At 61.7% G+C, this 57,671-nt stretch carries 46 protein-coding genes and 3 pseudogenes; 32 read left to right on the forward strand and 17 right to left on the reverse strand.

The genetic code is table 11. The annotated features are described in order from the left end of the window. Positions 1-208 precede the first annotated feature (208 nt). Positions 209-874 carry a peptide-methionine (S)-S-oxide reductase MsrA gene (gene msrA, locus QRN61_RS01750; RefSeq protein WP_097087056.1) on the forward strand — a complete coding sequence of 222 codons (666 nt, stop codon included), beginning with the start codon at positions 209-211 and terminating at the stop codon, positions 872-874. Positions 875-998: 124 nt separating this feature from the next. On the opposite strand, the gene QRN61_RS01755 is transcribed toward msrA, so the two are convergent. The 5 genes from QRN61_RS01755 to putP all read right to left on the reverse strand — a co-directional run bounded on the left by QRN61_RS01755 (position 999) and on the right by putP (position 7,346). Next, positions 999-1,838 (reverse strand): 23S rRNA (adenine(2030)-N(6))-methyltransferase RlmJ, encoded by an 840-nt coding sequence (locus tag QRN61_RS01755; protein ID WP_003220988.1) that lies wholly within the window; start codon positions 1,836-1,838, stop codon positions 999-1,001. A 316-nt stretch (positions 1,839-2,154) separates the two neighbouring features. Next, the gene (locus QRN61_RS01760) at positions 2,155-2,475 is read right to left on the reverse strand and encodes a hypothetical protein (protein WP_096794864.1); all 321 of its coding nucleotides are present in this window, start codon (positions 2,473-2,475) and stop codon (positions 2,155-2,157) included. A gap of 326 nt (positions 2,476-2,801) precedes the next feature. Beyond that, a complete protein-coding gene (locus QRN61_RS01765; RefSeq protein ID WP_285373221.1) occupies positions 2,802-3,506 on the reverse strand; it encodes a DUF4123 domain-containing protein in 705 nt (234 codons plus the stop codon). Beyond that, on the reverse strand, positions 3,496-5,511 hold the full coding sequence (locus QRN61_RS01770) for a type VI secretion system Vgr family protein (RefSeq protein ID WP_285373088.1): 2,016 nt from the start codon (positions 5,509-5,511) through the stop codon (positions 3,496-3,498). The genes QRN61_RS01765 and QRN61_RS01770 overlap by 11 nt, the downstream gene beginning before the upstream one ends. A 350-nt stretch (positions 5,512-5,861) precedes the next feature. Continuing rightward, positions 5,862-7,346: a sodium/proline symporter PutP gene (gene putP, locus QRN61_RS01775; protein WP_103368701.1), complete on the reverse strand. Its 1,485-nt coding sequence runs from the start codon at positions 7,344-7,346 to the stop codon at positions 5,862-5,864. 458 nt (positions 7,347-7,804) lie between these two features. On the opposite strand from putP, the gene putA reads away from it, so the two are divergent. Together putA and QRN61_RS01785 are read left to right on the forward strand one after the other, a co-directional pair. Continuing rightward, positions 7,805-11,758 (forward strand): trifunctional transcriptional regulator/proline dehydrogenase/L-glutamate gamma-semialdehyde dehydrogenase, encoded by a 3,954-nt coding sequence (putA, locus tag QRN61_RS01780; RefSeq protein ID WP_285373089.1) that lies wholly within the window; start codon positions 7,805-7,807, stop codon positions 11,756-11,758. A 260-nt stretch (positions 11,759-12,018) separates the two neighbouring features. Further along, positions 12,019-13,821, forward strand: a complete 1,803-nt coding sequence (locus QRN61_RS01785) for an acyl-CoA dehydrogenase (RefSeq protein WP_285373090.1) — start codon at positions 12,019-12,021, stop codon at positions 13,819-13,821. Positions 13,822-13,940: 119 nt separating this feature from the next. On the opposite strand, the gene QRN61_RS27645 is transcribed toward QRN61_RS01785, so the two are convergent. From QRN61_RS27645 to QRN61_RS01800, 4 genes and pseudogenes are all read right to left on the reverse strand, one after another. Then, positions 13,941-14,681 (reverse strand): methyl-accepting chemotaxis protein, encoded by a 741-nt coding sequence (locus tag QRN61_RS27645; RefSeq protein WP_443531845.1) that lies wholly within the window; start codon positions 14,679-14,681, stop codon positions 13,941-13,943. Between the two features lie 126 nt (positions 14,682-14,807). Further along, positions 14,808-15,878, reverse strand: a pseudogene (locus QRN61_RS27650) (HAMP domain-containing protein); the annotation flags it as partial. Between the two features lie 99 nt (positions 15,879-15,977). Beyond that, the gene (locus QRN61_RS01795; protein ID WP_095138056.1) at positions 15,978-16,280 is read right to left on the reverse strand and encodes a cell division protein ZapA; all 303 of its coding nucleotides are present in this window, start codon (positions 16,278-16,280) and stop codon (positions 15,978-15,980) included. Continuing rightward, positions 16,277-16,507, reverse strand: a complete 231-nt coding sequence (locus tag QRN61_RS01800; RefSeq protein WP_007967306.1) for a hypothetical protein — start codon at positions 16,505-16,507, stop codon at positions 16,277-16,279. Before QRN61_RS01800 ends, QRN61_RS01795 begins: the two co-directional genes overlap by 4 nt. Before the next feature lie 344 nt (positions 16,508-16,851). On the opposite strand from QRN61_RS01800, the pseudogene QRN61_RS27655 reads away from it, so the two are divergent. The 6 genes and pseudogenes from QRN61_RS27655 to trxC form a co-directional block, all read left to right on the forward strand. Further along, positions 16,852-17,508 (forward strand): annotated as a pseudogene (locus tag QRN61_RS27655) (MCP four helix bundle domain-containing protein); the annotation flags it as partial. Between the two features lie 303 nt (positions 17,509-17,811). Continuing rightward, positions 17,812-18,411 (forward strand): annotated as a pseudogene (locus QRN61_RS27660) (methyl-accepting chemotaxis protein); the annotation flags it as partial. A gap of 303 nt (positions 18,412-18,714) precedes the next feature. Continuing rightward, positions 18,715-20,457 carry a potassium/proton antiporter gene (locus tag QRN61_RS01810; protein ID WP_096794715.1) on the forward strand — a complete coding sequence of 581 codons (1,743 nt, stop codon included), beginning with the start codon at positions 18,715-18,717 and terminating at the stop codon, positions 20,455-20,457. A 34-nt stretch (positions 20,458-20,491) separates the two neighbouring features. Further along, entirely contained in the window at positions 20,492-23,845 is a 3,354-nt protein-coding gene (gene mscK, locus QRN61_RS01815; RefSeq protein ID WP_134785264.1) for a mechanosensitive channel MscK, read from the forward strand. 48 nt (positions 23,846-23,893) lie between these two features. Continuing rightward, the gene (selO, locus tag QRN61_RS01820) at positions 23,894-25,357 is read left to right on the forward strand and encodes a protein adenylyltransferase SelO (RefSeq protein ID WP_027611347.1); all 1,464 of its coding nucleotides are present in this window, start codon (positions 23,894-23,896) and stop codon (positions 25,355-25,357) included. A gap of 80 nt (positions 25,358-25,437) precedes the next feature. Further along, a complete protein-coding gene (gene trxC / locus QRN61_RS01825; protein WP_027611346.1) occupies positions 25,438-25,872 on the forward strand; it encodes a thioredoxin TrxC in 435 nt (144 codons plus the stop codon). A gap of 129 nt (positions 25,873-26,001) precedes the next feature. Here trxC and QRN61_RS01830 read toward each other — a convergent pair whose 3' ends face one another. Continuing rightward, on the reverse strand, positions 26,002-26,772 hold the full coding sequence (locus QRN61_RS01830; protein ID WP_150369498.1) for a ParA family protein: 771 nt from the start codon (positions 26,770-26,772) through the stop codon (positions 26,002-26,004). Between the two features lie 362 nt (positions 26,773-27,134). Here QRN61_RS01830 and QRN61_RS01835 point away from each other — a divergent pair, with 362 nt between their 5' ends. The 21 genes from QRN61_RS01835 to QRN61_RS01935 are packed head-to-tail and all read left to right on the forward strand — an operon-like array spanning position 27,135 to position 46,034. Further along, positions 27,135-27,854 (forward strand): beta-ketoacyl synthase chain length factor, encoded by a 720-nt coding sequence (locus tag QRN61_RS01835; RefSeq protein ID WP_103368705.1) that lies wholly within the window; start codon positions 27,135-27,137, stop codon positions 27,852-27,854. Then, positions 27,830-28,639: a lysophospholipid acyltransferase family protein gene (locus QRN61_RS01840; protein WP_096794711.1), complete on the forward strand. Its 810-nt coding sequence runs from the start codon at positions 27,830-27,832 to the stop codon at positions 28,637-28,639. Before QRN61_RS01835 ends, QRN61_RS01840 begins: the two co-directional genes overlap by 25 nt. Beyond that, positions 28,620-28,880, forward strand: coding sequence for a phosphopantetheine-binding protein (locus QRN61_RS01845; RefSeq protein WP_007967290.1), 261 nt, complete (start codon positions 28,620-28,622; stop codon positions 28,878-28,880). The genes QRN61_RS01840 and QRN61_RS01845 overlap by 20 nt, the downstream gene beginning before the upstream one ends. A gap of 9 nt (positions 28,881-28,889) precedes the next feature. Beyond that, complete coding sequence (locus QRN61_RS01850) at positions 28,890-29,144, forward strand: acyl carrier protein (protein ID WP_003220947.1); 255 nt, start codon at positions 28,890-28,892, stop codon at positions 29,142-29,144. Continuing rightward, positions 29,141-29,686 carry a COG4648 family protein gene (locus tag QRN61_RS01855; protein ID WP_027611342.1) on the forward strand — a complete coding sequence of 182 codons (546 nt, stop codon included), beginning with the start codon at positions 29,141-29,143 and terminating at the stop codon, positions 29,684-29,686. Before QRN61_RS01850 ends, QRN61_RS01855 begins: the two co-directional genes overlap by 4 nt. Continuing rightward, the gene (locus tag QRN61_RS01860) at positions 29,683-31,362 is read left to right on the forward strand and encodes an acyl-CoA synthetase family protein (protein WP_285373092.1); all 1,680 of its coding nucleotides are present in this window, start codon (positions 29,683-29,685) and stop codon (positions 31,360-31,362) included. Before QRN61_RS01855 ends, QRN61_RS01860 begins: the two co-directional genes overlap by 4 nt. Further along, positions 31,355-32,089, forward strand: coding sequence for a glycosyltransferase family 2 protein (locus QRN61_RS01865; RefSeq protein ID WP_285373093.1), 735 nt, complete (start codon positions 31,355-31,357; stop codon positions 32,087-32,089). The genes QRN61_RS01860 and QRN61_RS01865 overlap by 8 nt, the downstream gene beginning before the upstream one ends. Then, entirely contained in the window at positions 32,086-33,033 is a 948-nt protein-coding gene (locus tag QRN61_RS01870; protein ID WP_285373094.1) for a lysophospholipid acyltransferase family protein, read from the forward strand. Before QRN61_RS01865 ends, QRN61_RS01870 begins: the two co-directional genes overlap by 4 nt. Next, positions 33,014-34,558 (forward strand): HAL/PAL/TAL family ammonia-lyase, encoded by a 1,545-nt coding sequence (locus QRN61_RS01875; protein ID WP_135294798.1) that lies wholly within the window; start codon positions 33,014-33,016, stop codon positions 34,556-34,558. Before QRN61_RS01870 ends, QRN61_RS01875 begins: the two co-directional genes overlap by 20 nt. Continuing rightward, entirely contained in the window at positions 34,551-34,976 is a 426-nt protein-coding gene (locus tag QRN61_RS01880; RefSeq protein ID WP_027611337.1) for an acyl-CoA thioesterase, read from the forward strand. The genes QRN61_RS01875 and QRN61_RS01880 overlap by 8 nt, the downstream gene beginning before the upstream one ends. Then, the gene (locus QRN61_RS01885; RefSeq protein WP_096794707.1) at positions 34,973-35,575 is read left to right on the forward strand and encodes an outer membrane lipoprotein carrier protein LolA; all 603 of its coding nucleotides are present in this window, start codon (positions 34,973-34,975) and stop codon (positions 35,573-35,575) included. Before QRN61_RS01880 ends, QRN61_RS01885 begins: the two co-directional genes overlap by 4 nt. After that, positions 35,559-37,898, forward strand: a complete 2,340-nt coding sequence (locus tag QRN61_RS01890) for an MMPL family transporter (RefSeq protein WP_097087037.1) — start codon at positions 35,559-35,561, stop codon at positions 37,896-37,898. The genes QRN61_RS01885 and QRN61_RS01890 overlap by 17 nt, the downstream gene beginning before the upstream one ends. Then, a complete protein-coding gene (locus tag QRN61_RS01895) occupies positions 37,895-39,058 on the forward strand; it encodes a cation:proton antiporter (protein WP_150369492.1) in 1,164 nt (387 codons plus the stop codon). Before QRN61_RS01890 ends, QRN61_RS01895 begins: the two co-directional genes overlap by 4 nt. After that, entirely contained in the window at positions 39,045-40,292 is a 1,248-nt protein-coding gene (locus tag QRN61_RS01900) for an NAD(P)/FAD-dependent oxidoreductase (protein ID WP_183783767.1), read from the forward strand. The genes QRN61_RS01895 and QRN61_RS01900 overlap by 14 nt, the downstream gene beginning before the upstream one ends. Then, positions 40,289-41,014 (forward strand): class I SAM-dependent methyltransferase, encoded by a 726-nt coding sequence (locus QRN61_RS01905; RefSeq protein WP_096794703.1) that lies wholly within the window; start codon positions 40,289-40,291, stop codon positions 41,012-41,014. The genes QRN61_RS01900 and QRN61_RS01905 overlap by 4 nt, the downstream gene beginning before the upstream one ends. Further along, a complete protein-coding gene (locus QRN61_RS01910; protein WP_285373095.1) occupies positions 41,014-41,604 on the forward strand; it encodes a hypothetical protein in 591 nt (196 codons plus the stop codon). Before QRN61_RS01905 ends, QRN61_RS01910 begins: the two co-directional genes overlap by 1 nt. Continuing rightward, complete coding sequence (locus QRN61_RS01915) at positions 41,601-42,797, forward strand: beta-ketoacyl-[acyl-carrier-protein] synthase family protein (protein ID WP_027611330.1); 1,197 nt, start codon at positions 41,601-41,603, stop codon at positions 42,795-42,797. Before QRN61_RS01910 ends, QRN61_RS01915 begins: the two co-directional genes overlap by 4 nt. Next, positions 42,794-43,258: a hotdog family protein gene (locus QRN61_RS01920; RefSeq protein WP_134785254.1), complete on the forward strand. Its 465-nt coding sequence runs from the start codon at positions 42,794-42,796 to the stop codon at positions 43,256-43,258. Before QRN61_RS01915 ends, QRN61_RS01920 begins: the two co-directional genes overlap by 4 nt. Beyond that, positions 43,251-43,979: a 3-oxoacyl-ACP reductase FabG gene (gene fabG / locus QRN61_RS01925; protein ID WP_027611328.1), complete on the forward strand. Its 729-nt coding sequence runs from the start codon at positions 43,251-43,253 to the stop codon at positions 43,977-43,979. Before QRN61_RS01920 ends, fabG begins: the two co-directional genes overlap by 8 nt. Further along, a complete protein-coding gene (locus QRN61_RS01930; protein ID WP_134785252.1) occupies positions 43,979-45,205 on the forward strand; it encodes a beta-ketoacyl-ACP synthase in 1,227 nt (408 codons plus the stop codon). Before fabG ends, QRN61_RS01930 begins: the two co-directional genes overlap by 1 nt. 25 nt (positions 45,206-45,230) lie before the next feature. Then, positions 45,231-46,034, forward strand: coding sequence for a hypothetical protein (locus tag QRN61_RS01935; protein ID WP_027611326.1), 804 nt, complete (start codon positions 45,231-45,233; stop codon positions 46,032-46,034). Positions 46,035-46,091: 57 nt separating this feature from the next. Here QRN61_RS01935 and QRN61_RS01940 read toward each other — a convergent pair whose 3' ends face one another. Beyond that, the gene (locus tag QRN61_RS01940; protein ID WP_007943750.1) at positions 46,092-46,379 is read right to left on the reverse strand and encodes an addiction module antidote protein; all 288 of its coding nucleotides are present in this window, start codon (positions 46,377-46,379) and stop codon (positions 46,092-46,094) included. Beyond that, on the reverse strand, positions 46,376-46,681 hold the full coding sequence (locus QRN61_RS01945; protein ID WP_041074898.1) for a type II toxin-antitoxin system RelE/ParE family toxin: 306 nt from the start codon (positions 46,679-46,681) through the stop codon (positions 46,376-46,378). Before QRN61_RS01945 ends, QRN61_RS01940 begins: the two co-directional genes overlap by 4 nt. Positions 46,682-46,798: 117 nt before the next feature. Here QRN61_RS01945 and QRN61_RS01950 point away from each other — a divergent pair, with 117 nt between their 5' ends. Beyond that, complete coding sequence (locus tag QRN61_RS01950) at positions 46,799-47,236, forward strand: excinuclease (RefSeq protein ID WP_285373097.1); 438 nt, start codon at positions 46,799-46,801, stop codon at positions 47,234-47,236. A gap of 105 nt (positions 47,237-47,341) precedes the next feature. On the opposite strand, the gene QRN61_RS01955 is transcribed toward QRN61_RS01950, so the two are convergent. Then, positions 47,342-48,244: a LysR family transcriptional regulator gene (locus tag QRN61_RS01955; protein WP_285373098.1), complete on the reverse strand. Its 903-nt coding sequence runs from the start codon at positions 48,242-48,244 to the stop codon at positions 47,342-47,344. Between the two features lie 178 nt (positions 48,245-48,422). Between QRN61_RS01955 and QRN61_RS01960 the strand changes: the two genes are divergently transcribed. Continuing rightward, entirely contained in the window at positions 48,423-49,640 is a 1,218-nt protein-coding gene (locus QRN61_RS01960; RefSeq protein WP_502942563.1) for an MFS transporter, read from the forward strand. Position 49,641: 1 nt separating this feature from the next. Here the strand turns inward: QRN61_RS01960 and QRN61_RS01965 are convergent, their stop codons facing one another. The 4 genes from QRN61_RS01965 to gltB all read right to left on the reverse strand — a co-directional run bounded on the left by QRN61_RS01965 (position 49,642) and on the right by gltB (position 57,547). Beyond that, positions 49,642-50,154, reverse strand: coding sequence for a cytochrome b (locus tag QRN61_RS01965; protein ID WP_285373100.1), 513 nt, complete (start codon positions 50,152-50,154; stop codon positions 49,642-49,644). Between the two features lie 188 nt (positions 50,155-50,342). Next, positions 50,343-51,410, reverse strand: coding sequence for a uroporphyrinogen decarboxylase (gene hemE / locus QRN61_RS01970; protein WP_007952372.1), 1,068 nt, complete (start codon positions 51,408-51,410; stop codon positions 50,343-50,345). 239 nt (positions 51,411-51,649) lie between these two features. Continuing rightward, positions 51,650-53,068: a glutamate synthase small subunit GltD family protein gene (locus tag QRN61_RS01975; RefSeq protein ID WP_003220910.1), complete on the reverse strand. Its 1,419-nt coding sequence runs from the start codon at positions 53,066-53,068 to the stop codon at positions 51,650-51,652. Positions 53,069-53,101: 33 nt separating this feature from the next. Beyond that, positions 53,102-57,547, reverse strand: coding sequence for a glutamate synthase large subunit (gene gltB / locus QRN61_RS01980; RefSeq protein ID WP_285373101.1), 4,446 nt, complete (start codon positions 57,545-57,547; stop codon positions 53,102-53,104). Positions 57,548-57,671: the final 124 nt, after the last annotated feature.

Genomic DNA, 57,671 nt, shown 5'->3' on the forward strand with positions numbered 1-57,671 from the left:
GGGCAAGAGCGCGAAAGTCGCGCTCATCGCCTGTATGCGAATACTGCTGATCAGATTGAATGCCATGCTGCGAGACGGCACAGAGTGGCGGTGACGAACGGTGGCAGTAAGACAGTTGCTCCCACATTTGAATAGTGCGAAATCCGGCATCATTCGGCACACTGACGGTCTGACTTTTTACATCCCATCCTGACTGAGAGGAACGATCATGGTTCTGCGCTCGGAAATTCTGGTGAACAAAAACGTGCTACCGACCAAAGATCAAGCTCTGCCCGGCCGCGAAACCGCGATGACCCTGCCTGAAAAGCATTTCGTCTTCGAAGAAACTCCGCTGCTCGGCCCGTTTTTCCAGGACGTCGACTTTGCGATCTTCGGTCTGGGTTGCTTCTGGGGGGCGGAGCGCCGCTTCTGGCAGCGCGAAGGCGTGGTCAGCACCGTGGTCGGCTACGCCGGCGGCTACACGCCGAACCCGACCTACGAAGAAGTCTGCTCGGGCCTGACCGGCCACGCCGAAGTAGTGCTGGTGGTGTATGACAAGGACAAAGTCAGCTACGAAGAGCTGCTGGCGATGTTCTGGGAGCTGCACAACCCGACGCAGGGCATGCGTCAGGGCAACGACATAGGCACCCAGTACCGTTCGGTGATCTACGCCACCTCGCCAGAGCAACTGGACGCTGCGCTGAAGAGCAAAGCGGTGTATCAGGCTGAACTGTCGAAGGCGGGTCTGGGCGAAATCAGCACCGAGATCGAGCAGGCGCCTACCGTGTACTTCGCCGAGGCGTATCACCAGCAATATCTGGCGAAGAACCCTGAGGGCTATTGCGGGATTGGCGGCACCGGCGTGTGCATGCCACCGAGCCTGGCGGGTAACTAAACCCCAAAGCATCGCGGGCAAGCCCGCTCCCACAGGTTTAGCGCCGACTTCAAAATGGCGCAGTACTTTGTGGGAGCGGGCTTGCCCGCGAAGGCGTCCGTTCAGACACCGCTAAAACAGTTGATCAGCTCTCAGCAATCAACCAATCCATCTGCCACCCGCCCTGAGTCTGCCCAAGCTTCTTCGACAACCACGGCAGCAGCTCACGCAATTCTTCCTCCAGCCCCCACGGCGGATTGGCAATCGCCATCCCCGAGCCGTTGAGGCTGTTCGGCGTATCCAGTGGATGCACCAGCAGTTCCACGCGCAGCAACTTCGGCGCACCGGTACCAGCCAGATCCTGATAGAAACGTCGCAGCGCACGCTGGTCCTTTACCGGGTACCAGATCGCCGCCACGGTTTGGCGCATCCGGCCAATCGCTTCTTTCAGCGACGCCGCACACTTTTGCATCTCGTCGAGCTGCTCGAACGGCGGATCGATCAACATCACCGCACGCTTCTCCTGCACCGGCAACATCGCCCGCGCCACATGCCAGCCCTCGCCCAGATGCACCTTGACCCGACGGTCGCCGGCCATGTTCTCTTTGAGCTGCACGCCATCTTCCGGGTGCTTCTCGTTGAGCATCACCCGGTCCTGAGGCCGGGTCAGACGCCGCGCCAACTCCGGCGAACCCGGGTAGTAGCGCAACTGGCCATCCGGGTTCATCTCGTGCAGCACCTTCATGTAGTCGGCGGTCAGCGCCGGCAGATCCGGCTGATCCCACAAACGCGCAATGCCTTCCAGGTACTCGCCGGTACGGTTGGCCTGATCACCCTGCAAGTCATACAAACCGATACCGGCGTGCGTATCGAGATAGGCAAACGGCTGCTCCTTGCGCGACATCAGCGCGATGAGGCGGGTCAAGGTCAGGTGTTTGAACACATCGGCGTGATTGCCGGCATGGAAGGCGTGACGATAATTCATGGCTGCTCCTGCGAAGGGCGCAAAGTTTACCTTTTACCGGGCGGCAAGTCAGGGGTTGGCGGCCGAGCGGGCCTCAACAGCAAAGATCGCAGCCTTCGGCAGCTCCTACACGGGATTGGCGTTCCCCCCTGTAGGAGCTGCCGAAGGCTGCGATCTTTTGCCCTTGCCTTTGTGGCGAGGGGATTCATCCCCGATGGGCTGCGCAGCGGCCCCAAGACCTCAATCCCTCATTCCGTCTGACGCCGCGACAACCTGGTTGCGGCCGCTATGCAGCCGAGCGGGAGCAAGCTCCCTCGCCACAAAAACGCTCTCAAACTTACAGGGATAGGTTGCCGAGGCGTTTGCCGATGACATCCAGCACATCGCAACCGTCACGCAGTGGAATGGCGCAGAGCATGGCGAAGTCGCTGAGGATGATTGAGTCGCACTCGACCGAGCCGCGCATGCACATGTTTTCCAGCACTTGAATAACGGCGCGGATGCGGTGGTTGGCGGCGTCCATGAGGATGTCGAGGGGAACTTGGGTATCGATGAACAGGGTGGGCATGTCGCTGCAATTGCCGGTCAGGGCCATGAAGCGGTTTTCGGGATGGGGGATGATTTTTTTGTAGGGTGGGTCGGGTTTAAGCATCGTCATATTTTCTACCATGGATGTGAAAATGAGCTGCCTCGCTCCTTCCTACGGGATCGGGTGGCAGCTGTGCACGGGAGTAGGAACCGACCCATGGAATTCGGCCACGCCAAAGCGTGCCCCGCACACAGCCGCCGCTAAAGATATTGCTGGCACAAGTTACATGTCGCAATTAAATCAACAGCGCTGATGCACCATAGGTAACGGGTTCCTACACCCTGCCACCACTCTCGCAGTGACAACGAAAAGACTATCCCCGCAACCCACCGCCCACCAGTTCATGAAATCCGCCGCAACTCGCGGGAAATTTCCGAAGCCTTCGCCCGGAAATTTCACTCCGCTTCGTCCTGCAAATATGCCAATAACGCCGATTGCGACGATTCTTCCGACGCCGAAACCTGAAAAAACTGCTGAACCTTGCAGCGCAACACAGCCTGCGGAAACGCCTCGTACAGCGCCGGATGCTCCTCGCTCAGCCACTGCAGCGCATTCCCGATCCGGACTGAATTCCCTGCTGAAGCCAGCACTGACTCAGGCACTTTCCACCAGGGAAACACCCGCCCTGAAACCTGCGCCCTGCCCCCGATATCCACGGCCTGTCCATTGATCAAGCCGCGCGAGATCACTGGCATCAACTGCGCCGATTGCACTTCATCGGACTGCAGGATCGGCAACAAAAACCGCCCATCCCAGAAGCGAAAAAACACCGCTGCGCCGTCCGGCATCAGCACTTGAGTCAGGCTGCGAAAGTGCTCAACTACCACCTCCAGGCTCGCCGAGGACACTGCCAACCACCCCCAGTCGCGAGACTCGGTAGAGGCCACCCAATCGAGAAACTCACTGTCCGCAGCGACAATTCCCACGAAGGGCATCACCGCGTCCCACTCGGCGTAGATCGTCTCTGCCCAGATCGGGCTCGGTGCAACCAGCGGAGGCCTGGCGTCGCTGGCGCTACTGAAGATCGCGAACAGTTGCTCCGCAGGTTTCAGCGGTTCACGCGCCAACCACTCTGCAGGTGTGAGGCACTCAGGCAGCACAGACACCGTCCTTGCAGCGCTCGCATTCTTCGCAGAATGGTGCATCACCTTTAAAGCTCATGATTTGCGCAGCAGTGAGCATGGCCGCTGGTGCTGCTGCAAGTTTTGCCGGCAATCCCGGCAATCCCGGCGCTGCACTCATCGCCGCCATTGGCGCCCCACCCACGACAATCGGCACGCTACTGAAAATCCCGCCGGGACCGATGTTGATCCATTGCCCGCCGGCCTGAATCGTCGCGCTCGCGCCACCGTCGATCACCACTTGTTGCCCGGCACTGACGTGAATTTGTGCGCTCGCACTGGTTGCCTGACTACTCACCCGAATATGCCGATCACCAATAACCGTTAGGTGATCGTCCTGTTTCACTTCGGTCTGGCGCTGGCCGTGGGTGATGCGCTGCTCGTCAGCCTTGAGTTCATGGCTGGCAAGGCCAGTGACGACAATGCTGCGGTGGTTGTCGACCTGCACCTGCTGGTCGTGCAGGACATGCTGCGTCCAGTTGCGCTGGGCGCGCAGGTAGATTTCTTCGGCGCCCTTTTTGTCCTCGATGCGCAGCTCGTTGTAACCGCCACCACCGGGGCTGCTCTGGCTGCGGAAGATGCTGCGGGTCTTGTCCGCTGGCAAATCCAGTGGCAGCGGAGTTGCGGCGTTTGGCAGGCAACCCATCACCAACGGTTTGTCGGCATCGGCATCGATGAAACCGACCAGCACTTCCATGCCGACCCGCGGGATCAGCACGCTGCCGTAATGATCATGCGCCCAGCCCGTGGCAACGCGCAGCCAGCAACTGGAATGCTCGTTGAGCTCGCCGTCACGATCCCAGGCCAGTTGCACCTTGACCCGGCCGTACTCGTCGCAATGGATTTCCGTGTCTTGCGGCCCGGTGACCACGGCCGGTTGATAACCGGGCATGCGCGGTTTTTCCGGCCCCAACGCCGGGCGAAAGAACACCTCCCACGGCGTGGCAAGAAAGGTATTACGGTAACCCTGGAATGTTTCCCCATCGCTGGTCACCGATTCCTCCAGCACTTGCGGCTGTCGGCCATGATGCTCGATGACGGTGAGCAGCCACAGGTCATTCCAGTCCTGGCGCGGATGCTCGCTCAGTTGCAGGAAATGTCCGCAAACCAGTGCGGATACGTCGCTGATGCCCTCAGCCTGACGGTAGTCGGCGACATGCCTTTCCAGCGTACGTTGCGCCAGTTGCCTGCCGGTTTCTCGATCGTTGAATTGGCCGGGAAAGTGATAGTCCTCGAGCACCGGGCGCTGCTCACTGTCGCTGCGGCTTTGCAGTTGCAGTCGCGGCTTTTCGAAGTTGTAGTCGCGCCGGGTGACCACGCTGGTGCGAGTCTCCACCCGGACGTTGAAGCGCTTGATGGCCGGCGCCGTTGACGCCATGCCGCTGCCCGGCAGATACAGCGTCGGCTCGGCCAGGCGCGGAAACACCGTTTGATCGTCGCCGAACACCAACAGATGGCCTTCGGGACTGTGCTGAAAGTGGTAATGAATGCCGACCTCGGCACACAGGCGCTGGATGAACGCCAGATCGCTCTCGGCGTATTGCACGCAATATTCCCGCACCGGGTAATCGCTGCCGAGGCGGAACTCGAAGGCATCGCGCAGGATTGCGTGATCCTTGAGGATCTGCGCGACGATCTGTGGAACCGTCTGATGCTGAAAAATCCGCTGGTTGATGCGGTGACCGAGGTAGGTCAGACGCGACACCAGGCTCAGGTGGTAGCGCGTCAGACGTTTCCCGGAATCGCCCTGCCCGACCTGATAAATCTGACCATGGACACCGGAACCTTCCGCATCGAAGCTCAGAAACGCCTGACGGTGCAGCAGGCTTTCGAGGTCCAGATCCGGACGCTCACTGACCAGTTCCAGCTCGAAACGAAAGGGTTGGCTGATGGCTTCCTTGCCCGTGAACTCAAGGACTTTGAGATCAACTTGGGCGCCTTCGAGGGTCAACGTGAAACGCGGTTGATTGGCAGGCGCGAACATCCGATGTCTCTCTGCAGATTGAGGGCGGGCGATTCTGCATGAGGGGCAAGAGGTGTTGGGTGGGTGACGGGAAAATCAGATTTGCCCTACTTTTCCTGTCGAAAAAGCCTTCGGATATTGGCGCAATCGACTACAGACATATCCCCCAAAACCACCACTGGACTTGTGGGAGCTGGCTTGCCAGCGATGAGGCCGGCACATCCAACTTATTGGCTCACTGACACACCGCCATCGCTGGCAAGCCAGCTCCCACCGGGTTCTCCAAGTTCTTGAGAAATCACGGGCATAAAAAAACGGCCCGCCTCCTTATAGGAAGCGGGCCGTACTTTGGTGAGCCGAAGCTCAATGCATCACTTGTTCAGGTGGAAATCTTTTTCCGCCGCTTCAAAGCGCTGCACCATGCCTTTGGTTGGCTCGCCCATTTTGCTGACGATGTAGATCGCCAGGCTGGCGAAGATGAAGCCCGGGATGATTTCGTACAGACCCAGCAGTTCGAAATGCTTCCAGACCACTACCGTGATCGCGCCGACCAGGATGCCGGCCAGTGCGCCGTTGCGGGTCATGTCCTTCCAGATCACCGAGATCAGCACCACCGGACCGAACGCGGCACCGAAACCGGCCCAGGCGTAGGACACCAGGCCCAGTACGCGGTTTTCCGGGTTGGCGGCCATGGCGATAGCGATCAGCGCCACCAGCAACACCATCGCGCGACCGACCCACACCAGTTCCACCTGGGAAGCGGATTTGCGCAGGAAGGTTTTGTAGAAGTCCTCGGTCAGAGCGCTCGAGCAAACCAGCAGCTGGCAGCTCAGGGTGCTCATCACAGCGGCGAGAATCGCCGACAGCAGGACACCGGCAACCCACGGGTTGAAAAGAATTTTTGCCAGCTCGATGAACACCCGCTCGTGGTTCTCGGTGACTGGGCCGGCCACTTCCGGGTGCGCCGAGAAGTAGGCGATACCGAAGAAACCCACGGCGACGGTGCCGCCCAGGCACAGGATCATCCAGGTCATGGAGATGCGACGGGCGTTGGCAATCGACTTCACCGAGTCAGCGGCCATGAAACGCGCGAGGATGTGCGGCTGACCGAAGTAACCCAGACCCCAGCCCATCAGCGAGATGATGCCGATGAAGGTGGTGCCCTTGAGCATGTCGAAGTTGCTTGGGTCCTGAGCTTCGATGGCGAGGAACGTGGTGTCCACGCCACCGGTGGCCAGCAGCACGATGATCGGCGTCAGCAGCAGCGCGAAGATCATCAGCGTGGCTTGTACGGTGTCAGTCCAGCTCACCGCGAGGAAACCGCCGACGAAGGTGTAGGCAATCGTCGCCGCAGCACCGGCCCACAGCGCCGTCTCATAGGACATGCCGAAGGTGCTTTCGAACAGACGGGCGCCAGCCACGATGCCGGAAGCGCAGTAAATGGTGAAGAACACCAGAATCACCACCGCCGAGATGATACGCAGCAGGCCGCTTTTGTCTTCGAAACGGCTGGAGAAGTAGTCCGGCAGAGTCAGGGCATCGCCGTTGTGCTCAGTCTGCACGCGCAGACGGCCGGCGACGAACAGCCAGTTCAGGTAGGCGCCGACGATCAGGCCGATGGCGATCCAGCTTTCGGACAGACCGGACATGTAGATGGCACCCGGCAGGCCCATCAGCAACCAGCCGCTCATGTCGGAAGCACCGGCGGACAAAGCCGTTACCACGCTGCCGAGGCTGCGGCCGCCAAGAATGTAGTCTGAAAGGTTGTTGGTGGAGCGATAGGCCATGAAGCCGATCAGCACCATTGCTGCGATGTAGATCACGAACGTGATCAGTGTTGGATTGCTTACGCTCATTAAGTTACGCCCTGGCTTTGTTTTTATGTTGCAGCGGTGATTGATCGCCCACAAACGACGACGTTTGGCAGACGAAACGGGATCCCGCGCATTTAGGACTGATGTTTCCCCAGGAAAGCCACCAGCCGATGCACCGGGTATTCCCGGTTGCACCTTGGGCGCGAATGCTATGCAACAAAGTAAAAAAGGTGCAACCAGTTTCTGGCGATTAAGTTGCACCTAGTCGGATATACCGATAAATATGCCGTTTTTGCTCCTTTTTAGCGCAGTCACGGCGCTCCGCTAGAAGTAAAAAGCACCAAGCAGGAGCGGCACTTCAGTACCAGAAAATAATTCCTGACGAAGCGTTTATTTTTCCGACAAAAAAAGGGTTGCACCCGGTTGCACCTCCTCCAGTGCAAGGCTAATCTTGCCGCCAGCTGATGCCACGCAACTGTGGCAACCATGAGGATAAAAATATGGCTACCACCACCCTTGGGGTCAAACTCGATGACCCGACCCGCGAGCGCCTGAAGGCTGCCGCGACCTCGATTGATCGCACACCGCACTGGCTGATCAAGCAGGCAATTTTCAATTACCTGGAAAAACTCGAGGGTGGTGCAACCCTGACCGAGCTGAACGGTTTGACCGCCAAGGACAGCGATGACGCTGGCGAAGTGCAGACCGATCACGCCCACCAGTGCTTCCTCGAATTCGCTGAAAGCATCCTGCCGCAATCGGTACTGCGCGCATCGATCACCGCTGCTTACCGTCGCCCTGAGCCGGAAGTGGTGCCGATGCTGATCGAGCAGGCACGCCTGCCGGCACCGATGGCCGACGCCACCAACAAACTCGCCGCGACCATCGCGGAAAAACTGCGTAACCAGAAAAGTGCCGGCGGTCGTGCAGGCATTGTTCAGGGCCTGCTACAGGAATTTTCCCTGTCGTCCCAGGAAGGCGTGGCCCTGATGTGCCTGGCCGAAGCGCTGCTGCGTATCCCGGACAAAGGCACTCGCGATGCGCTGATCCGCGACAAGATCAGCACCGGCAACTGGCAGCCGCACCTGGGCAACAGCCCGTCGCTGTTCGTCAACGCCGCCACCTGGGGTCTGCTGCTGACCGGCAAACTGGTGTCGACCCACAATGAAGCTGGTCTGACCTCGTCGCTGAGCCGAATCATCGGCAAGAGCGGCGAGCCAATGATCCGCAAGGGCGTCGACATGGCCATGCGTCTGATGGGCGAGCAGTTCGTCACCGGCGAAACCATCGCCGAAGCGCTGGCCAACGCGAGCAAGTTCGAAGCCAAGGGCTTCCGCTATTCCTACGACATGCTCGGTGAAGCGGCCCTCACCGAACACGATGCGCAGAAGTACCTGGCGTCGTACGAACAAGCCATTCACTCGATCGGCAAAGCCTCCCACGGCCGTGGGATTTATGAAGGCCCGGGCATTTCCATCAAGCTCTCGGCCCTGCACCCGCGTTACAGCCGTGCGCAGTACGAGCGCGTGATGGACGAGCTGTACCCGCGCCTGCTGTCGCTGACCCTGTTGGCCAAGCAATATGACATCGGCCTGAACATCGACGCCGAAGAAGCCGATCGCCTGGAGCTGTCGCTGGATCTGCTCGAGCGCCTGTGCTTCGAACCGCAACTGACCGGCTGGAACGGCATCGGCTTCGTGATTCAGGCTTACCAGAAGCGTTGCCCATACGTGATCGACTACGTGATCGATCTGGCCCGTCGCAGCCGTCATCGCCTGATGATCCGCCTGGTGAAAGGCGCGTACTGGGACAGCGAGATCAAGCGCGCCCAGGTCGAAGGCCTGGAAGGCTATCCGGTCTACACCCGCAAGGTGTACACCGACGTGTCCTACATTGCCTGCGCGCGCAAACTGCTGTCGGTGCCGGAAGTCATCTATCCGCAGTTCGCCACGCACAACGCCCACACCCTGTCGGCGATTTACCACATTGCCGGTCAGAACTATTACCCGGGCCAGTACGAATTCCAGTGCCTGCACGGCATGGGCGAACCGCTCTACGAGCAAGTTGTAGGCAAAGTTTCCGAAGGCAAGCTGAACCGTCCGTGCCGCGTGTACGCACCGGTCGGCACCCATGAAACCCTGCTGGCGTACCTCGTGCGTCGCTTGCTGGAAAACGGCGCCAACACTTCGTTCGTCAACCGCATCGCCGACCAGTCGATTTCGATTCAGGAACTGGTGGCCGATCCGGTGGCGCAGATCGAGCAGATGGCGACCGTGGAAGGTGGTTTCGGCCTGCCGCACCCACGCATTCCGCTGCCGCGTGACCTGTACGGCGCCGAGCGCGCCAACTCCGCCGGCATCGACATGGCCAACGAACATCGTCTGGCCTCGCTGTCCTGCGCCCTGCTCGCCACTGCGCACAACAACTGGAAAGCCGCACCGATGCTCGGTTGCGCTGCCAGCAACGAAGCCCCGGCGCCAGTGCTGAACCCGGCGGATCACCGAGATGTAGTCGGTCACGTGCAGGAAGCTACCGTCGAAGACGTCGACAACGCGATCCAGTGCGCGCTGAATGCTGCGCCAATCTGGCAGGCTACTCCGCCAGCCGAGCGCGCGGCGATTCTGGAGCGTGCCGCCGACCTGATGGAAGGCGAGATCCAGCCACTGATGGGCCTGCTGGCCCGTGAAGCCGGCAAGACCTTCGCCAACGCCATCGCCGAAGTGCGTGAAGCGGTCGACTTCCTGCGCTACTACGCGGTGCAGGCACGCAACGATTTCAGCAATGACGCCCACCGCCCACTGGGCCCGGTGGTGTGCATCAGCCCGTGGAACTTCCCGCTGGCCATCTTCAGTGGTCAGGTCGCTGCCGCACTGGCTGCCGGTAACCCGGTACTGGCCAAACCGGCTGAGCAGACTCCGCTGGTCGCCGCGCAAGCCGTGCGCTTGCTGCTGGAAGCCGGGATTCCCGAAGGCGTGCTGCAACTGCTGCCGGGTCGCGGTGAAACCGTCGGCGCCGGTCTGGTCGGTGATGAGCGCGTCAAAGGCGTGATGTTCACCGGTTCCACCGAAGTCGCGCGCCTGCTGCAACGCAACATCGCTGGCCGTCTCGACAGCCAGGGCCGTCCGATTCCGCTGATCGCCGAAACCGGCGGGCAGAACGCGATGATCGTTGACTCCTCGGCGCTGACCGAACAAGTGGTGATCGACGTGGTGTCCTCGGCCTTCGACAGTGCCGGCCAGCGTTGCTCGGCCCTGCGCGTGCTGTGCCTGCAGGAAGATTCCGCCGACCGTGTCATCGAAATGCTCAAAGGCGCGATGGCGGAAAGCCGTCTCGGCAACCCTGAGCGTCTGTCCGTGGACATTGGCCCGGTGATCGACGCCGAAGCCAAGGCCGGCATCGACAAGCACATCCAGGGCATGCGCGATAAAGGTCGCAGCGTGTACCAGGTGGCTATCGCCGACAGCGAAGAAGTCAAACGCGGCACCTTCGTCATGCCGACCCTGATCGAGCTGGAAAGCTTCGACGAGCTGCAACGCGAGATCTTCGGCCCGGTGCTGCACGTGGTGCGCTACAAGCGCAAGGACATCGACCAGTTGATCGGCCAGATCAATGCGTCCGGTTATGGCCTGACCCTCGGCGTACACACCCGCATCGACGAGACCATCGCCAAGGTGATCGACAACGTCAACGCCGGTAACGTCTACGTCAACCGCAACATCGTCGGTGCCGTGGTCGGCGTGCAGCCATTCGGCGGCGAAGGCCTGTCGGGGACTGGCCCGAAAGCCGGTGGTCCGCTGTACCTGTACCGCTTGCTGTCGACCCGTCCTACTGACGCGATCGAGCAATCCTTCGCTCGCGGTGATGCAGCCGTCGCCCCGGACGTGCGTCTGCGTGATGCCATGAGCAAACCGCTGAACGCCTTCAAGGCTTGGGCCGAAAGCAACCAGTACGCCGAACTGAGCACACTGTGCGTGCAGTACGCCGCGCAATCGCAAAGCGGCATCACCCGCGTGCTGGCCGGCCCGACCGGCGAGAAGAACAGCTACGCGATCCTGCCGCGTGAACACGTGCTGTGCCTGGCCGACGTCGAAGGCGATCTGCTGACCCAACTGGCGGCGGTCTTGGCGGTCGGCGGTTCGGCGGTATGGCCGGAGTCCGACATCAGCAAGGCATTGTTCACACGCCTGCCGAAGGAAGTTCAGGCGCGGATCAAACGGGTTGCCGACTGGCACAAGGATGAAGTGGTGTTTGATGCCGTGCTGCATCACGGCCATTCCGACCAGTTGCGTGGTGTCTGCCAGCAGATTGCCAAGCGCGCCGGTGCGATCGTTGGCGTTCAGGGCCTGTCCCAGGGCGAGACCAACATTGCGCTGGAGCGTCTGGTGATCGAGCGTGCATTGAGCGTCAACACCGCGGCGGCGGGGGGTAATGCCAGCCTGATGACTATCGGTTAAACCCGAGAAGTCAGGCAACCGCGATGGTTGCCTGACAATCAAATCCCAATGTGGGAGCGGGCTTGCTCGCGAAGGCGTTGTGTCAGTCGACATCTCCAGTGACTAATCCACCGCATTCGCGAGCAAGCCCGCTCCCACAGTTGTTTTGGGGTGTTTGTTAAGTCGGTGCTCGGCCCTGACATCACCGTTATCAATCATCGTATTCAGTCTTTATCAGCACGCCTAGACTCGGCCCAATCCCAATGTTCAGGTAGGCCGCCATGTCCGAGACGCTGCTCAGTTCCCGCAATCTGGCTTTCGAGCTGTACGAAGTCCTCGATGCCGAGGGCCTGACCCGGCGTGAGCGCTTCGTCGAACACAACCGCGAGACCTTCGACGCGGCCATCGGCACCGCGCGCAGCATCGCCGAGAAATACTTCGCACCGCACAACCGCAAGGGCGACGAGAACGAGCCGCGCTACGAGAGCGGTCAGGCGATGCTGATTCCCGAAGTGAAACCGGCGGTGGACGCGTTCCTCGAGGCCGGCTTCCTCAATGCCGCGCGAAGCTTCGAAGCCGGCGGCATGCAACTGCCGACACTGTTGTCGCAAGCCTGCTTTGCGCACTTTCAAGCGGCGAACGCGGCGACTACTTCCTATCCGTTCCTGACCATGGGCGCGGCCAATCTGATCGAAAGCTTTGGCACCGACGAGCAGAAACAGCGATTCCTGCAACCAATGATCGACGGCCGTTTCTTCGGCACCATGGCCCTGACCGAACCGCACGCCGGTTCCTCGCTGTCGGATATTCGTACCCGCGCCGAGCCGGCGTCTGACGGCACCTATCGCCTGAAGGGCAACAAGATCTTCATTTCCGGCGGCGATCATCCGCTGTCGGAAAACATCGTGCACATGGTCCTGGCCAAGCTGCCGGACGCGCCGCCGGGGGTGAAGGGCATTTCGCTGTTCATCGTGCCGAAGTTTCTGGTCAACGCTGACGGCAGCCTCGGCCAGCGCAATGATGTGCTGCTGGCCGGGCTGTTCCACAAGATGGGCTGGCGCGGCACCACTTCCACCGCGCTGAACTTCGGCGATAACGGCGAGTGCGTCGGCTATCTGGTGGGCAAGCCGCACCATGGCTTGAGCTACATGTTCCAGATGATGAACGAGGCGCGGATCGGCGTCGGCATGGGCGCGGTGATGCTCGGTTACGCCGGTTACCTTTACTCGCTGGAATACGCCCGCGAACGCCCGCAAGGCCGAGTGCCGGACAGCAAGGATCCGACCACGGCGCCAGTGGCGATCATTCAGCACGCCGATGTCAGACGCATGCTGCTGACGCAAAAGTCCTACGTCGAAGGGGCCTTTGACCTTGGCCTGTACGCGGCGCGGCTGTTCGATGACACCACCACGCTGGAAACCGAAGCCGAGCGCAAACAGGCCCACGAGCTGCTGGACTTGCTGACGCCGATCGTCAAATCCTGGCCGTCGGAGTTCTGCCTGAAGGCCAACGAACTGGCGATCCAGATCCTCGGCGGTCACGGCTACACCCGCGAATACCCGGTGGAACAGTACTACCGCGATAACCGCCTGAACCCGATCCACGAAGGCACTCACGGCATTCAGTCGCTGGACTTGCTCGGGCGCAAACTGGCGCAGTACGGCGGCGCCGGATTGAAGCAACTGATCCGTCTGATCGCCAACACCGCCGAGCGCGCGACCGCGTATGAATCGTTGACCGCACTGCGTGAGCCACTGGAGCAACTGGTGGCGCGCCTGCAAACAGTCACCATCGGCCTGCTGACCGATCTGGCGCAGGGCAAGGTCAACAGCAGCCTGGCGAATTCGGCGCTGTACCTTAAGGTGTTCGGGCACACGGTGATTGGCTGGCGCTGGCTGGAACAGGCGATCCGCGCCGAGGAGGGGCTGGCCAAAGGCAATGCGGCGGATGCTGACTTCTATAAGGGCAAGCTACAGGCGGCGCGGTATTTCCTGACGTGGGAAGTGCCGGGCTGTCACCATGAGCTGGCGTTGCTGGAGGCGCGGGATGATACGTGCCTGGCGATGCAGGATGGGTGGTTCTGATCCGAGTTGTGTGCCGCGGCTGAAATCCAATCGCGAGCAGGCTCACTCCTACAGTTGGAATGCGTTCCTCTGTAGGAGTGAGCCTGCTCGCGATAGCGTCAGTTCAAACAACACATCTCTCAGGACAGCTTGAACCCACCCATCTGCCTTGCCAGATCATCCGCCAACCGCTGCAACATCTGACAATCCTCGCGACACGCCCTCACCTCTCCGGCCGTGGCGCGGGCCAGATCGGAAATTCCCTGCACGTTGCGGTTGATCTCTTCAGTCACCGCCGACTGTTCTTCTGTCGCGGTTGCCACTTGATGGTTCATGTCGCTGATGCGCTCGACCTGCCCGGTAATCGCAGTCAACGACGCGCCGGTACGCTGGCTCGACTCAACCCCGGTGCCGGTCGCCGCCTGCCCGGTGCGCATCGATGACACGGCATTCTCTGCGCCTTGCTTGAGGCTGCCGATCATCTGCTGGATTTCGTCGGTAGACGCCTGAGTCCTGCGCGCCAAGGTGCGCACTTCATCCGCCACTACCGCAAACCCGCGCCCCATATCTCCGGCGCGCGCCGCTTCAATCGCCGCGTTGAGCGCCAGCAGATTGGTCTGCTCGGACACCCCGCGAATTACCGCCAGCACCGAGTCGATCGACGCCACCTGTTGTGCCAGCTCACCCACCGCGCCCGCCGCTACGCCAATCTCGTCGGACATGCTTTCAATATGGCGGATCGAGCCACCGACTACTTCCCGCGCCTGCATTGCTTCATCGCGAGCAGTCTGTGAAGCCAGCGCGGCGTTGCCGGCGTTCTGGGCGATTTCCTGCACGGTCAGACCCATTTCATGCACCGCCGTGGCGACCATGTCGGTCATTTCCTGCTGGCGCCCGGAGCGTTCAGCGGTGTTTTCCACCACTTTCGCCACTTGGCCGACTGCCGTGCGCAAGCGCTCGCTGGTGGTCAGCACTTCGCCAATCAGCCCGCGCTGGCTGTCGAGAAAACGGTTGAAGCCGCGCGCGAGATCGCCCAGCTCATCGGCGCGGCTGGAATCTAACCGATGGGTCAAATCTCCACCGCCGCTACCGATCGCTACCAGCGCGGCTGTTACCTGACGAATCGGTCGCACCAGCCCTTGGGCCAGCCACACCACCAGCGCCAGGCACACCAGCGCCACCGCCAGACCGATGCCGCCACTCATCCACATCGCCTTGCGGGCCTCGACGTAGATCTGCGATTGCGGCACTTCGGCCACCAGCGTCCAGCCCAGATCGCGCAGCGGCAGGCTGAAGGCGAGGAAGTCTTCGCCATCGCGCTGGAAGGAACTGTTAGCGGCAACTTTTTGACCCATGACCGCTTGCGCCGCCGACGCACCGATCTGCTCCGTGAGGGTGCGCTTGCCGCTGAACTGCGCTTCGGGATGGACCTGGATCAAACCGTCGGAACGCACGAGATAGACCTTGCCGCGCTCGCCAAAGCTGAAGTTGTGGATCAACTCCGACAGCTCTTTCATGCTTAGGCCGAGTCCCGCGACGCCGACCACTTTGCCGGCCTGCTCGACCTTCAAGTCGATGAACAGTGCCAATTCTCCGGTGGCGCCATCGTTGTCGATGTTCAGGGTGCGCGGCTGATGGCTGTCGAGGAAGGAATAAAACCAGGCATCGGCCGGTTTGGCCCGGCTGAGGGTGCGGTCGAGGCCTTTTTCGGTGATGTAGTGATTGGAATCGGTGCCGATGATCAGTGCAGTGAAGGCTTTGTGTTCGGCGCGGATGCCTTCCAGATACTGCGCGAAAGCCGCTGTTTTGCTGCTGTCTTCACCCGAGGCCAACCAGTCGCGCACCATGGAATTGCTGGCGATGTCTTTGGCGGCGGTCAGCGGCTGGACGAGGATGCGTTCGATGTCGTTGCGCGTCGCTTCGATGCTCGACGGCAGCGCTTGTTCGACCAGATAGCTCTGGGCGAGGCGGTTGACCACCAGGGTATAAATGCCAACCACGATCAGGATGCTGACCAGCAGAGCGGTGCCCATGCTGAGAATCAGCTGCCATTGAATACTGCGTCGCCACAACTGCATGGAGCACCCCCAAAGAATAAGTGGCCGAAACAATGCAACAGCCGTGCCGATTGTATACAAGCTGATCGACAATCTATTCTTTGGTTGTGCGCAACCCCATCAGCCCTGATTGATGGTCTTGGCGATGGTGTCGACCGTGGCGCTGACTTGCTCTTGGTAACGGTCGAGTTCTTCCTGATGTTGCTTCTTCATTTCGATCTGCTGCGAGCACAGGTTCATCGCTGCCAGCACCAGCAAGCGGTCACCGATCAGCGTCGGGTATTTGCGTTTGGTGTCGGCCAGTGCGGCCTTGAGCATCAGTGCGGCATCCAGCAGGGTCTGTTCTTCCCCGGCCGGTGCCTTGATCGAATAGTCCTCCCCGAGAATGGAGATGACTTTTACCCCTGCGGTGCCGTGGTTCATGCGCTGACAGGGCCTGCGTTGACGCGATCAACCAGAGCCTGGATGCGCGCTGCGGTGGCGCCGTGCTTCTCTTCCTGTTCCATCAGGCTCAGTTGCAGGCTTTCGTTTTCATCCTTGGCCTGGGCCAGTTCCGTGGACAGGGTCTGGTTGGTTTGCGCAAGGGTCTGGTTCTGTTGCACCAGGTCGCTGACGAGCTGTTCCAATTGGCTGAGGGATGCTTCCAACATTTTGATCTTCCAAGCGTTTTTCAAAGGGCGCGTACGATAAAGAAAAGTCACTGCGGATGCCAGGGTTATACCGGCGCAAGGCCTTGATTTTCCTGGCGGCCGACCGTTCTCGCGAGTTTAAAAGACTGTGATCTGCCGATCTGGTTCCTGCACTTCGTCGCCCAGGCCCATATGCGACAAATACGCACAGTGCCTCAAGACTTTAGTCGTATGACCGATAAGTCATCCATACAGCAGTCTCAGCCCGCATGGATGCGGCCCTTTTTGGTATCCGCGCCATGTCCCTTCGTAATATGAATATCGCCCCCCGGGCGTTCACCGGCTTCGCCCTGATCGGCGGCCTGATGCTGATTCTCGGCGTGTTCGCCCTGAACCAGATGAGCAAAATCCGCGGCGCCGCCGAGGACATCACCAACAGCAGCGTGCCGAGCATCAAGAACCTCGACGAGTTCACCCAACTGACCTTGCGCCTGCGGGTGCTGTCCTACCGCTTGCTGGTTAATCGCGAGCCGGACGTGCAGCAGAAGACCATGGAACTGCTGGACACCCGCAACCAGCAGATCCGCGCCGCCCAATCGGCCTATGAGCCGTTGATCAGCGGCCCGCAGGAACGCGCAGCCTACGATCAATATGTGCAGTTGCTCGGCCAGTACCGCCAGATCGAAGACCGGATGAAGAGCCTGTCGCGCAACAATCAGGTGGACGAGCTGCGCAACCTGCTCAACACCGAGTTGCTGAACAACTCCGAAGCGATGAACACCGTGCTCAACCGCCTGATGCAGATCAACGGCGAGCAGATCAGCCAGACCAATCAAGAGGCGGTCGACCAGTATTCCTCGGCGTTCAATCTGGTGGTCACCCTGCTGGTCGTGGCGACCGGCCTGACCTTCCTGTTCGCCTGGCTGCTGACCATCAGCATCACCAAGCCGATTTCCAAAGCGCTGGACGCGGCGGAAACCATCGCCGAAGGCAACCTGACCCAACCGATCCACGTCGACGGCACCGACGAAGCCGGGCGTCTGCTGGCGGCCATGGCCAAAATGCAATCGAAGTTGCGCGACACCTTGCAGCGCATCTCCGGCTCGGCCACCCAGCTTGCATCTGCAGCGGAAGAGCTGAACAGCGTCACCGACGAAAGCGCCCGTGGCCTGACCCAGCAGAACAACGAAATCGAACAGGCCGCCACCGCTGTCAACGAGATGACCAGCGCCGTGGAAGAAGTCGCGCGCAATGCGGTGAGCACTTCGGAAGCCTCGAAGAACGCCACCACTTCGGCGGGCGACGGCCGCGACCTGGTGCAGGAAACCGTCAGCGCCATCGAACGCATGAGCGCCGATGTGCAGAGCACTGCGACCCTGATCGGCGATCTGGCGAATGAATCCCGTGACATCGGCAAGGTGCTGGACGTGATTCGTGGCCTGGCGGATCAGACCAACCTGTTGGCCCTGAACGCGGCGATCGAAGCGGCCCGTGCCGGCGAAGCCGGTCGCGGTTTTGCTGTGGTGGCGGACGAGGTTCGTGCCTTGGCCCATCGCACCCAGCAGTCGACCAGCGAAATCGAACGCATGATCGGCAGCATCCAGAGCGGCACCGAACACGCCGTGGATTCGATGCGCAACAGCACCGAGCGCGCCGAATCGACGCTGAACATCGCGCGGGGTGCCGGGATGTCGCTGGACACCATCAATACCGCGATCGTCGAGATCAACGAGCGCAATCTGGTGATCGCCAGCGCCGCTGAAGAACAGGCACAAGTGGCCCGCGAAGTGGATCGCAACCTGGTGAACATCCGCGACCTGTCGGTGCAATCGGCTACCGGCGCGAATCAGACCAGTGCGGCGAGCAACGAGCTGTCGCGCCTGGCGCTGGATCTGAACAACATGGTCGGGCGTTTCAGCCTGTAAGGCCCACTTCGCCATATCGGGAGCAATCCATTGTGGCGAGGGGATTCATCCCCGATCGGCTGCGAAGCAGTCGTAAAACCATCGTGCGAGGTGTATCTGATGCACCTCGCATTCAGCGTTTAGGGCGGCTTCGCCACCCATAGGGGATAAATCCCCTCACCACAGTTTTCATTCGGTGCCCATTCAATGTGATGCCCACGTAAAAAGCTTTTTGACAGCATCACATTTCAACAGGTTAGAATCGCTGGCACGCAGACTGCATGGTCAGTTTGTGCCCGTCTTTACGCTTCTGGAGTACTGCCTTTGAATGCGACGACCATCAACAGCCTGTTCTTGATCGGCGCGTTGCTGGTAGGTGCGAGCATTCTTGTCAGCTCACTTTCCTCCCGTCTCGGCATCCCGATTCTGGTCATTATTCTTGCGGTCGGCATGGCCGCCGGGGTCGATGGCGGCGGGATCATTTTCGATAACTACCCGACGGCCTATCTGGTCGGCAACCTCGCACTGGCGGTGATCCTCCTCGACGGCGGCTTGCGCACACGGGTCTCGAGTTTCCGCGTGGCCCTGTGGCCGGCGTTGTCGCTGGCGACGGTCGGGGTGTTGATCACCACCGGGCTGACCGGTATGGCCGCGGCATGGTTGTTCGACCTGAACCTGATCCAGGGCCTGCTGATCGGCGCCATCGTCGGCTCCACGGACGCCGCCGCAGTGTTCTCGCTGCTCGGCGGCAAGGGCCTCAACGAACGGGTGACCGCCAGCCTGGAAATCGAATCCGGCAGCAACGACCCGATGGCGGTGTTTCTCACCGTGACCCTGATCGACATGCTCGCCAGCGGCCAGACCGGCCTGCACTGGAGCCTGTTGACCCACCTGATCCGCGAATTCGGCATCGGCGGCGTGATCGGCCTTGGCGGTGGCTGGCTGATGCTGCAACTGGTCAACCGGATCAACCTCGCCACCGGCCTGTACCCGATTCTGGTGATCGCCGGCGGTCTGGTGGTGTTCGCCCTGACTAACGCCCTGCACGGTAGCGGCTTCCTCGCGGTGTACCTGTGCGGTCTGGTGATCGGCAACCGCCCGGTGCGCAGCCGTCACGGCATTCTGCACATGCTCGACGGCATGGCGTGGCTGGCACAGATCGGCATGTTCCTCGTGCTGGGGTTGCTGGTTACCCCGCACGATTTGCTGCCGATCGCCCTGCCGGCGCTGGGTCTGGCGCTATGGATGATTCTGTTCGCCCGGCCGCTGTCGGTACTGGTCGGCCTGCTGCCGTTCAAGGCGTTCCACGGCCGCGAGAAAGCGTTTATTTCCTGGGTCGGGTTGCGCGGCGCGGTACCGATCATTCTCGCGGTGTTCCCGCTGATGGCCGGGTTGCCGAATGCGCAGCTGTATTTCAACCTCGCGTTCTTCATCGTGCTGGTGTCGCTGCTGGTGCAAGGCACAAGCCTGCCATGGGTGGCCAAACTGTTGAAGGTGACGGTCCCGCCGGAGCCGGCGCCCATCTCCCGTTCGGCACTTGAAGTGCACATCACCAGCGAGTGGGAGCTGTTCGTTTACAAGCTCGGTGCCGAGAAATGGTGCATCGGCTCGCCCCTGCGCGAGCTGAAAATGCCCGAAGGCACCCGCATCGCCGCCCTGTTTCGTGGCCAGCAACTGCTCCATCCGTCGGGTAGTACGGTGCTGGAGGTCGATGATTTGCTGTGTGTTATCGGGCATGAACACAACTTGCCAGCGCTCGGAAAACTGTTCAGCCAGGCGCCGCAACGCGGTCTGGATCTGCGCTTCTTCGGCGACTTCGTGCTCGAAGGAGACGCCCAGCTTAAAGCGGTTGCCGCGCTATATGGCCTACCGGCCGAAGGCATCGATCCGGACATGACCCTGGGTGCGTTCATTGCCCACAAGGTCGGGGGGGCACCGATCGTTGGCGACCAGGTGGAGTGGAACAACACTCACTGGACGGTCGCGGTCATGGACGGGAACAAGATCGGCAAAGTGGGCGTCAGATTCCCCGAAGGAAGTCGCCCGGGCCCCGGTCTCTTCCTCTAAACTGCGTCCACTCTCACTTGCTTGACCGGTCTCTATGCCTACCCTGCGCTCCTTCTTTTTCGCGGCCCTGCTGGGCCTGAGTCTTTCCGTCGGCCCGCTCTACGCCGCCGAACCGCCGTCCAGCGAAGCCGTGCAGGCCAGCCTCGACAAACTGGCCGACAGCAAACTGCCGGATGCCGACAAAAAGAGCCTGCAGACGGTCCTGCAAACCACGCTCAATCAACTCAACAGCCGGCGTGATTACGACCAGAAGCTGATCGACCTCAAGCAGCAACTGGCCTCCGCCCCGCGGCAGACCATCGAGAACACCCGCGAACTGACGCGCCTCAAGGCCACGCCAGTGGTGCCGGTGGCGCAGCGCTTCACCAAAGAGTCGATCCAGCAATTGGAGCAGATCCTCACCGATCGCTCGACCCAGCAGAGCGACCTGCAAAAGGCCTTGGCCGATGCCAACAGCCTGATCATCACTGCCCAGACCCGTCCCGAGCGGGCGCAGGCGGAAATCTCTGCCAGCCAGACGCGCATCCAGCAGATCAACAACATCCTCAAATCCGGCAAGGACGCGGGCAAGACCGTCAGCGCCGAGCAGCGCGACCAGTTGAACGCCGAGCTCGCTGCGTTGAACTCACTGATTCCGCTGCGCCGTCAGGAACTGGCGGGCAACAGCCAGTTGCAGGATCTGGGCAACAGTCAGCACGACCTGCTCTCGGAGAAGTCCGACCGTCTCGATCGCGAGATCCAGGAACTGCAGACTCTGATCAACCAGAAGCGTCTGGCGCAATCTCAGGAAACTGTCACTCAGCAGTCGATTGAGGCGCAGAAGGCCGGCGGCAGCAGCCTGCTCGCCACCGAAAGTGCGGCCAACCTCAAGCTCTCCGATTACCTGCTCAAAAGCACCGACCGCCTCAACGAAGTCACTCAACAGAACCTGCAGACCAAACAGCAACTCGACAGCCTGACCCAAAGCGACTCGGCCCTCGACGAGCAGATCAACGTGCTCAAGGGCAGTCTGCTGCTGTCGAAGATTCTCTATAAGCAGAAACAGGCGCTGCCGCGACTCAAGGTCGACCGCGATCTGGCGGACCAGATTGCCGACATTCGCCTGTATCAATTCGAAGTCAGCCAGCAGCGCGAACTGCTGAGCAATCCGGCGACCTACGTCGACAATCTGCTTTCCACCCAGCCGCCGGAACAAGTCACCCCGCAGTTGCGCAAGAGCCTGATGGAACTGGCCAACACCCGCGCCGACCTGCTGGAGCGCCTGAACCGCGAACTGAGCGCGGTGCTCAACGAATCGATCACCCTGCAACTCAACCAGAAACAACTGCTGAGCACTGCTCAAAGCCTGCGCGCGACCCTTGACGAGCAGATGTTCTGGATCCCCAGCAACAAGCCGCTGGACGCGGAATGGATTCGCGGCGTGCCAGAGCGGCTCAAGCGCCAGATCGACACCCTGCCGCTGGCCTCAAGCCTGAGCGAGCTGACCGACGGCCTGACCCAGCGCCCGCTGTTGTTCCTGCCGCTGGCCTTGCTGATCGGCGCTCTGCTGTGGCGGCGCAAGGCGCTTTATGCGCGACTGAACAAGGTTCACCAGGACATCGGGCACTTCAAACGTGACAGCCAGTGGCATACGCCCCAGGCGATTCTGATCAATATTCTGCTGGCGATGCCGGTAGCGCTGGGCCTGGGCCTGTGCGGCCTGGCCTTGCAGATCGACGCCCGCGGGCAAAACGCCAACATGGGCGCGGCGTTGCTGCAAATGGGCCAGGCGTGGCTGGTGTTCTACACCGCTTACCGGATTCTCTCGCCGGGCGGTGTGGCGGAGTTGCACTTCCGCTGGGACAAACCGCAGGTCGAATTCCTTCAGGGCTGGATCCGTCGCCTCGGGCTGGTGGTGATGGCGCTGGTGACCGTGGTGGCGGTGGCCGAATTGCAACCGGCAGCGCTGGCTGACGACGTGCTCGGCATGCCGGTGGTATTGACCTGCTACGCCCTGATGGCGTGGCTGCTCAGCCGTCTGCTGATCAGCAGCCCGGCCCACGAAAACACCTCCTTGTTCCGCAGGGCCGTGGGCGTGATGTTCACCCTGCTGCCAATCGCCCTGTTCGTCGCGGTGTGCTTCGGCTACTACTACACCGCGCTGAAACTCAGCGACCGGTTGATCAACACCCTGTACCTGCTGATGTTCTGGCTGGTGATCGAGGCTACCTTCGTGCGTGGTCTGGCGGTCGCCGCACGCCGCCTGGCCTACCAGCGCGCCCTGGCCAAACGTCAGGCGGCGAAAGAGGCCGGCGACGGCGAAGCGGTGATCGAAGAGCCGACCCTGGACATCGAAAAGGTCAACGAACAGTCGCTGCGACTGATCCGTCTGGCACTGCTCGGCGGTTTCATCGCCGCGCTGTACTGGGTCTGGGCCGACCTGATCTCGGTGTTCTCGTACCTCGACAACATCACCCTCTACGAATACACCAGCGGCACTGGCGCCAACATGAGCATGGTGCCGATCAGCATCGGCGACATGCTCGGCGCGCTGATCATCATCGGCATCACCTTCGCCCTCGCCCGCAACCTGCCGGGTCTGCTCGAAGTGTTCGTGCTGTCGAAACTCAATCTGGCGCAGGGCAGTGCCTATGCGACCACGACGTTGTTGTCGTATGTGATCGCCGGTGTCGGCTTTGTCTCGACCCTGTCGACCCTCGGCGTCAGCTGGGACAAGTTGCAATGGCTGGTGGCAGCGCTGTCGGTCGGCCTCGGTTTCGGTATGCAGGAGATCTTCGCCAACTTCATCTCCGGCATCATGATCCTGTTCGAGCGTCCGGTGCGGATCGGCGACACCATCACCATCGGCAACCTGTCGGGCACGGTGAGCAAGATCCGCATCCGCGCCACGACCATCACCGATTTCGACCGCAAGGACATCATTGTCCCGAACAAGACGTTCATCACCGGGCAACTGATCAACTGGTCGCTGACCGACACCATCACCCGCGTCACCTTGAAGCTGGGCGTGGACTACGGCTCCGACCTGGATCTGGTCAAGGAGCTGCTGCTCAAGGCCGCCCGGGAAAACCCGCGCGTCCTCAAGGAACCCGAGCCGCACGTGTACTTCCTCAACTTCGGCGAAAGCACCCTCGATCACGAACTGCGCATGCACGTGCGTGACCTCGGTGACCGCAACCCTGTGATCGACGAAGTGAACCGCTTCATCAACCGCGAGTTCAAGAAGCAGCACATCAACATCTCGTTCCGCCAGATGGAGGTGTATCTGAAAAACCTTCATGGCCAGGAATACAAGTTGGTGCCCATCGAGGACGAGAACAAAACCATCGTTCCGATCGACGCCGAGCAAAAGCCGCTGCAAGAGCCGCCGCCGGCCAAACTCGACTAACCGGTCTGATCCCAGCAGAATGCTCGGACATTCTGCTGGAGCCGGCCCTTGAAAGCCCTCGACGAACTGACCTTCGACAATCGCTTCGCCCGCCTGGGCGATGCGTTCTCCGCCCACGTGCTGCCCGAGCCGATCGACAACCCGCGTTTGGTCGTCGCCAGCCCGGCGGCCCTGGCCTTGCTCGATCTTGATCCGGCAACCGCTGAGACTCAGGAATTCGCTGAACTGTTCGGCGGCCACAAGTTGTGGGCCGATGCCGAACCACGGGCGATGGTCTATTCCGGGCATCAGTTCGGCGGCTACACGCCGCAACTGGGCGATGGTCGCGGGTTGTTGCTCGGCGAGGTCTACAACAACGCCGGTGAACACTGGGACCTGCATCTGAAGGGCGCCGGGCAGACGCCGTTTTCGCGCATGGGCGATGGCCGCGCGGTGCTGCGTTCGTCGATCCGCGAATTCCTTGCCTCCGAAGCGCTGCACGCGCTGAACATCCCGTCTTCGCGCGCTGCCTGCGTGATTGGCTCCGACACTCCGGTGTGGCGCGAAAAGCAGGAACGCGCGGCGATGGTCCTGCGTCTGGCGCCAAGCCATGTGCGCTTCGGTCACTTCGAATACTTCTACTACACCAAGCGTCCCGAGCAGCAGAAATTGCTCGGCGAACACGTATTGGCGATGCACTATCCCGAGTGCCTGGAGCAACCGGAACCGTATCTGGCGATGTTCCGCGAGATCGTCGAGCGCAATGCCGAACTGATCGCCAAGTGGCAGGCCTACGGCTTCTGTCACGGGGTGATGAACACCGACAACATGTCGATCCTCGGCATCACCTTCGACTTCGGCCCGTTCGCCTTCCTCGACGATTTCGACGCCAACTTCATCTGCAACCACTCGGATGATCAGGGCCGCTACTCGTTCAGCAACCAGGTGCCGATCGGCCAGTGGAACCTCAGCGCTCTGGCCCAGGCCCTGACGCCGTTCATCAGCGTCGAAGCCTTGCGCGAAACCCTCGGTTTGTACCTGCCGTTGTTCCAGGCGCACTACCTCGACCTGATGCGCCGCCGCCTCGGTTTCACCAGCGCCGAGGATGACGACCAGAAACTGCTCGAAGACCTGTTGCAACTGATGCAGAACAGCGGCGTCGATTACACGCTGTTCTTCCGCCATCTCGGCGAAGAGTCCGCAGAGCAGGCTGTCGCCCGCTTGCGCGATGACTTCGTCGACATCAAAGGCTTCGATGCCTGGGGCGAACGCTACGTGGCACGGGTTGCCCGCGATGGCGACAGCGATCAGGAACAGCGCCGGGCGCGGATGCACGCGGTCAACCCGCTGTACATCCTGCGCAACTATCTCGCGCAAAAAGCCATCGACGCCGCCGAGCAAGGCGACTACTCCGAAGTACGCCGGCTGCATGCGGTGCTGAGCAAACCGTTCGACGAGCAGCCGGGGATGGAAGGTTATGCCGAGCGGCCGCCGGAGTGGGGCAAGCATCTGGAGATCAGTTGTTCGTCTTGAGGCTCCGGATTCAACCTTGATAAACGCCTCGTACGACTCCAGATCAGTCGTACGAGATATCAACTTAAACCGAGCCCGTCATGACCACTCCACTCCTCATCCCCTGCCCCGCCTGCAACGGCCTCAACCGCATCCCCGCCGAACGTTTGGGCGATCAACCGAAATGCGGGCGCTGCAAGTCCGCGGTGCTGTTGAGCAAGCCGTTCGAACTCAAGCAAGGCGATTACGCCAGCCAGATCAAAGGGGATCTGCCGTTGTTGGTGGATGTGTGGGCGGACTGGTGTGGGCCGTGCAAGTCCTTTGCGCCGGTATTCGAGCAGGCGGCCGCGCAGTTGGCGGGCAAGTGCCGCTTGGCCAAGCTCGACAGCGAGGCCAATCAGCAGTTGTCGGCGCAGTTGGGGATCCGTTCGATTCCGAGCCTGATTCTGTTCAAGAACGGGCGGGAGGTGGCGCGCCAGAGCGGGGCGTTTCCGTTGCCACAGTTGATGGCGTGGCTGCGTAGCCAGGGCATCTGATCCAACACAAATTCAATTGTAGGAGTGAGCCTGCTCGCGATGGCTTCTTTTCAGGCAACTCAGATGCTCGCAGACAGGACGCCATCGCGAGCAGGCTCACTCCTACAGGTGATCTGAGTAGCTCAGGGATCAATGGTCTTCGAGCAGGTTGTGCAGTTCGACGAACTGCTGCGTCAGCTTGTGCCGCGGGTCGAGGTGGATCAGCGGGGTGCTGGCCTGGTGCGACTCACGCATGCGCACCGAGCTGCTCAAGTACACCGGCAGCACCGGCAAACCTTCAGCGATCAACTCATCAAGCATCTGCTGCGGCAGGCTGGCCCGGGCCTGGAACTGGTTGACCACGATGCCTTCGACTTCCAGACCTTCGTTGTGGTCCTCCTTCAACTCTCCGATCTCCGCCAGCAAGCCGTACAGCGCCTGCCGCGAGAAGCTGTCGCAATCGAAGGGAATCAATACCCGATCGGCGGCGATCAACGCCGACACCGCATAGAAGTTCAATGCTGGCGGCGTATCGAGATAAATCCGGTCGTATTCGCCGTCCAGTTCATCGAGCAATTTGCGCAGCTTGTTGATCTTGTGCTTGGCCTCAAGCTTGGGCTGCAGATCGGCCAGCTCGGCAGTGGCGGTGATGATGTGCAGGTTGTCGAACGGGGTTTCGTAGATGTCGGCCTGGTTTTTCTTCGAGAACGGCCCGGAAGACAGGGTCTGCTTGAAGAAGTCGGCAATGCCCATCGGAATGTCATTGCCGGTGAGCCCCGTCAGATACTGGGTGGAGTTGGCCTGGGCATCAAGGTCGACCAATAGCGTGCGATAGCCCTCGCTGGCACTCACCGCCGCCAGATTGCAGGCAATGCTGGATTTGCCCACGCCACCTTTCTGATTGAACACCACGCGCCGCATGACAAAACCTCCGTGTATCAAAGAATGACCGAGTGTAGTTGCCTGTGCGTGCGCTTCGCTACCTTCAACGACGCGGACTACAGAGTCAGGCGCAAAAATCAGCGGGCACAGCGGGCAAAAACCTCCCGAGTGCGCTGATATGCCCGACAGACAAATCCCGCACGATCCGGATAATGGCCAAATGACAGTTTTTCCACGAACCACTCAGTACATTTCGTTGCGCAAAACGTAACCAACATTTGCTACACACTCGTCGCACCGGGATAATGCGCGCCACCCGGCGCCCAGCGCCACCTCAGGTCAGCCGTGGCTTTGGCGACCCAAAGCGTCATAAAAAGCCCGCAGGGGCGGGATGAACATCCGTGATTAACTTCAACATCGCCCAATGGCGCGCGTGGGCCCCGGGGCTCGACAGCGTGGACGCGTGGCAGGCCTGGAGCCGACAACCGGTCGTACTCCCGAGCAGCGATGCCGCGCCCGATGTGTCGTTTCTGCCAGCCATGCAGCGCCGACGCCTCAGCCGTCTGGCGCGGATGGCGTTCAGTGTCGGCTGGCCGCTGGCCGACGGACGGGAGAACCTGCCGCTGGTGTTTGTTTCGCGCCACGGCGAAACCCCGCGTACCTTCGAGATCCTCAGTGATCTGGCCAAGGACGAGCCGTTGTCGCCGACCCAGTTCAGCCTGTCGGTGCACAACGCGATCATTGGTCTGTGGTCGATCATGCGCGGTGAAACCAGCGAAATGACTGCACTGGCGGCCGCAGGCGATGGCCTGGAACACGGCATCATCGAAGCCTCCGCCCTGCTCGCTGAAGGCGCTCCCGCGGTGCTGCTGATCATCACCGAAGAACAGCCGCCCGAGGCCTATTCGCAGTGGGTCGACGACGTGCCGTTCCCTTATGCGCTGGGTCTGCTGCTCACCCCCGGTACCGACTGGCGGCTGACCCTGAACAGCGGCCAGGAAACAGTGTCCAAAGCGCACTGGCCCCACGCGCTGAATCTGTTGCGCGCCCTGCTCGGTCAGCAAACCCATTGCCAACATGCCTGGAAAAATCGTGTATGGACCTGGCAACGCAACCCGTGACCGAGAAGAACCGCGACGCCTATTACTGGCGCTTGCTGGCCACCGCCGCCAGTTTCACCCTGTTCGGGCTCGGCGGGCTGTGCCTGCGCTTGCTGGTATTTCCGCTGCTCGGCTGTCTGCCGGGTGACGCGCTCAGGCATCGTCAACGCGCACGGCAAACCGTCAGTCGGCTGTTCTGGTTTTTCGTGCGGTTCATGGCCCGCACCGGTGTACTGACTTATGACATTCAAGGGGCCGAACGCCTCGGGCGTCCAGGGCAGATGATCATCGCCAACCACCCGTCGCTGATCGACGTGGTGTTCCTGATCGGCCTGGTGCGCCAGGCCAATTGCGTGGTGAAGAAAAGCCTGTGGGAAAACCCCTTCACCCGCGGCCCGCTGCGCAGTACCGAATACATCAGCAACGACGGCAGCATGGACATGCTCGACGCTGCCGCCGAGTCCCTGCAAAACGGCCAGACCCTGATCATTTTCCCCGAGGGCACGCGCACTCAACCCGGCCAGGCGCCAGCCTTTCATCGGGGGGCTGCGGCGATTGCCCTGCGCGGTGCGAAAATCCTTACGCCAGTGGTCATCAAGGTCAGCCCGACTACCCTGACCAAGGCCGAACCCTGGTATCGCATCCCCCACCGCCGCGTGCACTTCAGTTTTCGTGTCGGGGCCGATATAGACCCACAGACTTTCGCAATGCAAGGCCCGGCCCCGCAGGCCTCGCGCAAGCTCAACGATTATTTGCACTCTTACTACATTAAGGAGCTCGCCGAAGATGAGCGATCTGCACCGTGAAATAAAACTGCTGATCATCGACGCCCTGGGCCTCGAAGACATCAGCGTCGACGACATCGGCGACGAGCAGACGCTGTTCGGCGAAGGCCTGGGCCTGGATTCGGTCGACGCACTGGAACTGGGTCTGGCGATCCAGAAAAAGTACGGTATCAAGATCGACGCCGACGCCAAAGACACCCGTAACCACTTCACCAATGTGGCGAGCCTCGCGGCGTTCGTCACGGCAAAACAGGCAGCTTGAGACCGGACCATGCAAACTCGTGACGACATTTTCAACACCCTGCGCGATGCCTTGGTCGAGCTGTTCGAACTGGATCCGGCGCGGATCAGCCTGGAGTCCAACCTGTATCAGGATCTGGAGATCGACAGCATCGACGCGGTCGACCTGATTGATCACATCAAACGCCAGACCGGCAAGAAAATCGCCGCCGAAGAATTCAAATCGGTGCGCACCGTCGGTGACGTGGTCGAGGCGGTCTACCGTCTGGTTCAACCGGCCGCATGAGCCGATTGATCGGCCTCGGCCTGCTGCTGGCGGGGCTGCTGTACCCCTTTGCGGTGTATTTCGGCATGGAGCACTTCGCCCCGTGGCAGTTCGGACTGCTGCTGGGCGGGCTGTGGCTGGCGCGCGCGCTGACCGGCGAGCGCAAACCCGGCAGCCGCTGGATGGCCTGCGTAGCGATCGTGTTCTGCCTGCTGCTGGCGCTGTTCGACAGTCCGCTGTTGCTGCGCTGGTATCCGGTGCTGATCAGCGGCTTCATGCTGGTGCTGTTCAGCCTGAGCCTGAAATACGGGCCGCCGATGGTCGAGCGTCTGGCGCGATTGCGCGAGCCGCAATTGCCGCCCGAAGCGATCCGCTACACCCGCCAGGTCACGGTGGCCTGGAGCGTGTTTTTCTTCTGCAACGGTTTGTGCGCCGCGCTCCTGACCCTGTGGGCGCCGCTGCATTGGTGGATGTTGTACACCGGCCTGATCTCCTACGGATTGATCGGCCTGATGTTTGCCATTGAATGGCTGATACGACAACGGGTAAGAGGCCGTAAATGAACTGGATAAAACTTGAGCAACTGTTGCTCAAGGCCCTGCCGGAGCGCGCGATCAGCGCCGCCCCGGCGCTCGACCACACGCAACTGCGCGAGCAGGCGCTGAGCGTTGCCGCCGGCCTGCAGGCACGCGGCGTGCAGCGCATGGCGGTGCATCTGGAAGATGCCGCCGACCTCGCCATCGCCCTGCTCGGCGCCTGGCGCGCGGGCGTCGCCGTCCTGCTGCCCTCCGATCTGCAAGCGCAGACCCGCCAGCGCTGGTCGAGTGAGGTCGATCTGTGGTTGAGCGATCACCCCGATGATGCTCACTTGAGCGATCTGCTGCAGCCGGCCCTGCCCGGTGCTGAACTCGACCTCGAGCAGTGCCGCCTGAGCCTGTGCACCTCCGGCTCCAGCGGCGAGCCCAAGCGTATCGACAAGACTCTGCGCCAACTGGCCAACGAGGTCGAAGCACTGGAGCAACTGTGGGGCGCGGATCTGGGAGAAGCCTGGATCATCGGCAGCGTCGCCACCCAGCACATCTACGGTTTGTTGTTCCGGGTGCTGTGGCCGCTGTGCGCCGGACGCCCGTTCGTGCGCAGGCAACTGGCGTTTCCGGAAGACCTGCAGCGCGCCAGCCGCGAACACCCGGCCTTCGCCTGGGTCGGCAGCCCGGCATTGCTCAAGCGCATGGGCGATAACCTCGACTGGCCGGCCCTGAGCTCCGTGCGCCAAGTGTTTTCCTCCGGCGGCGCTTTACCCGCAGACGCGGCGCAGAGCCTGCAGCAACGCCTGCAACAGTGGCCGACCGAAATCCTCGGCAGCTCGGAAACCGGCGGCATCGCCTGGCGTCAGGGCGCCAGCCTGTGGCAGCCCTTCGCCGGGGTTGAACTGAGTCAGGACAGCGACGGCGCCCTGCTGATCGCCTCGCCCTACCTGCCAGCCGGGCATGTCGAGCACACCGCCGATGCCGCGCGCATTGCCGCCGACGGGCGTTTCGAACTGCTCGGGCGGCTGGACCGGATCGTCAAACTCGAAGAGAAGCGCATCTCCCTGCCGATGCTCGAACAGGCACTGGTCGCCCACGAGTGGGTCGCCGAAGCACGGCTGGGCGTGGTTCAGGAAAACCGCGCGGTACTTGGCGCCTTGCTGGTGCTCAGCGACGCCGGCCTGTTTGCCTTGTGCGAACACGGTCGTCGCAGCCTGACCGAAGCCCTGCGCAAACACCTGAGCCAGCATTGCGAAGCCCTGGCCTTGCCCCGGCGCTGGCGTCTGGTGCGACAACTGCCGCTGAACAGCCAGGGCAAGCTGCCGCAGGCCGACATCGAAGCGCTGCTGCTGGCGCCACGGCCGAAAGCCCCGGAAGTGCTGGAGCAGGTCGAAACCGACGGCGAGTGGAGCCTGCAATTGAGTGTTCCGCCGGACCTGGCCTACTTCAGCGGCCACTTCCCCAAGGCCCCGGTGCTGCCCGGTGTGGTACAGGTCGAATGGGCGCTGAACCTTGGCCGACAACTGCTGAACCTGGCCGGCAAATTTGCCGGCATGGAAGTGCTGAAATTCCAGCAACTGGTGCGCCCGGGCGATGAAATCCAGCTGCACCTGCGTTTCGATCCCGAGCGCGGCAAACTGTATTTCGCCTACCGTAACGACACCGCGACCTGCTCCAGCGGACGAATCCTGCTAGGAGCCGCCGATGCATAACCCTTGCGCCGTAATTCCGGTCTACAACCATGAAACCGCGATCGGCACCGTGGTCGACGCGCTGCTCGCCCAAGGCCTGCCGTGCATTCTGGTGGACGACGCCAGCACCCCGTCCTGCGCGCGAGTGCTGGATGCGCTGGCCGAACGCGAAAGCGTGCATCTGGTGCGCCTGACCCTCAATCAGGGCAAGGGCGGCGCGGTGATGACCGGCCTGCGCGAAGCGGCGCGCCTGGGCTACACCCATGCCCTGCAAGTTGACGCCGACGGCCAGCACGACCTGCACGACGTCGCCCGTTTCGTCGAGGAATCCCGCGCCCATCCGCACGCCATGATCTGCGGTTATCCGCTGTTCGACGAGAGCGTGCCCAAGGGCCGCTTGTACGCGCGTTATCTGACTCATGTGATGGTCTGGATCAACACGCTGTCGCTGCAGATCCGCGATTCGATGTGCGGCTTTCGCGTCTATCCGCTGGCCCCGACGCTGGCGGTGATCGACTCGGCGCGGGTCGGCAAGCGCATGGATTTCGACTCCGACATCCTCGTGCGTCTGGCGTGGCGCAACCAGCCGATGCGCTGGCTGCAGACCAGCGTGCATTACCCGCTGGACGGCGTCTCGCACTTCCGTCTGCTGCACGACAACGCGCTGATTTCCAGCATGCACACCCGGTTATTCTTCGGCATGCTGCTGCGCCTGCCGCTGATCCTCTGGCGCCGGTGGCGCACATGAGCGTCGAGACCGACAAGAAGCACTGGGCCGACCGCGAAGAACGCGGCAGCTTCCTGCTGATGAAATTCACCGCGTTCGCCGCCAAGGTGCTTGGCCGGCGTCTGCTCAGTCCGCTGCTGTACGGCATCGTCCTGTACTTCTTCCTGTTCGGCCGTACCGCGCGCAACAGTGCCTGGCAATACCAGCAACGGCTGGCCGACTGGAGCCAGCGTGCCGAATTGCGACCGAGTTACTGGCGGGTGTTCCGCCAGTTCATGGCGTTCGCCGATTCGCTGCTCGACAAGCTCGACGTGTGGAACGGCAAGATCCGCATTGAGCAGATCGAAATCATCGACCCGGCATTGCTGCGCAATCAGTTGCGCGGCAGTCGCGGGCAACTGCTGGTCGGCGCGCACTTGGGCAACCTCGAAGTCTGCCGGGCGCTGGCCGAGATCGGCGAAAAGGTCACCATGAATGTGCTGGTGCACACCAAGCACGCCGAGCAGTTCAACCGTTTGCTGGGCGAGGCCGGGGCGACCAATCTGCGCCTGATTCAGGTCAGCGAACTGGATCCGGTGATCATGCTGCAACTGCACGAACGCCTGGAGCGCGGCGAATGGCTGGCGATTGCCGGCGACCGCGTGCCGTTGCATGGCGGGCGCAGCGTCAGCGTGGACTTTCTCGGCCACCCGGCAGCGCTTCCGCAAGGCCCGTGGCTGCTGGCCGGTTTGCTCAAGTGTCCGGTCAATCTGCTGATGTGCCTGAAACAACCGGACGGCCACTATCGCCTGACCCTCGAGCCGTTCGCCGACAGCGTGACCTGGACACGCCGCGAGCGCGAGCAGGTCATTCATCAGTGGGCCACCCGCTATGCGCAGCGCCTGAGTCACTATTGCCTCGAAGCCCCGCACCAATGGTTCAACTTTTACCCTTTCTGGAAGACCGATGACGACGCCAACCCATGAGCCGGTAACCTTCGGCGAACGCCCTTTGCGCATCGAAGACGTGCTGGCCCTGGCCAACCGTCAGGCGCCCGTGCAGTTGCAGAGCGACGCCGCTTACCGCGAGCGCATCGCCAAAGGCGCACGGTTCCTCGATTCGCTGCTGGACAAGGAAGGCGTGATCTACGGCGTGACCACCGGTTACGGCGATTCCTGCGTGGTCGCGGTGCCGCTGCATCACGTCGAGGCACTGCCGCGTCATCTCTACACCTTCCACGGTTGCGGCCTCGGCAAACTGCTCGACGCGCAAGCCACCCGCGCCGTGCTGGCGGCGCGTTTGCAGTCGCTGTGTCACGGCGTGTCCGGGGTGCGCATCGAACTGCTGGAGCGCCTGCACGCCTTCCTTGAACACGACATCCTGCCGCTGATCCCCGAAGAAGGTTCGGTTGGTGCCAGCGGTGATCTGACGCCGCTGTCCTACGTCGCCGCCACCCTGTCCGGCGAGCGCGAAGTGCTGTTCCGTGGCGAACGCCGGCAAGCGGCCGACGTGCATCGCGAACTGGGCTGGACGCCATTGGTGCTCCGTCCGAAAGAAGCGCTGGCCTTGATGAACGGCACGGCGGTGATGACCGGCCTCGCCTGCCTCGCCTTCGCCCGCGCCGACTATCTGCTGCAACTGGCCACGCGCATCACCGCGCTCAACGTGGTCGCGCTGCAAGGCAATCCGGAACACTTCGACGAGCGTCTGTTCGCCGCCAAGCCGCATCCGGGGCAGATGCAAGTCGCCGCATGGCTGCGCAAGGATCTGGCGATCGACGCGCCGACCGCGCCACTGCATCGCCTGCAGGATCGCTACTCGCTGCGCTGCGCCCCGCACGTGCTCGGGGTGCTGGCCGACAGCCTGAACTGGCTGCGCTCATTCATCGAAACCGAACTCAACAGCGCCAACGACAACCCGATCATCGACGCCGAAGCCGAACGCGTGCTGCACGGCGGGCACTTCTACGGCGGGCACATCGCGTTCGCCATGGACAGCCTGAAAAATCTGGTGGCCAACGTCGCCGACCTGCTCGACCGGCAGCTCGCGCTGCTGGTCGACGAGCGCTACAACCATGGCTTGCCGAGCAACCTGTCCGGCGCCCCGGCGGATCGCGCCATGATCAACCACGGCTTCAAGGCCGTGCAGATCGGCACCAGTGCCTGGACCGCCGAAGCGCTGAAAAACACCATGCCGGCCAGCGTGTTCTCACGCTCCACCGAGTGTCACAACCAGGACAAGGTGAGCATGGGCACCATCGCCGCCCGTGACGCTATCCGCGTGCTGGAGCTGACCGAACAAGTCGCCGCCGCCACGTTGCTCGCGGCCAATCAGGGCGTCTGGCTGCGTGGTCGCGATGAAGACGCACGCGCGCTGCCACCTTCGCTGGCCGCCATGCACGAAGAGCTGGCCAAGGACTTCCCGCCGGTCATCGAAGACCGTGCACTCGAAGGCGAATTGCGCCTGTGTCTGCAACGTATCGCCGAGCAACACTGGAGGCTGCATGCGTAGCGCCGGAGTGCTGCACGCCGACACGGAAATCCTCGTACCGTTTTTCGACGTCGACACTATGCACGTGGTCTGGCACGGGCATTACGTCAAATACCTGGAAGTGGCGCGCTGCGCGCTGCTCGACCAGATCGGCCACAACTACACGCAGATGTCCGAGTCCGGTTACGCGTGGCCGATCATCGACCTGCAACTGCGTTATGTGCGCGGCGCGGTGTTCGGCCAGCGCTTGAACGTACGCGCCAGTCTGGTGGAGTGGGAGAACCGCTTGAAGATCAATTATCTGATCACCGACCTGCAGACCGGCGAACGCCTGACCCGTGCCAGCTCGGTGCAGGTGGCGGTCGAGATCAGCAGCCGCGAGATGCAACTGGCCTCACCCAAAGTGTTCACCGATGCGGTGGAAAGGATGCTGCGATGAACCTGTTCTGCAAATGCCTTGGCGCGATGGCGCTGCTCGCCGTGTCGACGCTGGCCAACGCCTTCGACCTGCAACAGCTCAGCGAGCAACTGGCGAAACCGGAAGTGATCCACGGCCAGTTCATTCAGGAAAAACACCTGCGCGCCCTGCCTCAGCCATTGATCAGCAAGGGCAACTTCGTCCTGGCGAAAAATCACGGCCTGCTCTGGCTGCTCAAGACCCCGCTGCAACAGGATTACCGCATCACCGCCAACGGCATCGCCCGTCGTGACGGCAACGCTTGGCAGTTGCTGCCGAACAAGAGCGCCGGTGCCGAACAGAACCGCTTGTTCCTCGCTGTGCTGCAAGGCGACAGCAGCGGTCTGCAACGGGATTTCGAACTGGCCCTGAGCGGTGACGCGCAGCAGTGGAAACTCACCCTGACCCCGCGCTCGGTGCTGCTCAAGCAAGTGTTCAATCAGATCAATATCGACGGCGGTGAGCTGGTGCAGACCATCGAACTGCTGGAAACCCAGGGCGACAGCACCGTGCTGCGCATGCAGGACAGTACCTCCGGTCAACCGTTGAGCGAAGCGGAGCAACATGACTTTGCCGAGTGAGCGCAGGCTGCCGTGGCTGTTCCTGATCCTGCTGCTGGCGGTCGTCGCGCTGGCCGGGTGGCAGTGGCGCGACGGTGCGCCGCTGTCGGCCAACCTCATGGAACTGGTGCCCGGGACCAACCCTGACGCCCTCGAACTGCGCGCCGAACAACGCATGCAGGAACCGCTCAATCGGGAAATGCTGGTGCTGGTCGGCCACGCCGATCGCCAGCAAGCGGTGGCCATGGCGCAGACCCTCGGCGAGCAATGGCAGGCCAGCGGTCTGTTCGAAAAGGTTCAGTGGAACCTGCAGGCGGATCTGCCAGCGCTGCGCACGCAACTGCTGCAAGGGCGACTGGCGATGCTCTCAGCGGATGACCGGCAACTGCTGACCGAGCATCCCGATGCGTTCATTCAGCAACGGGTTCAGGCACTGTTCGACCCGTTCAACGGTTTCACCCTGGTGCCGAGCCAGGACGACTGGCTGGGCCTGACCGGACGCATTCAGAACAGCCAGCCGAAACACGGCGCGGTGCAACTGGACATCGGCAGCGGCGCACTGGTCGCCGATGCCGACGGCAAGAGCTGGGTGCTGCTGCGCGCGCGCACCACCGGCAATGCCTTCGACATGAACCTGCCGCTGAAAGTCGCCGATCTGCTGCAGCACAGTCGCGAGCAGGCGGCGAAATCCGACGTGCAACTGTTGGCCGCCAGCGGTCTGCTGTACGCCGCCAACGGCCAGCAACAAGCCACCCGCGAAATGACCTGGGTCGGCGGCGGCGCCACTCTCGGGATTCTGTTGTTGCTGCTGTTGGCGTTTCGTCGCTGGCGGGTGCTGCTGGCGTTCGTGCCGGTGCTGGTGGGCATGCTGTTCGGCGCGGTGGCCTGCGTGGCGCTGTTCGGCCACATGCACGTGATGACCCTGGTACTCGGCTCCAGCCTGATCGGCGTGGCGGTGGATTACCCGCTGCACTATCTGTCGAAAAGCTGGAGCCTCAAGCCGTGGCGCAGCTGGCCGGCGCTGCGCCTGACACTCTCCGGACTGACGCTGAGCCTGATCACCAGCGCCATCGGTTATCTGGCGCTGGCCTGGACGCCCTTCCCGGCGCTGACACAAATCGCGGTGTTCTCTGCCGCAGGATTGCTCGGTGCCTATCTGTCGGCGGTGTGCCTGCTGCCGGCCCTGCTGAACAACGTTGAGCTGCAACCGGCGCAATGGCCGCTGCGTCTGGCCGAGCGCTTGGTGCAACTGCGCGAAAACCTGCTCGAACACGTGCGCACCCCGGTGCTGCTGGCGCTGTTGATCGCGTTCTGCGCTGGCGGTCTGGTGCAGCTGCAAAGCAAGAACGACATCCGCCAGTGGGTCGGTGCGCCACAACGCCTGACCGATGAAGCGCAGACCATCGCGCGCATCACTGGCTATCAGCCGACCAGCCAGTTCTTCCTCGTGCGCGGCGCCAATCAGCAGCAACTGCTGGAGCGTCAGGCCGCGTTGAGCGAGCGTCTGCAGCAACTGGTCAACCTCGACAAACTGCAAGGCTATCTGGCCCTCGATCAACTGCTCAGTCCGCCGAGCCAGCAACAGCAGGTTCGCGAAGCGCTGAGCAAACTGCCGCAATACTGGCAGCCACTGCTCGAGCTCGGCGTACCGCTCGCGGCGTTGCAAACCGAGTTGCAGCAGTTGCAGAACCTGCCTGCCGAAGACATCGACGCGGCACTGGCCGGGCCGTTAGGCGAGCCTTACCGTACGCTGTGGCTCGGCCCGACCGCTGACGGCGTGGCGGCGATGACCAGCCTGCAAGGCCTGAACAATCCGTCACTGCTGCGGGTGCAAGCCCTGGACTTGCCGGGGGTGATGCTGGTGGATCGTCTCGGCGAATTGAACAACGTGTTCGCCGCGACCCAGATCAGCGCCGCCGAACTAAAACTCGCCTCCTGCGTGTTGATTGTGCTGGTGCTGACCGTGCCGTTCGGCTTCGGCGGCGCGTTGCGCATCGTCGCCTTGCCGCTGCTGGCGGCGCTGTGCAGCCTGGCCAGTCTCGGTTGGCTCGGTCAGCCGCTGACCCTGTTCAGCCTGTTCGGCCTGCTGCTGGTAACGGCGATCAGCGTCGATTACGCAATCCTCATGCGTGAGCAGGTCGGCGGTGCGGCTGTCAGCTTGCTGGGCACCTTGCTGGCAGCGCTGACGACCTGGCTGTCGTTCGGTTTGCTGGCGGTGTCGAGCACGCCGGCGGTGAGCAATTTCGGCCTGGCGGTCAGCCTCGGGCTGGCCTTCAGTTTCATTCTGGCGCCGTGGGCCGGACGTCACGTCCACCGCGCCGCCGTCGTGGAGCCGGCAGCGTGATGGTCGTCGGTTTCTGGCTGATGGCCTTGGCGCTGTTCGCTGTGGCGACCCGTGCCGGTCGGCATTTCGGCCTGATACCGATCGTCAGCCAGTTGCTGCTGGCGAGTTTCGGTTTGCCGTTGTTGATGTACTTCTGGATCGAACCGGGCTGGCAGCTCAGCGGTGCCGAACTGATCGCGCCGGGGTGGCTGAAAGACCTCTACAGCCTGAGTTTTGCGCTGTTGCTCGGGCACATTCTCAGTGATGTGATCGACCTGCGGCTGGACCGCCAGAGCGTGAAAATCGCCGTGCCGAGTTTTGCCGTGCCGTTCGCCTGCGGTCTGGCCGCCGCCTGCTGGCTGCTGCCGGCGCAACCGTGGCTGAACTCGCTGGCCATTGGGCTGGTGTTCGCGATCACGGCGATCCCGGTGCTGTATCTGTATTTGCGTCACATCGACTACCCGCCCGCCGCCACCCGGCGTCTGGTGCAGACCGCCATCCTCATCGACCTGACCTGCTGGACGCTGTTCGGTCTCGCTCAGGGCAGTCTGCATCTGAGCAGCCTGTTGTTGCCGCTGGGACTGGCCTGCGTGCCGCTGCTGTTGCATCTGCTGCGCGTGCGTCGACCGCTGACCTACAGCCTTGGTTTCTTTGCGCTGCTGGTGCTGGCCGAGCACTACAAACTCAACGCACTGATTTTCGGCATCGGTTATCTGCTGTGCATGGCCTTGCTGAAAGTGCCGCTGGTGCTGCCATTGCCGGCGCGGTGGATGAGCCGTTTGCAGACATGGATCGCGATCCCGCTGATCCTCACCTTCGGTATCGTGCAGATTGACGTGCACAGCGCCCTCGCCAGCCTCGGCGCGGTGCAATGGGCGGCGCTGCTGCTGTTGCCGATTGCCAGTAAACTGCTCGGCAACTGGCTGGGCCTGGGCTGGGCCGGTGCGTCGTTCGAAGGCGCCAGCCGCTGGCGTGAAAGCGTGCTGCTGAATATTCGTGGCCTGAGTGAAATCGTCTTTCTCAACCTGTTGCTGCAACAACAGCTGATCAGCCCGGCGCTGTACTTCGCGCTGATGCTGATGGGCCTGATCGCGACGCTGTTGCCGGCCCTGATCGGCCTGCACCGCGCGCCCCTGAAAACCACCGCCACTGCGCCCGGGAGTTCACGTGCCAACCGTTGAAATGCAACGTCGTCAGGTAGTGATCATTGGTGCCGGCCCGTCCGGCGCCATCGCCGCTGCGCTGCTCACGCGCAAGGGCCACGATGTGCTGGTGCTCGAGCGCCAGCACTTCCCGAGGTTTTCCATTGGTGAAAGCCTGCTCAGCCATTGCCTGGACTTCGTCGAAGAAGCCGGCATGCTCGACGCCGTCAACGCCGCCGGCTTCCAGCGCAAGACCGGTGCTGCGTTCGCTTGGGGCGAGCGCTACAGCGCCTTCGACTTCAGCGACACCTTCACCGCAGGTAAACCCACCACGTTCCAGGTGCAGCGCGCCGATTTCGACAAGCTGCTGGCCGATCAGGCTGCACTGCAAGGTGCCGAGATCCGTTACGGCGATGCCATCGTCCGCGTTGATTTCGACCGGGCCAAACCGCAGCTCGACGTGCTACGCGAAGACGGCAGCGAGTACCGCGTCGAAGCGGATTTCGTACTTGACGCCAGCGGCTACGGGCGCGTGCTGTCGCGTTTGCTTGATCTGGAGGCTCCATCGAATTTCCCGGTGCGCCAGGCGGTGTTCACCCACGTTGAAGATCACATCGACAATCCGGCCTTCGACCGCGAGAAGATCCTCGTCACCACCCACCCCGAGCACCGCGACATCTGGTTCTGGACGATCCCGTTCAGCAACGGGCGCTGCTCGGTGGGCGTGGTGGCTGCCGCCGAACACTTCAAGGGTCGCGACAGCGATCTGGACGCCTGCCTGCGCGGCTTCATCGCCGAAACCCCAAGCCTCGCCGGCGTGCTGAACAACGCGGTGTGGGACACTCCGGCGCGCACCCTCGGTGGTTATGCGGCGAATGTGAAAACCCTGCATGGCCCCGGCTTCGCCCTGCTCGGCAACGCCGCAGAATTTCTCGACCCGGTGTTCTCCTCCGGCGTGACCATCGCCATGCGTTCGGCGAGCATGGCCGCCGCCGTCCTGCACCGACAGTTGCAGGGCGAAACCGTCGATTGGCAGCGCGAGTTCGCCGAACCGCTCAAACGTGGGGTCGACACCTTCCGCTGCTACGTCGAAGGCTGGTATGCCGGCACCTTTCAGGACGTGATTTTTTATCAAGACAGTCAGGCGGAGATTCGCCGAATGATCTGCTCGATCCTCGCCGGTTATGCCTGGGATGAACGCAACCCGTTCGTCAGCGAAGCGCGCCGCCGGTTGAAGATGATTTCCGAACTCTGTGCAAAGGACGCCCCATGAATTACTTGAGCGACAGCTACGTCGAGGAAACCCGCTTCGGTTTCTGGTTCCTGCGCAGCCACACCTGGCAGCACCATGTGTTGCGCGTGGCGATCAACGATTTGCGCGGGTTGTTCAGCGAGTCGCTGCCGGCCAGTCCGGTGTTGCTGGATGCGGGCTGTGGTCAGGGCAAATCGTTCCGCCACCTGCGCCAGACCTTCGCCCCACAGCGTCTGATCGGCGTCGATGCCGACCCGCACAGCCTGCAACTGAGCGCCGAAGAAGCGGCGCGCCAGGGTTTCGATGTCGAGCTGATCGGCAGCGACTGCGCAACGCTCAATGTGGCCGATGCCAGTGTCGACCTGCTGTTCTGCCACCAGACCTTTCATCATCTGGTCGAACAGGACAAAGCCCTCGCCGAGTTCTATCGCGTGCTCAAACCGGGCGGTTATCTGCTGTTCGCCGAGTCCACCGAGGCTTACATTGATACCTGGGTGATTCGCTGGCTGTTCCGCCATCCGATGCATGTGCAGAAGAGCGCGGCGCAGTACCTGGAGATGATTCGCCAGCAGGGTTTCGAGTTTGGCGAGCGCAATGTCTCGTACCCGTATTTGTGGTGGAGCCGGTCGCAGGATTTCGGACTGCTGGAGCGGTTTGGATTGCGCCGGCCGAAGCCGTTTGGCGAGCGTGAGGAAACGTTGGTGAATGTCGTCGCGCGAAAACCGCTTGAAGGTGGTCTCTGATGCGACACATAACCTGTAGGAGTGAGCCTGCTCGCGATAGCGGTGGGTCAGCCGACATGTTTTTCGAATGTGCCACCGTCATCGCGAGCAGGCTCACTCCTACAAGGTTTGTGGTGTGGCTGATGTTGGTGATGTTTACCCTGCTAAGTGGTTGCGCCAGCCAGGCCCCGCTGCCCGCGAGCAACCCGACGCTGCCGTTACCGCTGCAATTGCACATCGAACGCCAACAGGCCGATCAGCGCCAGGACTGGCTGTTGGTGATCCAGCGCGAAGGCTCCGGCATCCGCTGGTCGATGATGGACCCGCTGGGCATCCCCCAGGCGCGTCAACAACTGATCGACGGTCGCTGGCAGGCCGACGGGCTATTGCCGCCCAACCCGGAAGCCCGGGAGCTGTTTGCCGCGCTGCTGTTCGCCCTGACTCCCTCCGGCGAACTGGCGCGCAATTATCCCGCCGCGCAGCAGCAGGGCGAGCAACGCACGCTGGTGCCGCGCTGGACGATCCGTTATGCACAACCGTTGAGTTTCCAATTGAATCTGCCCCAAGGCCCGCACTATCGGGTTTCTCCTCTCGGTGAACCGACGCCATGACTGCCTACCTCAATGCCCTCGGCGTGATCTGCGCGTTGGGCCGCGACAAGCACCAGGTCGCGCACAACCTGTTTGCCGGTGACTGCTCGGGCATGCGCCGCGAGTCCGGCTGGGTGGCCGGGCGTGAGTTGCCGGTGGCGGCGGTGCACGGTGAACTGGCGGCGATTCCGGCCGAACTGGCCGACCAGAGCAGCCGCAATAATCAACTGCTGCTGGAAGCCGCACTGCAGATTCGCGAGGACATCGATCGGGCGATCCAGACCTATGGTCGCGCGCGCATCGGCGTGGTGCTCGGCACCAGCACCTCGGGGATCGACGAAGCCAGTCGCGGGTTGGCGCACTACCTTCGTGAGCAGCAGTTCCCGGCCGAGTACGACTATCGGCAACAGGAACTCGGCGCCCCGGCGAATTTTCTCGCCGACTGGCTGCAACTCAGCGGCCCGGCCTACGTGATTTCCACCGCCTGCACGTCCAGTGCGCGGGCGTTGATGAGCGCGCAGCGCCTGCTCGATCTGGGCCTGTGCGACGCGGTGCTGTGCGGCGGGGTCGACAGCCTGTGCAAACTGACGCTCAACGGTTTCAGTTCACTGGAAGCGGTGTCTGACCAGCGCTGCAATCCGTTCTCGGCCAACCGCAACGGCATCAACATCGGCGAAGCGGCGGTGCTGTTCCTGATGAGCAAACAACGCAGCGACGGCCCGGCCATTGCCCTGCTCGGCAGCGGCGCCAGCTCCGACGCGCACCACATTTCCGCGCCGGAACCGAGCGGCCGCGGCGCCCTGCAAGCGATGCAGAAAGCCTTGAGCCGCGCACAGCTGCAAGCGGCGCAAATCAGCTACCTGAACCTGCACGGCACCGCGACCCAGCACAACGATGCGATGGAAAGTCTGGCGGTCGCCACGCTGTTCCCCGACGGCGTGGCCTGCTCGTCGACCAAGCCGATGACCGGCCACACCCTCGGCGCGGCCGGTGCCCTCGAAGCGGCGTTCTGCTGGCTGAGCCTGAGCGCCGACAACCCGCAGCACGCCCTGCCGCCACACGTCTGGGACGCCCAGCCCGACCCCGACTTGCCGGCGTTGAAGTGGGTGACCGCGAGCGAACGCCTGTCGTCCATTGCACCCCGCTACCTGATGAGCAACTCGTTTGCTTTCGGCGGCAACAACGTCAGCCTGATTATCGGAGACGCCCCATGAACGACTGGCCGCTCGCCGAACTGCTGCCCCACGCTGGCGACATGATTCTGCTCGACCGCATCCTCAGCTTCGACGAGGAACAGATCCACACCCGCCTCACCGTCAAGCCCGACGGCTTGTTCAATCTGCCTGACGGCAGCCTGCCGGCGTGGGTCGGCATCGAGTTGATGGCGCAGAGCGTCGCCGCCTTCGCCGGTTGCCACGCGCGGCAGAAGGGCAATCCGGTGGAGCTGGGTTTCCTCCTCGGCACGCGTAAATTCGAGTGCAACGTCGAGGCGTTTCCGGCCGGCAGCGAACTGACCATCCATGGCATCCGCTCGCTGGAAGACGACAACGGCATGGGGGTTTTCGAATGCCACATCAATGCCCCCGGCATCGAGGCCAGCGCCCGCCTGAACGTGTTCCGCCCGCCGCAGCCCAGCCAATACCTTGAACAAAACAGAGAGTCGAACGATGACTGAATCCGTACTGGTCACCGGCTCCAGCCGTGGCATCGGCCGCGCCATTGCCTTGCGTCTGGCGCAGGCCGGGCACGACATCGTCCTGCATTGCCGCAGCGGCGTGGCTGAAGCCCAGGCCGTGAAAGCCGAAGTTGAAGCGCTGGGCCGCAACGCGCGCATCCTGCAATTCGACGTCGCCGACCGCGAAACCTGCAAAACCATTCTCGAAGCCGACGTCGAAACCCACGGTGCCTATTACGGCGTGGTGCTCAACGCCGGCCTGACCCGCGATGGCGCTTTTCCGGCGCTGAGCGATGACGATTGGGACGTGGTGCTGCGCACCAATCTCGACGGTTTCTACAACGTCCTGCACCCGGTGATGATGCCGATGATCCGTCGTCGCGCCGCCGGTCGGATCGTCTGCATCACCTCGGTGTCGGGTTTGATCGGCAACCGTGGCCAGGTCAACTACAGCGCCTCCAAGGCCGGGGTGATCGGTGCGGCGAAAGCGTTGGCGATTGAACTGGGCAAGCGCAAAATCACCGTTAACTGCGTCGCGCCGGGCCTGATCGACACGGCGATGCTCGACGAAAACGTGCCGGTGGAAGAGCTGATGAAAATGATCCCCGCACAACGCATGGGCACCCCGGAAGAGGTCGCTGCTGCGGTGAATTTCCTGATGTCGGCGGAAGCCTCGTACATCACCCGCCAGGTCCTGGCGGTCAACGGAGGCTTGTGCTGATGAAGCGCGTTGTCGTCACCGGCATGGCCGGCATCACCTCGCTGGGCAGCGACTGGCAGACCATCGCCGGCAACTTCGCGGCCAACCGCAGCGGCATTCGCCGCATGGACGAGTGGGACCGCTTCAGCGAACTCAACACGCGTCTCGCCGGGCCGATCGATGATTTTGTCGTACCGCCGCACTGGACCCGCAAGCAACTGCGCAGCATGGGCCGGGTGTCACGGCTGGCGGTGGGTGCGGCGGAACAGGCGCTCGCTGACGCCGGCCTGCTCGGTGACGAATCGATCAAGGACGGACGCATGGGCGTGGCCTGTGGTTCGTCCACCGGCAGCACCGACGAGATCAAGGCCTTCGGCAACATGCTGCTCAACTCGGTGGCCGAGGGGCTCAACGCCAACTCCTACGTGCGGATGATGCCGCACACCACCGCGGCCAACATCAGCATTTTTTTCGGCCTCACCGGACGCCTGATCCCGACGTCCAGCGCCTGCACCAGCGGCAGTCAGGGCATCGGCTACGCCTACGAGGCGATCAAGTTCGGACGGCTGCCGCTGATGCTCGCCGGCGGTGCTGAAGAGCTGTGCCCGACCGAAGCCATGGTCTTCGACGCGCTGTACGCCACCAGCCTGAAAAACGACGCGCCACAGACCAGCCCACGTCCATACGACAAGGGCCGCGACGGTCTGGTGATCGGCGAAGGTGGCGGCATGCTGGTGCTCGAAGAGCTGGAGCATGCGCTGGCTCGCGGTGCGCGGATCCACGCCGAGATCGTCGGTTTCGGCAGCAACGCCGACGGCCAGCACACCACTCGCCCCGAGCAGATCACCATGCGCCGCGCCATGGAACTGGCGCTGGAAGACGCCGGGCTGGCGCCGGATGCCATCGGTTACGTTAATGGTCACGGCACCGCTACAGAACAGGGCGACATTGCCGAAACACTAGCGACCAGCAGTCTGTTCGGCGAACACATGCCGATCAGCTCGCAGAAGAGTTTCCTCGGCCACACGCTGGGGGCCTGCGGGGCGCTGGAGTCATGGTTCAGCATCGAGATGATGAATCGCGACCTGTATGTGCACACGCTCAACCTCGACGAGGTCGACCCGCACTGCGGCAAGCTCGATTACCTGCGCGGCGAATTCCGCCAGATGCATCACGAGTACGTGATGAACAACAATTTCGCTTTTGGTGGCGTCAACACCTCGTTGATTTTCCGCCGCTGGCACTGACCGCAACACGTTTGGAGTGAAGGGAATGACTCAGTTTCACCGCATCGCCGCCCTGCTGGCCCTGGCCTTTGTGCTCGGCGGTTGCACCAGCAAACCGGTTTACAACGCCAAGGAAGAGTTCTCGCCCAACCTCGGCTTCACCCAGCAACAGATGAGCCGCGCCATCGTCACCGCGCTCAATGATCGCCAGTGGGTGGTGCAGTCGGTGCGCCCGGGCATGATCAAAGCGGCGATTACCGTACGCGGCCGTCATCACGCCGAAGTCGACATCCCGTTCAGCCCGACCTCGTTTGAAATTGACTACCGCAGCAGCTACGGCCTCGACGCCAAGGACGGCAAGATCCACGGCAACTACAATCGCTGGGTCAACCGCCTGCGCGACAACGTGCTCAAGGAACTGTCGATCAACCCGGACATCGAGTTCGTCAACGACTTGGGCATCGTCAAGCAAGGCGCCGACGAACCGACCTACCTGAGCTTTCGCGAGGGCGTCAAACGCGCCACCGACGCCGGCCTGCTCGACGGCAGCGTGAAGTTCTACCTGGCCGGCGAAACCCTGCCAAAACAGGTGCGCAAACTCGACACCGTGAGCAGCAGCCGCAAAACCAACGGCTCGAACAAATCCGACGCCGACGCCTGCTTCTGGGCGCTGCAGTCGGCCCTCGCCACCCTGCAGAACGCCGCGAAAAAAGCCGACGCCAACGCCGTGATCAACATCGCCAGCGTCGACCAGCGCGACCTGTACAAAGACACCGAGAAATTCCAGTGCCGCGCCGGCCTGGTGGTGTCGAGCGTGGCGTTGCGTGGGGATTTGGCGCACGTTGATTGATTGAACTGTAGAAACGACAAAGGGCGCCTTGCGGCGCCCTTTGCTATTCTGTTCAGCTCAAGTGCTGGCATGTAACTTCAAGCCCAACGCCTTTACCACTTTCAGAATCGTTCCAAACTCAGGATTTCCTTCACCTGACAGTGCACGGTAGAGACTTTCTCGAGACAGCCCGGCGTCACGTGCGACTTGGGTCATGCCTCGCGCTCTCGCAATGGTGCCCAGTGCCTTGGCGATAAAGGCAGGATCATCTCCAGCCTCCTCCATGCAGGCATCCAGATAATTGGCCATGTCCTCTTCTGTCTTGAGGTACTCGGCTGAGTCCCAACGAGTGAATTGTTCGGTCATGGGTTTTGCTCCTGCCAAGACTCCGCGATGAGCCTGGCTTGCTTGATATCTCGGGGTTGGCTGCTCTTGTCTCCGCCACAAAGGAGGATGACCACTTGCCGACCTTGTTGCATGAAATAGACTCGATATCCGGGGCCATAGTCAATTCTGACTTCGCTGAGCCCCTCACCGACGGCTTTGACATCACCAAAATTCCCATCGGCCATACGATCAATGCGCACCTGAATACGCATCCTGGCGCGGCTGTCAGCCAGCTTCAAAAGCCAGCTGGAGAATGTTGAACTTCGAATAATCTCGGGCATGCTCGGAAGTGTAGCCCTTGAGCTACACATGTTCCAGATGGTTTTTTCTGCACCGACGTACGGTGTCTACACTCGTTAAATCGTTGAATGCTGACTCGCAAAGTCAAGGAGATGACCATGCAAGTGAAAGCCCTGATCGCCGCCGCGCTCCTCGGGCTATTGCCCAACGCCAGCCACGCCACCAATCTGATGTACATGCCGTTCGAGACCGTGCTCTCGGATGCGATTCGCGCCGGGCGGCTGGATGGCAGTGTGAAGTTCTATCTGATCGGCAACGGGCCGCAGGGCACGCAGCGCTTGTTGCGCCGGGATGTGGTCAGTGATCTGAAGACCAACGGCTTCAACAAGAGTGATCACGATTCCTGCGAGTGGGTGCTGCAGTCGAACCTGATCAAGTTGCAGGCCGACGCCAAGCGGGTCGGGGCGAATGCGGTGGTCAATATCGTCAGTTATTACGACCAGCATGTGCGCAAGGATTTGAATACTTATGAGTGCCGGGCCGGGGTGTTTGTGACGCGGGTGGCGTTGAAGGGGGATCTGGTGCGGTTGCCCTGAGGGGCGTTGGTGTTTGAGTTGACGCCTTCGCGAGCAGGCTCGCTCCCACTTTGGAATGCGTTCCCCTGTGGGAGCGAGCCTGCTCGCGATTTGATTGCGCAGCAATCAAGCTTTTGAAGGCTCAACCTTGCGCGTCAGCAGCTCGACGAACGCCTTGGCCATCGGCGATTTCTGATCCTTGCGCTGCACCAGCCACACCGCCGACACCGCCTCCGGATCGAGCAGTGGTCGATAGACCACACCGTCAATGCGCATCCGCTGATACGACGCCGGCAACACCGAAACCCCCAGCCCCGCTGCGACCAGTCCGATGATGGTCATCGCCTCACCGGCCTCCTGGGCGAAGTGCGGACTGAATCCGGCATCGCGGGCCAGACTGAGCAGTTGCGCATACAGCCCGCTGCCATAGCTGCGTGGAAAGAACACGAACGGCTCCAGCGCCAGCGCCGAGAGGAACAGCCCTTCCTCGCTGCCCTGCGCCAACGGATGTTTGGAGCCGAGCACCGCCACCAGCGGCTCACGCATCAGCTCTACCACACTGAGCGAATCCGGCAGGCCCAGCGGGCGCATGATGCCGACTTCGATCGACTGATCCACCAGCGCATCCGCGACCATGGTGCTGCTCATCTCCCGCAGGTTCAGGTGCACTGCCGGGAAACGCTGACGAAAAGAAAAAATCGCCTGGGGAATGGTCGAGTTGAACGGCGCCGACGAAGTGAAGCCAATCTTCAATTCGCCGAGTTCGCCGAGTTGCGCACGCCGGGCAACGTCCGCCGCTTTGTCGACCTGCGCCAGCACCAGCCGCGCCTCCTCCAGAAACAATCGGCCGGCCTCGCTCAGCTCGACCCGACGATTGGTGCGTTCGAACAACCGCGCGCCGACCTCTTGCTCCAGCGCCTGAATCTGCTGGCTCAGCGGTGGCTGGGAGATCCCCAGCACCTGTGCCGCGCGGCCGAAATGCAGTTCTTCGGCGACGGCGATGAAGTAGCGCAGATGACGCAATTCCATGGAAACCCCATTAGGTCGTTAAAGCTATCAAACAGGTCGAACAATATATTGGATAGAAACATTAGCCAGCTATATGATTTTTTCATTGCCTGCCTGGCCGTGCCCTCCGAGGTCTGATGTGAAAACCGCCACCGCCCCTCTTGCCCATGAAGTTCCGCCTGCCGCGGCGGACGATGTCATCGCCGAGCTGCAGGAGATCTACATCGAAAAAGGCACGCCGATGTTCATGCGCACGGTGCTGGCGCTGTTCAGCGGTGGCTTCGCGACCTTCGCTCTGCTGTATTGCGTGCAGCCGATGATGCCGCTGCTGTCCCACGAATATGGAATCAACGCGGCGCAGAGCAGCCTGATTCTGTCGGTGGCGACCGGCATGCTGGCCATCGGACTGCTGATCACCGGGCCGATTTCCGACCGGGTCGGACGCAAACCGGTGATGGTCGCGGCACTGTTCGCCGCCGCGTTGTGCACCATCGCCAGCTCGATGATGCCGAGCTGGCACGGCGTGCTGATCATGCGCGCGCTGATCGGGCTGTCGTTGAGTGGTCTGGCGGCGGTGGCGATGACGTATCTGAGCGAGGAAATCCATCCGCAGCACATCGGTCTGGCGATGGGCCTGTACATTGGCGGCAACGCGATTGGCGGGATGAGCGGCCGCTTGATCACCGGGGTGCTGATCGATTTCGTCAGCTGGCACACGGCGATGCTGGTGATTGGCGGCCTGGCGCTGGTCGCGGCGGCGGTGTTCTGGAAGATCCTTCCCGAATCGCGCAACTTCCGCTCACGCTCGCTGCACCCACGCAGCCTGCTTGATGGCTTCACCATGCACTTTCGCGACGCCGGCCTGCCGCTGCTGTTTCTTGAAGCATTCGTGCTGATGGGCGCCTTCGTCACCCTGTTCAACTACATCGGCTATCGCCTGCTGGCCGCGCCGTACAACCTCGATCAGGTGTTCGTCGGTTTGCTGTCGGTGGTGTACCTGTCGGGCATCTACAGCTCGGCGAAGATCGGTTCGCTGGCGGACAAACTGGGGCGGCGCAAAGTGCTGTGGGCAACCATCGCACTGATGTTCGCCGGCCTTGCACTGACCATGTTCACACCGCTGTTGCTGGTGATCGTCGGCATGCTGATCTTCACCTTCGGCTTCTTCGGCGCGCACTCGGTGGCGAGCAGCTGGATCGGCCGGCGCGCGCTGAAGGCCAAGGGCCAGGCGTCGTCGTTGTACCTGTTCAGTTATTACGCAGGCTCCAGCATTGCCGGGACGGCGGGTGGGGTGTTCTGGCATCTCGGCGGGTGGAATGGCATCGGCCTGTTTATTGGCGCCCTGTTGATGATCGCGCTGTTGGTGGCGTTGAAACTGGCGAAGTTGCCGCCCCTCGGTGGCAGCGCTCCCGCTTGAGTCAGAACACCATTTTTTTCAGGATTCGGCGCCCACACATTTCGTGTTTGATAACGGCTGCGATGTGTAGCGCTACTTGAACCAGTAACATCACGCACGCCCAAACATGGATGACGAAGAACCGATCAATCCACTGTAGATCGTTCAGCGGCGCCGGAATAAGAACCAGATCAAATATATTGATCGGTCGATCCATCATTAATATACCTGTGAGCAAGACAACCGCCGTCATCAGATAAATAGACTTATGCATCCAACTCGCCAGACGCTCCACAAAGGTCCTGTCCACCTCGCAAGTGGTGTGAGAGCCTCTGACACAAACATACAATCTCAGTATAAATATCGGAATAAATAAAGCCGTCACCGAAACATTTATAAATCCGACTACCGATTTTGTTTCCGCTGCAACTTTAATGACTGACACATAGAAGCCAGACAACAGAGCCCATAAAATTACTGCCGCAGATATCCAGTGCAAAGCAATCTGGAGACGCGAATATCCAACCCTTTTCATTGCAACCATCCTGATAAACAAGTGGCGCCATTACAAGGCTCTTAATTATCAACGTCAACGAGAAAACCATTAACAGAAACTGCACAAAGTAAACAATCTTTACGAACAAGGTTTATTGCACTTTCAACTTAAACATACAAAAATCAATTACCGCCCGAACATTGCATTCGGGCGGTCGTGTCAAAATCTTACTCGTGATACTGCGCCGACAGTTCATGCACCGCGCGCAGGAACGCACCGGCGTGCTCTGGGTCGACTTCCGGAGTGATGCCATGACCCAGGTTGAACACGTGGCCACTGCCTTTGCCATAGCTGGCCAGAATGCGCCCGACTTCAGTGCGGATCGCTTCCGGTTTGGCGTAGAGCACGGTCGGGTCCATGTTGCCTTGCAGCGCGACCTTGTCGCCGACACGGGCGCGAGCGTTGCCGATGTCGCAGGTCCAGTCCAGGCCCAGTGCGTCGGCGCCAGCGTCGGCGATACTTTCCAGCCACAGGCCGCCGTTCTTGGTGAAGAGGATCACCGGCACTTTGCGACCGTCGTGCTCGCGGATCAGGCCGCTGACGATTTTCTTCATGTAGGCCAGGGAGAACTCCTGGTACGCCGCCGCCGACAGGTTGCCGCCCCAGGTATCGAAGATCTGCACCGCTTGCGCGCCGGCCTGGATCTGGCCGTTGAGGTACGAGGTCACCGACTGCGCCAGTTTGTCCAGCAGCAGGTGCATGGCTTGCGGGTTGTCGTAGAGCATCGCCTTGGTCTTGCGGAAGTCTTTCGACGAGCCGCCTTCAACCATGTAAGTGGCGAGGGTCCACGGGCTGCCGGAGAAGCCGATCAGCGGCACACGGCCGTTCAGCTCGCGGCGGATGGTGCTGACCGCGTCCATCACGTAGCCGAGGTCCTTGTGTGGATCCGGGATCGGCAACGCCTCGATGTCAGCGAGGGTGCTGACGACTTTCTTGAAGCGCGGACCTTCACCGGTCTCGAAGTACAGGCCCTGGCCCATGGCATCGGGGATGGTGAGGATGTCGGAGAACAGGATCGCCGCGTCCAGTTGCGGGTAGCGGTCGAGCGGTTGCAACGTAACTTCGCAAGCGAATTCCGGATTCATGCACAGGCTCATGAAATCACCGGCCTGGGCACGGCTGGCGCGGTATTCAGGCAGGTAGCGGCCGGCCTGGCGCATCATCCACACCGGGGTGACGTCTACAGGTTGCTTGAGCAGGGCGCGGAGGAAACGGTCGTTCTTCAGGGCAGTCATGTCGGCATCCGGAAAAAAAGTGCGGGCATTTTCTCAGAGCGCGACGCAAAAGGCACGGATGCAGGTCAGCCTTTTGTCTATCGGGTCAATTTATTGCGTTGGAATACTGATTTTGCAACACCGAGAAACAACTGTGGGAGCGAGCCTGCTCGCGATAGCGGTGTTTCAGTCAATGCATCAGGGACTGATCTACCGTCATCGCGAGCAGGCTCACTCCTACAAGGTATTGCGTTGTTTGCTTAGACACCCAGGTAATCGAGGATCCCTTCAGCCGCATTGCGGCCTTCGAAGATTGCCGTTACCACCAGGTCGGAACCGCGCACCATGTCGCCACCGGCGAAGATTTTCGGGTTGCTGGTCTGGTGCTTGTACTGACCTTGCTCAGGCGCGACGACACGGCCCTGGCTGTCGGTCTGGATTTCGAACTGTTCGAACCACGGTGCCGGGCTCGGGCGGAAACCGAACGCGATGACCACGGCGTCGGCCGGGATGATCTCTTCGGAGCCCGGGATCGGCTCGGGGCTGCGACGGCCACGGGCATCCGGTTCGCCGAGACGGGTCTCGACCACTTTCACGCCTTCAACCTTGTCTTCGCCAACGATCGCGATCGGCTGGCGGTTGTAGAGGAATTTCACGCCTTCTTCCTTGGCGTTCTTCACCTCTTTGCGCGAGCCGGGCATGTTCGCTTCGTCACGACGATAGGCGCAGGTCACCGACTTGGCGCCCTGACGAATCGAGGTGCGGTTGCAGTCCATCGCCGTGTCGCCACCGCCGAGTACCACGACCTTCTTGCCTTTCATGTCGACGAAATCTTCCGGCGACTTTTCAAAGCCCAGGTTGCGGTTGACGTTGGCAATCAGGAAGTCCAGCGCGTCGTAGACGCCCGGCAGATCCTCACCGGCAAAACCGCCCTTCATGTAGGTGTAGGTGCCCATGCCCATGAATACCGCATCGTATTCGGCGAGCAGTTGCTCCATGGTCACGTCCTTGCCGACCTCAGTGTTGAGGCGGAACTCAATGCCCATGCCGGTGAAGACTTCGCGACGATTGCTCAGCACGCTCTTCTCAAGCTTGAACTCGGGAATGCCGAAGGTCAGCAGACCGCCGATTTCCGGGTTCTTGTCGAACACCACCGGGGTCACACCGCCACGCACCAGCACGTCGGCACAGCCCAGACCCGCCGGGCCCGCACCGATGATCGCGACACGTTTGCCGGTCGGTTTGACCTTGGACATGTCCGGGCGCCAGCCCATGGCGAACGCAGTGTCGGTGATGTACTTCTCGACCGAACCGATGGTCACCGCACCGAAACCGTCGTTGAGGGTGCAGGCACCCTCGCACAGCCGATCCTGCGGGCACACCCGGCCACAGACTTCCGGCAGGGTGTTGGTCTGGTGCGACAGCTCGGCGGCCTGGAGGATGTTGCCCTCGGCCACCAGCTTCAGCCAGTTGGGAATGAAGTTGTGCACCGGGCACTTCCACTCGCAATACGGGTTGCCGCAACCCAGGCAGCGGTGGGCCTGGTCGGCCGACTGCTGGGGTTTGAACGGTTCGTAGATCTCGACGAACTCTTTCTTGCGTTGACGCAACAGTTTCTTCTTCGGATCCTTGCGCCCGACATCGATGAACTGGAAGTCGTTATTCAGACGTTCAGCCATTGTTAAAACCTCATCAAACTCTTCAGGCGCATATCACTGCGGGTTGGCACGAGTGCTGGAAAGCAACGACTTCAGGTTGGCAGCCTTAGGCTTGACCAGCCAGAAACGACGCAGGTAGTCATCAAGGTTCTCGGCGAGTTCACGACCCCACTCGCTCTCGGTTTCCTTGACGTACTCGTTCAGCACGTTCTGCAGGTGGCTGCGGTAGGCTTCCATCGCCTCGCCGCTGATCCGCTGGATTTCCACCAGTTCGTGGTTGACCCGGTCAACGAAGGTGTTGTCCTGATCGAGCACGTAGGCGAAACCACCGGTCATGCCAGAGCCGAAGTTGTAACCGGTCTTGCCCAGGACGCAGACGAAACCACCGGTCATGTACTCGCAGCAGTGATCGCCAGTGCCTTCCACGACGGTGTGGGCACCGGAGTTACGCACAGCAAAACGCTCGCCCGCGGTGCCGGCGGCGAACAACTTGCCGCCGGTGGCGCCGTACAGGCAGGTGTTGCCGATGATGGCGCTGTTCTGAGTCTGATAGACGCTGCCCTTCGGCGGCACGATGACCAGTTTGCCGCCAGTCATGCCTTTGCCGACGTAGTCGTTGGCGTCGCCTTCCAGGTACATGTGCAGACCGCCGGCGTTCCACACGCCGAAGCTCTGACCGGCCGTGCCTTTGAAGCGGAAGGTGATCGGCGCGTTGGCCATGCCCTGATTGCCGTGCTTGCGTGCGATTTCGCCGGAGATCCGCGCACCGATCGAACGGTCGCAGTTGCAGATGTCCAGTTCGAACTCGGCGCCGCTGAGGTCGTTGATCGCCGACGTCGCCATGTCGACCATTTTCTCGGCCAGCAGGCCCTGGTCAAACGGCGGGTTGCGCTCAACGCCGCAGAATTGCGGTTTGTCCGCCGGGATGTGATCGCTGCCCAGCAGCGGGGTCAGATCCAGATGGTGTTGCTTGGCGGTCTGGCCTTCGAGGATTTCCAGCAGATCGGTGCGGCCGATCAGCTCTTCGAGGGAACGCACGCCGAGCTTGGCCAGCCACTCACGGGTTTCTTCGGCGACGTAGGTGAAGAAATTCACCACCATGTCGACGGTGCCAATGTAGTGATCCTTGCGCAGCTTCTCGTTCTGCGTCGCGACGCCAGTGGCGCAGTTGTTCAGGTGGCAGATGCGCAGGTATTTGCAGCCCAGGGCGATCATCGGTGCCGTACCGAAGCCGAAGCTTTCGGCGCCGAGGATCGCAGCCTTGATCACGTCGAGGCCGGTTTTCAGGCCGCCGTCGGTCTGCACCCGGACTTTGCCGCGCAGGTCGTTGCCGCGCAGGGTCTGGTGGGTTTCAGCGAGGCCGAGTTCCCACGGAGCGCCCGCGTATTTGATCGAGGTCAGCGGCGAAGCACCGGTGCCACCGTCGTAGCCGGAGATGGTGATCAAGTCCGCATAGGCCTTGGCTACACCGGCGGCGATGGTGCCGACGCCCGCTTCCGCGACCAGTTTCACCGAAACCAGTGCCTTCGGGTTGACCTGTTTCAGGTCGAAGATCAATTGCGACAAGTCTTCGATCGAGTAGATGTCGTGGTGCGGCGGTGGCGAAATCAGGGTCACGCCCGGCACTGCATAACGCAGCTTGGCGATCAGCCCGTTGACCTTGCCGCCCGGCAGTTGCCCGCCCTCGCCCGGTTTGGCGCCCTGCGCGACCTTGATCTGCAGCACTTCGGCGTTGACCAGGTATTCCGGGGTGACACCGAAACGGCCGGTCGCGACCTGCTTGATTTTCGAGCTCTTGATGGTGCCGTAGCGCGCCGGGTCTTCGCCGCCTTCGCCGGAGTTGGAACGCGCGCCGAGGCGGTTCATGGCTTCGGCCAGGGCTTCGTGCGCTTCCGGCGACAGTGCGCCCAGCGAGATACCGGCGGAGTCGAAGCGCTTGAGCACCGATTCCAGCGGTTCGACTTCACTGATGTCCAGCGGCTTGTCGAGGGTCTTGACCTTGAACAGGTCGCGAATCATCGACACCGGACGGTTGTCCACCAGCGAGGTGTATTCCTTGAACTTGGCATAGTCGCCCTGCTGCACGGCGGCTTGCAGGGTGTTGACCACGTCCGGGTTGTACGCGTGGTATTCGCCGCCGTGGACGAACTTCAGCAGACCGCCCTGCTGGATCGGCTTGCGCGGACTCCAGGCTTCGGTAGCGAGGGCTTTCTGCTCGGCTTCGATGTCGACGAAACGCGCACCCTTGATGCGGCTCGGCACGCCACGGAAGCTCAGTTCGCAAACTTCTTCGGACAAGCCGATGGCTTCGAACAGTTGCGCACCACGGTACGAGGCGATGGTCGAGATGCCCATCTTCGACAGGATCTTCAGCAGACCTTTGGTGATGCCCTTGCGGTAGTTCTTGAACACCTCATAGAGGTCGCCCAGCACTTCACCGGTACGGATCAGGTCGCCCAGCACTTCGTAGGCCAGGAACGGATAGACCGCCGAGGCGCCGAAACCGATCAGCACCGCAAAGTGATGCGGATCGCGCGCGGTGGCGGTTTCAACGAGGATGTTGGAATCGCAGCGCAGGCCTTTTTCGGTCAGGCGGTGGTGCACCGCGCCGGTGGCCAGCGAAGCGTGGATCGGCAGCTTGCCCGGGGCGATATGGCGGTCGCTGAGGACGATCTGGGTACGCCCGGCGCGCACGGCTTCTTCAGCCTGATCGGCGACGTTGCGAATCGCCGCTTCGAGGCCGAGGCTTTCGTCGTAGTTGAGGTCGATGATCTGCCGCTCGAAACCCGGGCGGTCGAGGTTCATCAGCGAGCGCCACTTGGCCGGCGAGATCACTGGCGAGCTGAGGATCACGCGCGAGGCGTGCTCCGGCGATTCCTGGAAGATGTTGCGCTCGGCACCGAGGCAGATCTCCAGCGACATCACGATCGCTTCACGCAGCGGGTCGATCGGCGGGTTGGTGACCTGCGCAAACTGCTGGCGGAAATAGTCGTACGGCGTGCGCACACGCTGCGACAGCACGGCCATCGGCGTGTCGTCGCCCATCGAACCAACGGCTTCGTAGCCCTGTTCGCCAAGCGGGCGCAGCACCTGATCACGCTCTTCGAACGTGACCTGATACATCTTCATGTATTGCTTGAGCTGATCGACATCGTAGAACGCCGAACCGTGGTCGTTGTCTTCCATGGTCGCCTGGATGCGCAGGGCATTCTTGCGCAACCATTGCTTGTACGGATGACGGGATTTCAGACGGTTGTCGATCGCGTCGGTGTCGAGGATCTGCCCGGTCTCGGTGTCCACGGCGAGGATCTGCCCCGGACCGACACGGCCCTTGGCGATCACGTCTTCTGGCTGGTAGTTCCAGACGCCGATTTCCGAAGCAACGGTGATGAAACCGTTGGTGGTGGTAACCCAGCGCGCCGGACGCAGACCGTTACGGTCGAGCAGGCACACCGCGTAACGACCATCGGTCATTACCACGCCGGCCGGGCCGTCCCACGGTTCCATGTGCATCGAGTTGTACTCGTAGAACGCACGCAGATCCGGGTCCATGGTTTCAACGTTCTGCCACGCAGGCGGAATGATCATCCGCACGCCACGGAACAGGTCGATGCCACCGGTGACCATCAGTTCGAGCATGTTGTCCATGCTCGAGGAGTCGGAACCGACACGGTTGACCAGCGGGCCGAGTTCTTCCAGATCCATCAGATCGTTGCTGAACTTGGTCCGACGGGCCTGTGCCCAGTTACGGTTACCAGTGATGGTGTTGATCTCACCGTTGTGGGCGAGGAAACGGAATGGCTGGGCCAGCGGCCATTTCGGCAAGGTGTTGGTGGAGAAGCGCTGGTGGAACACGCAGATCGCGGTTTGCAGGCGCTGGTCACCCAGGTCCGGATAGAACGCGGCCAGGTCGGCCGGCATCATCAGGCCTTTATAGATGATGGTCTTGTGCGAAAAGCTGCAGATGTAGTGGTCGGTGTCGGCGGCGTTGGCCACCGACGAGCGACGACGGGCGCTGAACAGCTTGACCGCCATGTCCTGATCGCTCAGGCCTTCACCGCCGATGTACACCTGCTCGATCTGCGGCAGGCGCTCGAGGGCCAGGCGGCCGAGGACGCTGGTGTCGATCGGCACTTTGCGCCAGCCGATCAGTTGCAGGCCTTCAGCGAGGATCTCGCGGTTCATGTTCTCGCGAGCGGCTTCGGCCTTGGCCGGATCCTGGTTGAAGAAGACCATGCCCACGGCATATTGCTTGGGCAGTTCGACGCTGAAGTTTTCCTGGGCCATCGCCCGCAGGAACGCGTCAGGCTTTTGAATCAGCAGACCGCAACCGTCACCGGTCTTGCCGTCGGCATTAATCCCACCGCGGTGGGTCATGCAGGTCAGGGCCTCGATGGCCGTTTGCAAAAGGGTATGACTGGGCTCGCCCTGCATATGAGCTATCAGGCCGAAACCGCAGTTATCCTTGAATTCATCTGGTTGGTACAGACCTGCTTTCATAGACACTTTCTCACCAGGCTGCCTCTTTACGAGGCAAATTTCTTTTCAATTCAACCACTTGCTTGCCGCGCCGAACGTACGCCGGCTTTGCGGGGGCAAAAGGGTGGTCATTGTACACAGCGAC

Origin of the sequence: Pseudomonas sp. lyk4-TYG-107 (assembly GCF_030209055.1) — a bacterium.
GTDB lineage: Bacteria > Pseudomonadota > Gammaproteobacteria > Pseudomonadales > Pseudomonadaceae > Aquipseudomonas > Aquipseudomonas putida_A.

Excerpts from the sequence above, each read along its gene's own strand:
- QRN61_RS01885 (WP_096794707.1), top strand. The coding sequence starts at position 34,973 with ATGAACCTGTTCTGCAAATGCCTTGGCGCGATGGCGCTGCTCGCCGTG.
- QRN61_RS01945 (WP_041074898.1), bottom strand. The coding sequence starts at position 46,681 with ATGCCCGAGATTATTCGAAGTTCAACATTCTCCAGCTGGCTTTTGAAG.
- QRN61_RS01955 (WP_285373098.1), bottom strand. The coding sequence starts at position 48,244 with ATGGAATTGCGTCATCTGCGCTACTTCATCGCCGTCGCCGAAGAACTG.
- QRN61_RS01910 (WP_285373095.1), top strand. The coding sequence starts at position 41,014 with ATGCGACACATAACCTGTAGGAGTGAGCCTGCTCGCGATAGCGGTGGG.
- QRN61_RS01755 (WP_003220988.1), bottom strand. The coding sequence starts at position 1,838 with ATGAATTATCGTCACGCCTTCCATGCCGGCAATCACGCCGATGTGTTC.
- QRN61_RS01875 (WP_135294798.1), top strand. The coding sequence starts at position 33,014 with ATGACGACGCCAACCCATGAGCCGGTAACCTTCGGCGAACGCCCTTTG.
- hemE (WP_007952372.1), bottom strand. The coding sequence starts at position 51,410 with ATGACTGCCCTGAAGAACGACCGTTTCCTCCGCGCCCTGCTCAAGCAA.
- QRN61_RS01770 (WP_285373088.1), bottom strand. The coding sequence starts at position 5,511 with ATGTTCGCGCCTGCCAATCAACCGCGTTTCACGTTGACCCTCGAAGGC.
- gltB (WP_285373101.1), bottom strand. The coding sequence starts at position 57,547 with ATGAAAGCAGGTCTGTACCAACCAGATGAATTCAAGGATAACTGCGGT.
- QRN61_RS01940 (WP_007943750.1), bottom strand. The coding sequence starts at position 46,379 with ATGACCGAACAATTCACTCGTTGGGACTCAGCCGAGTACCTCAAGACA.
- QRN61_RS01905 (WP_096794703.1), top strand. The coding sequence starts at position 40,289 with ATGAATTACTTGAGCGACAGCTACGTCGAGGAAACCCGCTTCGGTTTC.
- QRN61_RS01850 (WP_003220947.1), top strand. The coding sequence starts at position 28,890 with ATGCAAACTCGTGACGACATTTTCAACACCCTGCGCGATGCCTTGGTC.
- msrA (WP_097087056.1), top strand. The coding sequence starts at position 209 with ATGGTTCTGCGCTCGGAAATTCTGGTGAACAAAAACGTGCTACCGACC.
- putA (WP_285373089.1), top strand. The coding sequence starts at position 7,805 with ATGGCTACCACCACCCTTGGGGTCAAACTCGATGACCCGACCCGCGAG.
- QRN61_RS01845 (WP_007967290.1), top strand. The coding sequence starts at position 28,620 with ATGAGCGATCTGCACCGTGAAATAAAACTGCTGATCATCGACGCCCTG.
- QRN61_RS01950 (WP_285373097.1), top strand. The coding sequence starts at position 46,799 with ATGCAAGTGAAAGCCCTGATCGCCGCCGCGCTCCTCGGGCTATTGCCC.
- QRN61_RS01930 (WP_134785252.1), top strand. The coding sequence starts at position 43,979 with ATGAAGCGCGTTGTCGTCACCGGCATGGCCGGCATCACCTCGCTGGGC.
- QRN61_RS01795 (WP_095138056.1), bottom strand. The coding sequence starts at position 16,280 with ATGAACCACGGCACCGCAGGGGTAAAAGTCATCTCCATTCTCGGGGAG.
- QRN61_RS01935 (WP_027611326.1), top strand. The coding sequence starts at position 45,231 with ATGACTCAGTTTCACCGCATCGCCGCCCTGCTGGCCCTGGCCTTTGTG.
- QRN61_RS01865 (WP_285373093.1), top strand. The coding sequence starts at position 31,355 with ATGCATAACCCTTGCGCCGTAATTCCGGTCTACAACCATGAAACCGCG.
- QRN61_RS01840 (WP_096794711.1), top strand. The coding sequence starts at position 27,830 with ATGGACCTGGCAACGCAACCCGTGACCGAGAAGAACCGCGACGCCTAT.
- fabG (WP_027611328.1), top strand. The coding sequence starts at position 43,251 with ATGACTGAATCCGTACTGGTCACCGGCTCCAGCCGTGGCATCGGCCGC.
- QRN61_RS01915 (WP_027611330.1), top strand. The coding sequence starts at position 41,601 with ATGACTGCCTACCTCAATGCCCTCGGCGTGATCTGCGCGTTGGGCCGC.
- QRN61_RS01965 (WP_285373100.1), bottom strand. The coding sequence starts at position 50,154 with ATGAAAAGGGTTGGATATTCGCGTCTCCAGATTGCTTTGCACTGGATA.
- putP (WP_103368701.1), bottom strand. The coding sequence starts at position 7,346 with ATGAGCGTAAGCAATCCAACACTGATCACGTTCGTGATCTACATCGCA.
- QRN61_RS01860 (WP_285373092.1), top strand. The coding sequence starts at position 29,683 with ATGAACTGGATAAAACTTGAGCAACTGTTGCTCAAGGCCCTGCCGGAG.
- trxC (WP_027611346.1), top strand. The coding sequence starts at position 25,438 with ATGACCACTCCACTCCTCATCCCCTGCCCCGCCTGCAACGGCCTCAAC.
- QRN61_RS01785 (WP_285373090.1), top strand. The coding sequence starts at position 12,019 with ATGTCCGAGACGCTGCTCAGTTCCCGCAATCTGGCTTTCGAGCTGTAC.
- QRN61_RS01855 (WP_027611342.1), top strand. The coding sequence starts at position 29,141 with ATGAGCCGATTGATCGGCCTCGGCCTGCTGCTGGCGGGGCTGCTGTAC.
- QRN61_RS01760 (WP_096794864.1), bottom strand. The coding sequence starts at position 2,475 with ATGACGATGCTTAAACCCGACCCACCCTACAAAAAAATCATCCCCCAT.
- QRN61_RS01920 (WP_134785254.1), top strand. The coding sequence starts at position 42,794 with ATGAACGACTGGCCGCTCGCCGAACTGCTGCCCCACGCTGGCGACATG.
- QRN61_RS27645 (WP_443531845.1), bottom strand. The coding sequence starts at position 14,681 with ATGACCGACATGGTCGCCACGGCGGTGCATGAAATGGGTCTGACCGTG.
- QRN61_RS01870 (WP_285373094.1), top strand. The coding sequence starts at position 32,086 with ATGAGCGTCGAGACCGACAAGAAGCACTGGGCCGACCGCGAAGAACGC.
- mscK (WP_134785264.1), top strand. The coding sequence starts at position 20,492 with ATGCCTACCCTGCGCTCCTTCTTTTTCGCGGCCCTGCTGGGCCTGAGT.
- QRN61_RS01800 (WP_007967306.1), bottom strand. The coding sequence starts at position 16,507 with ATGTTGGAAGCATCCCTCAGCCAATTGGAACAGCTCGTCAGCGACCTG.
- QRN61_RS01830 (WP_150369498.1), bottom strand. The coding sequence starts at position 26,772 with ATGCGGCGCGTGGTGTTCAATCAGAAAGGTGGCGTGGGCAAATCCAGC.
- QRN61_RS01880 (WP_027611337.1), top strand. The coding sequence starts at position 34,551 with ATGCGTAGCGCCGGAGTGCTGCACGCCGACACGGAAATCCTCGTACCG.
- QRN61_RS01890 (WP_097087037.1), top strand. The coding sequence starts at position 35,559 with ATGACTTTGCCGAGTGAGCGCAGGCTGCCGTGGCTGTTCCTGATCCTG.
- QRN61_RS01975 (WP_003220910.1), bottom strand. The coding sequence starts at position 53,068 with ATGGCTGAACGTCTGAATAACGACTTCCAGTTCATCGATGTCGGGCGC.